The organism is Actinoplanes sp. M2I2, assembly GCF_023544445.1.
Lineage (GTDB): Bacteria > Actinomycetota > Actinomycetes > Mycobacteriales > Micromonosporaceae > Actinoplanes.
On record NZ_JALPVJ010000012.1, the window covers coordinates 223660 to 281330 of the forward strand.

The window sequence follows — 57671 nt, forward strand, 5'->3', positions numbered from 1 at the left end:
GACCGACGGCGCGCTCCGCCCCGGACTCGCGACACCAAGAACCGACGGCGCACTCTGCCCCCGACACGCGACACCAAGAACCGACGGCGCACTCTGCCCCCGACACGCGACACCAAGAACCGACGGCGCACTCCGCCCCGGAGCCGCGGCACGAAGGACCGAGCCAGGGCCCGGGTGCTGGCAGCGCGGCGCCGGAAGATCCGGCCCGGTTGGGGGCCCACGCGGCGCCGTACATGGATCCGGACGGGACGCTGCACAACCTGCGGCCGATCGGGCGGCTGGCCGTGTCGGGTCCTGACGCCCCGCAGCGGATCGCGGAGACCACGTTCGGTGGCATGTGGTTCGCCGCTAAGCCCGACGAGGCCGGCGAGGCCCCGGCGACGACTGCGGACGACCGCGTCGTCCAGCCCGGCCCGGTGGAGGGCGCGGGTCCCAATCAGCCCTCGGGAGGCTCCTTCGGGCAGAACGAGCCGCCGGCGGGTCCCGAACAGACGCCGTTTTCGCAGCCGGCGATGCGCGTCTCGCACCCCCACTCGGGTGAGCCGGAGACCCCCGGCGAATCCACGCCTCCGCAGGAGACGCGATCCCCGCGGCTCGACGCCCCTGCCGTGTCTCAGGAAGCGCCGGCCCGGCAGTCCGCAGCTTTCACCCCTCAGTCCGGGGTCCCGGCCTCGCGTCCCGAAGCACACGCTGTTCCCCTGGACACGCAGGCTCAGCAGACAAAAGCAACGGCCCCGCACCCGGACGCGCGGACTCCGCAATCCGAAGCGGCGGCTTCACGCCCCGACGCGCGGACCCCGGGATCCGGAGCTACGACTCTTCCCACGGATGCGCGGGCTTCACTGCCCGGAGCCGGCGTCATTCCACCTGACCCGAACGCTTCCCAACACCACCCGATTGCCGTTGCACCGGATGCGAACGCTTCGTGGCCGGCATCAACCGCCGTTGCACCGGACGCGAACGCTCCGCAACATGGAACAAACGCCCCTTCACCGGGACCGAACGCTCCGCAGCACGGAACGATCGCCGTCGCACCGGGCCCACGTGCTCCGCAGCCCGGGGCAGGCGACGTTTCTTCGGTCGCGCAGGCTTCGCATCAGCAGCCGGTCCCCCGGCAGTTCCCGGCAGCGGACCCGAAGCACGAGCCGCGGCTCCTCCCGGAGGCACCGGCGGTTGCGGACGGACTACTTCCGGGTCAGCCGGTCGACGCCCGGGACGGCGTGGTCATCGACCTCGACGTGTCCGACCTGTTCAGGAGCGTGACGGGCCCCGGTGCGCCGCCGGTCGGGGACAACCAGCCGCGGTTGGGCACGACGGGACGGGGTGCGCCGGTCGGGGACGACCAGCCCCAGTTCGGCGCGACGGGACGGGGTGCGCCGGTCGGGGACGACCAGCCCCAGTTCGGCGCGACGGGGAACGGGACACCGGTCGACGCGGCGTCCGTGCGGGCGACGATCGACGAGCGGATGACGGCCCGTCCGGGTGGGCGCGACGCCGTTGCGCCCGTGGCCGAGCCGGAGAAGGAGCGTCCCGCGCTCTCCGCTGCTGACCTGGAAGCGATTCGGTGGCGGCTCGACGGCGGCACCCTGCGCGAGGTCGTCCAGAACCGGGACGCGCTGCGGGATCTGGGGGAACGCCTCGACGGGCCGCTCGCCGACGAGGTCGACAACGTCGCCAAGGCGGGGTTGCTCAGCGTGCGCGCCGAGGTCTACCGCCTGCTGGGTGAGCTGGGTATGGCCGCCGCGGCCAGCCGGTTGGCTCTGGCCCACGCCGAGTCCGCGCGGGATCTGCAGTCCGAGGTGATCGCGCAGGCCGAGCTGGCGCACATCCTGCGGCTGCGGGGCGACTTCAAGGAGGCCGACCGGCTGTTCGCGAAGGCCACCGGCGCCGCGGTGCCCGAGACCCTGCGCAGCGTGGTGCACGAGAACGCCGGCCGGTCCTGCTTCGACCAGGGGCGGCACATGGAGGCTCTCGATCACTTCGCCCGGGCCGTACGACTCGGCCGGACGGAGGACACCGAACTCGCGGCGCGGGTCGGCGTCTGCCTGGAAGCCGTCTACATCCACGTGCTGCGCGACGGCTGGGGACCCTATCCCCGCACCCGCGAGGACATCCTGGGCGTCGGCAAGACCGCGGAACAGGCGTCGGCCGGATCGGGCGCGCATGAGGCGCCGGCCGGATCGGGCACGCATGAGATGCCGGGCGAATCAGGCGCGCATGAGGCGCCGGCCGGGCCGGGCGCGCATGAGATGCCGGGCGAATCAGGCGCGCATGAGGCGCCGGCCGGGCCGGGCGCGCTCGACGAGGTGACCGCCGAGCAGCCGGTCATCCCGCCGCGCTGATCTCGCTGGGCCACCCGGAGCTCTGCCGGGGCGCCGGTGGTCGGGCCATCGCCGTACGTCCCCGCCCGTTCTGTTTGGCCTCGTAGAGGGCGGCGTCCGACGCGGCCCGCAGTTCCTCGGCGGTGGCCGCGTGGTCGGGCAGCACGGCGATGCCGATGCTCAGTCCCGGCGGCCCGCACGGCAGCCCTTCGACGGCGTCGAGCACGGCGCGCACCTCGTCGGCGGCCCGGCCGGCGCTGACCCGGTCGGTGCGCAGCAGCACGACGAACTCGTCCCCGCCGAGCCGGGCCACCACGTCGTCCTCGCGGCGCGCGATCACCCGCAGCGAGTTGGCGACGACCTGGATCGCCTGGTCGCCGACGCCATGCCCGTACGTGTCGTTGATCTTCTTGAAGTAATCGATGTCGACCGAGATCAGGGCCAGGGGTTCGCCGCCGCGCCGGGCCCAGGTGACCGCGCGGGGCAGTTGCTCGTCGAAGAACCGGCGGTTCCCGACCCCGGTGAGCGAGTCGGCGAGCGCCTGCGCCTCGAGGACCTGGCGCAGCCGGTCGTTGCGGTTGCGCAGCGACGCCACGACGAACGAGGTGAGGCTCAGGGCCACCGTCACCGAGATCCAGTCGGAGAGGGCCTTGGCCGGGATCAGCGTGGAGAACGCGACCGCCGCGTGACCGGAAGAGATCAGCGCGAGGGTGGCTGTCGTCATGCGGTGGCTGAGGAAGTTGGCGGCGTACAGCACCGGCCACAGGTAGAACAGCTGAGCGCCGGCGCTGGCGTCGCGGGAGGCGTAGTTCATCCCGGCGATGATCAAGGTGGCGACGAACGGGACCAGCAGCCACCAGATGCGCGGGATCCACCCCGGGCGCCACAGCGCGGCCGACCCCATCGCCGCCGTGAAGGCGCAGGTCAGCGAGATGGCGATGACCCAGGCGAGCGGGTGTTCGTCGGGCAGCACGATGCCGGTGAGGAAGACGACGGGAGCGGCGGCCAGCATCAGATACGCGACGCTGTGGGTTGCCCCCTGCTCGTCGCGGAGCTGATAGCGCACCGTCGGCCGACCTCCTTCGCTTATCGGACCGTTCGGCCACGTCCGCGGATACTTGAGCTTCCACCCGCGCCTGTTTCCGGGCGATGCTCCCACCTGTGTCGGAGCCAAGCGCACGCCTGACTCCCGGCGGGGTAGGTCGCTGACTCATGCGGCGTAAATCGCCTGACCTCAAGCGGGGTAAGCCGCTCGACCCACGCGGGGTGATCGCCTGGCCAAAGTGCGGTAGCCGCTCGACCCAGGCGGGATGAACCGCCTGGGCCCAAGCGCGGTAGCCGCTCGACCCAAGCGGGATGATCCCCCTGGCCCCAAGCGCAGTAGCCGCTCGACCCAGGCGAGGTGAATCCCCTGGCTCAAGCTGGGTAGGCCGCCCGACTCAGTCGGGGGTAAATCGCCTGACCGAAGCCGAGTGTGTCGCCTGATCTCGGGGCGGGTGAGTCACCTGATCTCGGGACGGGGGTGAGTCGCCTGATCTTGGGCGGGGTGAGTCGCGGCGGCGGTTGGGCATGCCGCGTCCGGTTACTCGGCTGCGGTAGGCGCTGGACCGGCCGATGAGACCGCCGGCCGGGTGCGGTCGCGCCGGGCCAGGGTCACGCCCGCGCTGGCCAGGGTCACCAGGACCAGCGCGACGATCTCGGCCCAGCCTAGACGCTGGCGCAGAATGATCAGGCCGGCCACGGCGGCGGCCGCGGGCTCGAGGCTCATCAGGATGCCGAAGACGCGGGTGGGGATGTGGCGCAGCGCGTTGATCTCGAGGCCGTAGGACAGTACGGAGGACAGCAGGGCTACGGCCACCGCGCCGATCAGCAGGGACGGGTGGTCGATCACGCCCACGGCCCCGCCGGCCCCGAAGGGCAGGGCCAGCATCGCGCCGACCGCGAGGGAGACGGCGAGTCCGCCCGTGCCGGGGACGAGGCCGCCGAGCCGGGCGCTGAGCACGATGTAGGCCGCCCAGAACAGCCCGGCCACGAACGCGAGCACGAGGCCGCTCGTCGGGGCGCCGGCCCCGCTGTCAAAGCCGAGCAGAAGCACCCCGGCGGCCGCGAGCCCGGCCCAGCACAGGTCGAGCAGGCGCCGGGTCTGGACGACGGCGAGCAGCAGCGGGCCGAGGAACTCGACGGTGACCGCGATGCCGAGCGGGACGGTGGCCAACGCTAGATAGAAGATCAGGTTCATGCCGGCCATCGCGATGCCGAGCAGGATCGCGGCCCGCCACGCGGCGGGCGTCCAGGAGCGGACCTTGGGGCGGGTGACCGCCGCGAGGATGATCGCGGCCAGCGCCAGGCGCAGGAAGGTCACGCCGGTGGCGCCGAGCTCGTCGAAGAGACCGGCGGCGATGGCGCTGCCCACCTGCACCGACGCGATGGCCGTCAGCACCATGAGAGGCGCCGGCGCGTTGAACCTGGTCACTCGGTGCGCAACGCGACGACGGGGTCGAGGCGACCGGCCCGCTGGGCCGGGACAACCCCGAAGACGATGCCCACGACGGCCGAGACCCCGAAGGCCAGCGCCAGCGACCACCACGTGATGGCCGCGGGCACCGGGGAGAACGCGTCGACCAGGATCGCCGACGTGACGCCCAGGGCCATGCCGAGGATGCCGCCGATGGTGGTGAGCAGCACCGCCTCGAGCAGGAACTGCACGCCGATGTCGCGCGGGCGGGCGCCGACGGCCTTGCGCAGGCCGATCTCCTTGGTGCGTTCGCGGACCGAGACCAGCATGATGTTGGAGACGCCGACGCCGCCGACGAGCAGACTGATGCCGGCGATCGCGGCGAGCACGCCGGTGAGCACCCCGAGGATGTCGCCCAGCACGCCGAGGATCTGTTCCTGGGTGACCGCGCTGAAGTCGGAGTCGGGGTGGCGCTCGGTCAGCGTGTCGACCACGGACGTGCTGAGCTGGTCGATGCGTTCGCGGTCGGGGGCGCGGATGGCCAGGCCGTCGATGCGGTCGGTGCCGAGCAGTCGCTGGGCCGCGGTGACCGGCACATGCACCTCGCTGTCGCGGTCGACGCCGAGGCTCTGCCCGAGCCGCTCGAACGTGCCGATCACGCGGAACCGGACACCGCCGATGGTGATCTGCCGGCCGATCGGGTCGCGGTCGCCGAACAGCGTCGTGGCGGTGCCGGCCCCGAGCACCGCCACCCGGCGGCCGGTCGTCACATCCGTACGGGTCAGGTAGGAACCTCGGTCGAGCCGGCGGACGAAGACGCTCGGCGTGTTCTCGAGGACGCCCTGCATGCTGCCGAAGGCCGAGCGGGAGCCGGCCCGCACGGTCTCCCCCGAGGCGATCGTGGCGGCGACCCGGTCACGGTCGCCGACCACGCGGGCCACCGCTTCGACGTCGTCCAGGGTCATCGTGGAGGCGGCCGGCGCCGAGCCCGCCTCGAGCCGCCCGGGCACGACCAGCAGCAGGTTGGACCCCAGCCCCTCGACCTGCTGCTCGATCTGGCCCTTGGTGCCCGTGCCGATGCCGACCAGCGCGACCACCGCGGCCACCCCGATCACCACCCCGAGCATGGTCAGGACGCTGCGCAGCCGGTTGGCCCGCAGCGCGTCGAGAGCGACCCGCCACGCCTCGGCCAGCCTCATACGGCCGCCTCGGAGACGATCAGGCCGTCGCGCATGACGATCTGGCGGTGGGCCCGCGCGGCCACCTCGCGATCGTGGGTGACCAGCACGACGGCGACGCCCTCGCTGTTGAGCGACTCGAGCAGGGCCAGCACGGACTGGCCGGTGGCCGAGTCGAGGTTGCCGGTGGGCTCGTCGGCCAGCAGCACCGACGGGCCGGTGACCAGGGCCCGGGCGATCGCGACACGCTGCTGCTCGCCGCCGGACATCTGGTTGGGCCGGTGGTCGACCCGGTGGGCCAGCCCGACGCGCTCGAGCATCTCGGTGGCCCGCCGGCGGCGCTCGCGCCGGCCCAGGCCGCGGTAGACCAGCGGCAGGGCGACGTTGTCGCGGGCGGTGGTGCGGGCGAGCAGGTGGAACGACTGGAAGACGAAGCCGATCGTCTCGTTGCGCAGCTTGGCCATCTCGCCCGGGTCGAGCCCGGAGACGTCGCGCCCGCCGATCAGCAGGGTGCCGCCGGTGGGCCGGTCGAGCCCGCCGAGCAGGTGCATGAGCGTCGACTTGCCCGAGCCGGAGGTGCCGACGATGGCCACGTAGTCGGTCGGCTCGATGGTCAGCGACACGCCTCGCAGCGCGGACACGGAGACGCCGTCGAGGTCGTAGGTGCGGCTGACGTCGGTCGCCACGATGGCCGCGGTCATGAGGTCTTGTCACCGGGCTGGATCTCGTCGGCGCCCGAGACCGCGATGCGCTGACCGGCGTCGAGGCCCTCGGTGACCTGGACGACGTCCTCGCCCTGCACGCCGAGCGTCACCGGCACCCGCTCGTAGCTCTCGCCGCGCACCGCCCACACCGTGTCGCGACCGTCGACGTTGATGATCGCCGAGGCCGGCACGGTGACCGCGTCGTCGGCCTCGCGCACCTGGAGGCGGATCACGGCGCTCATGCCGGGCCGGGGCGTCGGCTTGTCCTCGCCCGTGGCCAGATCGAGACGGACCTTGTACGACACACCGCCGCGCGACGAGGTCGTCGGGAGCAGGTCGATGGAGCGCACGGTCGCCTCGTAGCCCGCGCCGGTGGCCGCGTCGAGCTCGACGGTGGCCTTGACCCCGGCCTTGACCAGCAGCACGTCGGTCTCGTCGACCTCGGCGACCAGCCCGAGGCGGCCGACGTCGACCACGGTGAACAGCGGCGTGCCGGCCGCGACGAAGGCGCCCCGGGGCACCGCCGAGTCGACCCCGGGCAGGCTGTTGCCGCTGCCGGCGGCGGGGGCGACCGGGCCGCCGGCGGAGAGCAGGTCGGACAGCGACGAGGCACTGGCCCCGGAGGTGCCGCCGAACTGCACGACCCCGGCGACCGGCGCCCGCAGGGTGAGCGCCTCGACGGCGGCGTCGGCCAGTTCGTACGCCTGCTGGGCCTGCAGGCGCTGCGCGGCCGACAGGGAGTTGACCGCCTCGCCCAGCGACGCCACCCCGCGCTCGACCGAGCGCAGCGAAGCCGCGGCGGCCGCCGACGCGGCTGTGTACTGCTCGTCGGCCGCGTCGATCTGCTTGAGCAGCACCTGACGCAGCTCGGGGTCGGTGATCTTGGCGGCGGCCGCGCGGGCCTCGTCGAAGGCGTCGGCGGCCTGCTTGTCGGTCTGCCGGCGGACGGCGACGAAGCCCGACGTGCCGCCGGACGGGACCCCGCCCCGGGACGCCTCGTCGAGCGCCCGCTCGGCCGACTGCCGCCGCGCCTCGAGCTCGGGGGCGTCGAGCACGGCCAGCACCTGGCCCTTGCTCACCCGGCGGCCCGGCTCGACGCGCAGGTCGTCGAGAGTGCCGGCGGCGGGCGCGCTGACCGTGGCCGCGGCCCGGGCTGTCACCGAGCCCGGCGCCTCGACGATCTCGGCCACCGTGCCCCGCGCGGCCGCGCCGAGGCGGACATCGGTCGGTTCGTCGTCACAGGAGGCGGCGGTCGACGAGACGAGGAAGAGTCCCGCAACGGCGAGCACCAGGGAACGCGGACGGCGACGTGGGAGTTCGGACACGCACGCCACTCTATGTCGGGCCACCGACAAGAAACCGGCGAAGGCGGGCTGCCCAGGGGCAACCCGCCTTCGCCACGCCTCACCGGGCCGATCAGGTGCCCGGCCGGCGCCCGATCAGCTTGACCGTCATGCCGATCTTGCCGACGTTCCAGTACGTCTTGGCGTCGTTCGGCAGCAGGTTGACGCAGCCGTGCGACCCGCGCCACTTGTCGTGGATGTAGGTCGTCGTCTGGTGGAAGCCCTTCCCGCCCTGGAAGCGCTGCCAGTAGGGCAGCCACACCTCGTACGGGTCGGACCACTCCTTCTTGGTGCGCTTGTTGATCTTGTAGGTGCCGGAGGGCGTGCGGTAGTTCTTCATGCCCGTACGGACCACGGTCGGAGCGGTGAACTGCTTGCCGTTCTTCATGATCCACGACGTCTGCTGCGTCAGGTTGACGCAGAACGTGTAGCCCGACTTCTTCGGCTTGCAGGCCTTGAGACTGGTCGCGGCGAGGCGCTTGGCCACGTCGTACGTCGTGGGGCCGGCCAGTCCCGCGGCGGGCTGGATGCCGTACCGCTTCTGGAACTTCTTGATGATCGTGCAGTCGGCGGCGGACTGCTTGCCGTCGACCTTGGTCTTCCCGAAGCCGCCGAACTTGTTGATCAGCCCTTCGACCTGCTTCTGGTACTTCCCGGTGGCGCAACCGGCGGCGGCCTTGGTGACCACCGCCGCGGTGACCGGCGTCCGCGTGGCGGCGCCGGCACCGGCCGGTGCCAGCGCGACCACGCCGAGACCGCCGCCGACCATTGCCGCCAGGGCGGCTCCGGCCGCTACCCGTCTGGATCCCACTGTGGTTCCTCCCCAGGAAACGTGTGCGCACATAGAAGCACAGCTACGCCGCTCACGGCTCCGAGGAAGGGAGCGTGGCGCGAAACCGGTAGGGCAGATCGGCTCGCGCGCACGCCGGTTGAGGAGATGCGATCAGTATCGCGGCGTTGCGAAGTTCTGCACCCAGTACGGGGTGCGGTCGCGGGAGATGGCCAGCCCGACGCCCATCTCGCGCAGCCGGCAGTCGAGGATGTTCTCGCGGTGCGAGCGGCTGTTCATCCAGCCGTCCACCACCTCCCACGGGCTGTCGGCGCCGCGCGCGATGTTCTCGCCGTAGCGCTTCCACCGGTAGCCGGCGTCGCTCACCCGGTCGCCCGCGCGCTCGCCGTTCGGCGACTCGTGGTCGAAGTAGCGGCGGCGGGCCATGTCCGACGCGTGCTGGTTGGCCGCCTTGATCAGGCGGCGGTCCAGGATGAACGGGGCACAGCCGGCCCGCCGCCGGTTCTGGTTGACCAGCACCAGGACCCGCTGCTGCACCGGGGCGGACGGGCTGGCCGAGACGTCCCGGGCGGTCACGGCCTGCCGGGCGGCGGCCAGGACACCGCCCGCGACGCGCTGCTGCCGGGCCGGTCGCTGCTGCTGCCGCTGCTGGGCCGCGCTCTGCTGCTGCTTCTGCCGGGCGGCGCTCTGCTGCTGCCTCTGGCGGGTGGCGCTCTGCTGCTGCTTCTGGCGGGCGGCGCGCTGATCGAGGTGCGGGCGCTGCGGGCTCAGGGGACGCTCGGCGCTCACCGGGCGCTGGGGCTGACGCCCGGCGGCGTCGGGCTGCTGCCGGGATGCGCGGTCGCGCTGCTGAGGACGTACGCGGTCATCGCGCCGGGCGTCGTCGTCGAGCCGCGGGCGCTCGGCCGGGCCGCGATCCGCGAACGGCTCACCGAAGGCCCGGTCGTCGCCGTGGAAGTCGTCGTCCCGGAAGTCGCCGTCGCCGAAGTCGTCATCGTGAAAGTCACCACCGCGGTAGTCGTGCCGGTCGGCGCGGTCGTCGCCGAACAGGCTCGGCCACCAGAAACTGGTCCAGCCCGGCGAGTCCGGCCTCTCGTCGGCGGCCGCCGAGGTCGCCACGACGCCGCCCGCGAGCAGAAGCGCCGCCGCCGCTGAGACCACCACGACTGGTTTCCGCATGCCCCGTAATCCCCATATCTCCCCGGGCCACCCGGCCGCTCCGGGTCACCTCCACCGGGAGTCAACGTCACAAACCGGGCACGGTCACTTCCGAAATCGTGGTCGCTGCCGGCGCGACAACGGCCGGCATCGCTGCCAATCCTGCGTCCAACTGCGGTTTCACTGTCTCCGGCCGCAGCACGGGCGTCGCACAACCGCACAGACAATTCGGACAGTTCATGCGTACGGGGTAGTCCGGGGGTTTCGTTGTTGCCGTCCGCGCGGAGGTCGTCGCGACCCCGATCAGGATGGCAACCTCGTCGCGGTGCGCAATCGCTACCTGGATCTGCTCCGTGCCGCCGCAATTGTCCGGGTGATCGTCTACCACCTGTTCGGATGGCCCTGGCTCTCCGTCGTCCTGCCCGCGATGGGCGTCATGTTCGCCCTGGCCGGGTCGCTCACCGCCGCCTCACTGTCCAAGCGGGACGCCGGTCAGGTGGTGGTCTCCCGCCTGCGCCGCCTGCTCCCGCCCCTGTGGCTGCTGGGCGTGATCGCGGTGCCGGTCATGCTGGTCGCCGGCTGGGCCACGGAGAACGACGGCGAGCACCCGTTCAACCCGGCCACCCTGGCGTTCTGGATCCTGCCGATCGGCGACCCGCCCGGCAGCGACCAGGCCATCGACGTCTGGGAGCCGCTCTGGTATCTCCGCGCGTACCTCTGGTTCGTCCTGTTGTCGCCGGTGCTGTTCGCCCTGTGGCGGCGGATCGGGTGGGCCACCGTGGCGCTCCCCCTGGTGCTCATGGCCGTGCTGGACGTCACCGGCTTCGAGCTTCCCGACACCGCCGACTCGGCGCTGTGGGACTTCGTCACGTACGGGGCGTGCTGGATCGCGGGTTTCGCCCACCACGACGGCCGGCTGGCCCGGCTGCGGCCCTGGGTGGCGTTCCCGGTCGCGCTGGCCCTCGGGGCGGGTGCGGCCTACTTCGCGCACGACTACGGCAGTTTCGACCTCAACGAGGTGGCCGAGTCGCAGGCCCTGTGGTCGCTGGCCTTCGTGCTGGTAGTGCTGCGCTGGCAGCCGCCGATGGGCTGGCTCGCCCGGATCAAGCCGCTCGACCACGCCGTCTCCGTCATCAACGCGCGAGCCGTGACGATCTACCTGTGGCACAACACCGCGATCGCGGCGGTGTGGCCGGTGCTGACCGTGCTCGCGCTCGGCGACCTGGGCGACCGCCTGAGCCCGGTGTCCGACCTGGCGGTGGCGCTGGCGCTGACGCTCGGGGCGATGGTCGCCTTCGGCTGGGCCGAGGACGTCGCCGCCCGGCGCCGCCCGCGCCTGTGGCCGAGCACGGGCCGAGCGGCCACCCCGCCGCCGGAGAACGCGCCGCGCGAAGCGATCGCGCCGGACCGGCCGGCCGCGATGGCCCGGTCGTCGGCTGCCGCCGCGATGGCCCGGACACCGGCGAATTGGCCGCCGATCCCCCGCGGCACCGGTGGGGACGCCGCTGCGGGCGGGAACGCCGCGACGGCTGTCGACGACCCGGCGGAGAGGCGGGGTGGGACAGCGGACCTGTCCGGTCACGCCGTGGGCGAGGGCGGCGCCGAGCCGGATGGCCGCCACCAGTCGCCGGGCGGGGCCGGGCAGCTCGACCCGGGACTGCTGCGGCGCGATCCGGGGCCGCTGCGGCGCGATCCGGGACTGCCGGTGGCGGGTCGGCGGGTGGATCCGCTCGACAGCGGTACGCCGGCTCGCGATCCGTTCCCGCCGGGCGGGCCGGCTGGTGGTTCGTTCGCGCCGGGCGGGCCGACCGGCGACTCATTCAGCGCGGATGGGTCGGCCGAAGATCCGTTCAGCGCGGGTGGGCCGGCCGGAGATCCGTTCATCGGCGAAATGCCGGCTCGCGATCCGCTCGACGCCGGCGGCCCGGTGCGCGGGAAGCCCGACTGGTTCGGCGGTGGGCGTCGTCCGGATCATGACCCCGAGCGCGAGGAGCCGTGACGTGATCTTGCTGGGGGGGGTCGCGCGGCCATCCCGAGCCCCCTCCCACAGGGCCTGAGATTAGGCCGTTCGGCCGGGGGTGGCTCAGTTGTCCACAGGCGGGCGGGCACGGGGAATCGACGCATCCACAGAAAGCGACGCACCCCCTCCACCCGTGTGAAGCATTCTCGGATAACACAGCTAAAGTCTGGCTAATCTGAGCGAATGCGGCAGTACGGACAGGCGCCGACCCACGCCGACGAGGGTGAGGGCGCCGGGGTTCTCGCGCTCGTCTTCCGGGCCGGGCCCCTGCTCTGCGCCCTCGGGCTCGACGAGGTCATCGAGACGCTGCGCCCGCTCGAGACGCGGCCGCTGGCCGGCACGCCGGCGTTCGTCCGGGGCATCACCGTGCTGCGCGGTGTCCCCACCCCCGTCATCGACGTGTCCCGGCTGCTCGGCGGCGGCCCGGCCGAGGCCGACCGCTTCCTGGCCGTCCGCACCGAGCGGGGCGCCATCGCGCTCGCCACCGGCGACATCCTCGGGATCCGGCACGTCGAGGCCGAGCCCACCGGCGGTCACCCGGCTCTGCTCGGCGGGGGCAGCACCCGGCTGGTCGCGGGCGTCGGCACGCTGGGCACCGAGCCGCTTCTGCTGCTGCAGAGCATGCGTGCCGTTCCCGACGAGGTCTGGGAAGCGGCCGCCGTGAACGCGGGCGAGCCGTCGTGAGCGCGCCCGCGCAGATCACCCGGTTCCGCGAGCTGCTGGCCCGGGTGCTCGGCTGGACCTTCGCCGACAACGACGCCCAGCAGCTGGCCGGGCTGTTGCGCGACCGGGCGGCCGAGCACGGGATGAGCCGGGACGCCTACCTGGCCCGGCTGGCCACGCGGCGGTGGGAGCCCGAGGTCACCGCCCTGATCGAACGGCTCAGCATCACCGAGACGTACTGCTTCCGGCACGGCGAGCAGTTCGCCGCGCTGCGGGAGGACGCGCTGCCCGAGCGGGCCGCGGCGCGGGCCTCACAGCGGGTGCTGCGGATGCTGTCGGTGGCGTGCTCGTCCGGGGAGGAGGCGTACTCGCTGGCGATCACCGGGCGTCAGGTGCGGCCCGACCCGGACTGGATCGTCAGCGTGATCGGGGTGGACGCGAACCCGCTGGTGCTGCGCAAGGCCGAGGCGGCCTGGTATTCGGCCTGGTCGCTGCGGGAGACGCCGGACGCGGTGCGCCGCCGCTGGTTCCGGCCGGACGACGGCGGCTACCGGGTGGTCGACGAGATCCGCCGGCTCGTACGGTTCCAGCGCACCAACGTGGCCGAGCCGGACGACAGCCTGTGGCGCCCCGGCCAGTACGACGTGATCTTCTGCCGCAACCTGCTCATGTATCTCACTCCGGCCGTGACCTCCGCGCTGGTCGAGCGGATGACCGCGGCGCTGGCGCCGGGCGGCTACCTGTTCCTGGGGCACACCGACTCGCTCGGCAGCGATCCGGACGGGCTCGAGCTCCGGCACACCCGCCAGTCGTTCTACTACCGCCGCGCGGGCGGGCCGACCCCGCAGCGCCTCGGCACGCCCCCGGTCACCGAGCAGGCTCGGACCGTCTCGGGGCCCGCCGAGGCCCTGGCCGTCGACAACACGTACGACCGGGCCCTGGATCTGCTGCGGCAGGAGCGCTTCACCGATGCGCTGGAACTGGCCGCGGCACCTCGCCCGGGTCCGCTGCGCCAGCGTGATCGGCTGCTGCACGGCGTGCTGCTGGCGCAGGTCGGACGGCTCGACGAGGCGGTCGCGCTGGCCCGGCGGCTCAGCGACGAGAACGGCCTCAACCCGGACGCGCACCAGCTGCTCGGGCTGTGCCTCGAGGACGGTTCGGCGGTCGCGGAGGCCATCGGCCAGTACCGTCTGGCGGCGTACCTGGACCCGGGTTTCGCCCTGCCCCGGATGAGGCTGGGTCAGCTCGCGAGGCGGCAGGGTGACGACCGCGGCGCGGCGGCCGAGCTGGAGCGGGCGCTGGATCTGCTCGCCCGCGAGGACGACGAGCGGATCACGTTGTTCGGCGGCGGTTTCGGCCGGATCGCCCTCACCGTGCTGTGCCGCTCCGAGCTGGACGCCTGCGGGGTCCACCCGTGACCGCCGGGCCGGGCAGCGTCGCCAGGCGGGTGCGCCGGTTGCGCGAGGACTTCGACCAGTCGTTCGCCGAGCCCGCCCGCAGCCACGACGAGGAGCACTTCGAGCTCCTGACGATCCGGGCCGGCGGACGCCCGTACGCCATCAAACTCTCGCAGAGCTCGGGCGTGCACCCGGACCGCCCGGTGACGCCGCTGCCCGGGCCGCAGCCCGCGCTGCTCGGCCTGGCCGGGTTCGCGGGGGCCGTGGTGCCCGTCTACGACCTGGCCGCGCTGCTCGGCCACCCGGTCGGCGAGGTGCCCCGCTGGCTGGTGCTCGCGGCCGGCACACCGCGGCTCGGGCTGGCCTTCCACGAGCTCGACGGGCACGTCCGGGCCGCGGCCACCGACATCATCCGCGACTCGGGTGAGACCGGCGACGACGGCGGCCACGGACTGGGCGGCACCCTGCGCGGGCTCGTCGACCTGCCCGGCGGCAGCCGCCCGATCATCGACATCCCGGCCATGCGATCCCTGGTGCACGCCCTGGCCGGGCATGCGCAGGCCGCCGACGAGGAGGACGCACCATGATGGCCGAACGCACCTTCGGCACGAAGCTGGCCGCCGGCTTCGGGCTGACCCTGGCGCTCACGCTGCTGATGACGGCGACCTCGGTGCTGACCCTGCGCTACGTCATGAGCAGCAAGGACAACGTGATCACGTCGGCCCGGGTGAATCTGGTCGGCTCCGAGGCGCTCAGCGCCTACATGGAGTCGCGGATCGCCGACTACCGCGCCTATCTGCTGGTCGGCACCGACGAATATCTCACCGCCACCGCGGCCGACCGGACGCGATTCCTCGGCCAGGTCGCCACGCTGAGGAAGTCGATGACCGACCCGACTTCCCTCGAGCTGTTGGACACCGTCTCCACCGTCGAGGAGAAGCACGCCACGGTGGTGGCCGGGGTGATCGCCGAACGGGCGGGTCTGAACGACCTGCGCAACGTCCGGCAGCTGGCCGGCAACCAGGAGCTGAAAGCGGCCCGGATCGCCGTTCAGAAGGCGATCGCCGCCCTGATCGAGCGGCAGTCGACCGTGGTGGACGCCCGCCGGGACGAGTCGTCGACCCGCGCCACCATGGCCATCTTCTTCATCATCGGGATCGGCGCCCTGCTGATTCTCGGAGCCGCCGCGGTGGCCTGGAAACTGAGCCGCGACCTGCGCCGGGAGGTGGGCGCCGCGGTCGGGCACATCCAGAGCTCGTCGGCCGAGCTCGAGGCGGCCGCCGCCCAGCAGGCCTCGGGCGGCCGCGACCAGGCCAGCGCGATGAACGAGATCACCACGACGATCAGCGAGCTGCTGATCACCTCCCGGCAGATCGCGGACAGCGCCCAGCGGGTCTCCAAGATCGCCGAGGAGACGGCCGAGGCGGCCCGCACCGGTGACGCCACAGTGGAGCAGACCCGGGCGTCGATCGCGGCGATCCGCACCCAGGTCGACCAGATCGTGCAGCACATGCTGGCCCTGGGCGAGAAGTCGCAGCAGATCGGCGGGGTGGCCGACCTGGTGTCGGAGCTGGCCGAGCAGACCAACATCCTGGCCATCAACGCCACGATCGAGGCCAGCGGCGCCGGCGAGTGGGGCCGCCGGTTCGCGGTGGTGGCCGAGGAGATCCGCAAGCTCGCCGACCGTACGGCCGGGTCGGCCAAGGAGATCCGGGCGCTCATCGAGGACGTCCGCGGCGCGGTCAACACGACCGTGATGGCGACCGAGATCGGGGCCAAGGCGGTGGACTCCGGCTCGCGGCAGTTCGACGACGCGACCAGCTCGTTCCGCCGGATCGCCGGGCTGGTCGCCACCACCAGCGACGCGACCCGCGAGATCGAGCTGTCCACCAAACAGCAGACCACCGCCGTCGAGCAGGTCAACATCGCGGCCTCGGACACCGCCCGGGTCACCCGCGAGACCGAGGCCAGCGCCGTGCAGACCAAGCAGACCGCCGCGCATCTCACCACGCTCTCCAGCGAGCTGCTGGACCTGGTCGGCACCGGGCGGCACTGATGACCGGCTCCTACCGCGGGCGCTCGTCCGGCGCCGTCCGGCGCGGTCCGTCATGACGAGCCGCGATCCGCTGCGCTACTTCCGGATCGAGGCGCGTGAGCTGGTCGACCAGATCAGCTCGGGCGTGCTCGATCTGGACCAGCAACCCGAGCCCGACGTGGTGGCCCGGCTGCTGAGGTTCGCGCACACCCTCAAGGGCGCGGCCCGGGTGGTCAAGCAACAGGAGATCGCCGACCGCGCGCACGAGTTCGAGGAGGTGCTCGTCCCGCACCGCGACGAGCGCGTCCCGGCGCTGCCGGCCGATCAGATGCGCGAGCTGCTGCGCCTCAACGACGAGATCGCCGGGTACGTGACCGCCCTGTCCGCGCCGGCCGCGGCCCCGCCGGCGCCCGTCGAGCCCGAGGCGCCGATCCGCACGGTTCCCCTGAACGAGCCGACCACGCAGGCCGAGGTGGACCAGGCGCACGTCGACGCCGAACTGGCCCGGGGCGCCGACGCGGCCTCGGACCGGCCCGAGCGGGCCGCCACCGCCGACCTCGACGACCTGCTCGACGCGATCGGCGAGGCCAGCTCCCGGATCGCCCCGCTCCGCGACGGCGGCCGGACGCTGGCCCGTCTGCACCGCAAGGTGGAGACGCTGGGCGAGCGCATGCGCATCGGGCGCACCACCGTGTCGGACTCGTCCGCCCGCACCTCGGTCCGGCGCCTCGCCGGCGAGCTCGGTGCGCTCGGCCGCCGCCTCACCGACGCCGTCGACCAGGTCGAACGCGAGCTCGACGAGGTGCGCGGCCGCGCCGAAGGGCTGCGCCTGGTGCCGGCCGGGTCGATCTTCACGGCGCTGCGGCGGGCCGTCCGGGACGCCGCGGACGGCGAGGGCAAGCGGGTGCGGTTCCAGGCCTCGGGCGCCGACGTGCGGATGGGCCCCAACCTGCTCAACCTGATCAGCGGCGCGTTCCTGCACGTCGTCCGGAACGCGGTCGTGCACGGCATCGAGCCCGAGGCGCAGCGCCTGGCCGCCGGCAAGCCGGCCGAGGGCACGGTCGGCGTCCACGTCGAGCGGCGCGGCCGGTACGCCGAGTTCCGCTGCGTCGACGACGGGCGCGGCTTCGACCTGGCCGCGTTGCGCCGCACCGCCGAGGAGCGCGGCCTGCTGGCCCCCGGCGCCGATCCGGCCCCCCAGGCCCTGATCGACCTCGTGCTGCACGGCGGGATCAGCACCGCCCCCGGGGTCACCGACGTGGCCGGCCGCGGCATCGGGATGGACGTGGCCCGGGACGTGGCCCTGCAACTGGGCGGGGAGGTCTCCATCGTCAACCGGCCGGGCGAGGGGGCCACCGTACGCCTCGTCGTGCCGCTGACCTTGCTGAGCATGAACGGCCTGATCGTCGAGGCCGGCGGGACGACCGCGACGATGCCGCTGGACTCTGTGCTCCGCTGTGTGCGCCTGAGCGCCGACGAGATGGCCGCCGCGACCGCCACCGCCCGGCTGGCCCACGAGCGTGAGGTGCTGCCGTTCCTGCCGCTGAGCCAGGCCCTGCGGATCGCCCCGGCCGAGGGCGGCGCCGGTTCCGGGGTGGCGGTGGTGCTCGCGGCCGACCGCGACACGGTGGCGATCGGCGTCGACCGGCTGGCCGGCACGTCCACTCTGGTCGCCCGGCCGCTGCCCGACCTGGCGCCGGCCGCCCCGGTGATCGGCAGCGTGTCGATCGACCTGGACGGCAACCCGCGGCTGGTCCTGGACGCGCACGGGCTGGTGGCCGAGGCCCGCCAGGAGAGCACCACGGCCCGCGGTGACAGCAGCCTCCCGGTCAAGCCGCGGATGCCGATCCTGGTCGTGGACGACTCGCTGACGACCCGCATGCTCGAGCGCAGCATCCTCGAGTCGGCCGGCTACGAGGTCGATCTGGCGGCCTCCGGCGAGGAGGGCCTGGAGAAGGCCCGCGCCCGCCGGTACGGCCTCTACCTGACCGACATCGACATGCCGGGAATCGACGGCTTCACGTTCGTCGCGCGGACCCGGGCCGATCCCGCCCTGGGCCACGTGCCGGCGATCCTGGTGAGCTCGCGGGCCAGCGCCGAGGACCGGCGCCGCGGCACCGAGGTGGGCGCGTCGGCGTACGTGGTCAAGGGCGAGTTCAACCAGGAGGAGCTGCTCGCCCACATCCGGAGGCTGATCCTCTGATGATCCGTGTCCTGCTCGTGGAGGATTCCGCGACCATGCGCCACCACCTGCGCGAGTCGCTCGCCGCCGACCCGGAGCTGCAGGTGGTCGGCGAGGCGACCGACGGCGGCCAGGCGGTGGAGCTGGTCGCGCGGCTGCGGCCCGATGTGATCACGATGGACATGATGCTGCCGACGATGACCGGCCTGGTCGCCACCGAGCACATCATGGCCGAGCACCCGACGCCGATCCTGGTGGTCTCCTCGGCCGACCGGCGCGAGTTGTTCAGCACGTACAACGCGCTGGCCGCGGGCGCGGTCGACGTGCTGGAGAAGCCGCGGGGCGACGGCACGGACGCCGACTGGGGGCGGCGGCTGTGCGCGGCCGTGCGCCTGGTCTCGCGCATCCGCGTGATCACCCATCCCCGGGCCCGGCTGGACGGCCGCGGGCGGGTGAGCCCCGAGCCGGTCGCCCCCGCGCCGGCCCCGTCGCTGACCGACGCGCTGCGCGTGGTGGCACTCGGCGCCTCGACCGGTGGCCCGGGCGCGCTGACCGAGCTGCTGCGCGCGCTGCCGGTCGGCTTCCTGCCCCCGGTGCTGTGCGTCCAGCACATCGCGGCCAGCGAGCCGTTCGCCGTGGCGTTCTCCGACTGGCTGGCCGGGCAGACCGGCCGCGACGTCAGCTACGCCCGGGACCGTACGCCGGTGGCCGCCCTGTCCGGCCGGGTCGTGCTCGCCCCGCCCGACCGGCACCTGCTGGTGCGCGACGGCATGGTCCGGGTCAGCGACGGGCCGCCCCGGCACTCCTGCCGCCCGTCGGTCGACGTGCTGTTCGAGTCGGTGGCCGCCGAGTACGGCGCGAGCGCGGCCGGCTGCCTGCTCACCGGCATGGGCCGCGACGGCGCCGGGGGCCTGCTGACCATGCGGTCGCGGGGGGCCGTCACCTTCGCCCAGGACGAGGCCAGCTGTGTCGTCTACGGCATGCCCCGCGAGGCCGCCCTCATCGGCGCGGCCGCCTACATCCTGCCGCCGGCCCGGATGGCCGCCCGGCTGGTCGAGCTCCAGCCCACCGGGAGCCGTCGATGACCCACCGCGTGCTGATCGTCGACGACAGCCTCACCGTACGGATGGACCTGCACGAGGCCTTCGAGGCGGACGGCTTCGGCACTGTCCTGTGTGCCACCGGCGCCGAGGCCCGGGCCGCGTTCGTCGGCGACGACTTCGACGTGGCGGTGCTCGACGTGCTGCTGCCCGACGCCGACGGGCTGGAGCTGCTCACCGAGCTGCGCGGCATGCCGAGCCGGGCCCGGGTGGTGACCGTGCTGCTCAGCAGCGAGGACGAGGTGGCCGACCGGCTCGCCGGGCTGCGCATCGGCGCGGACGAGTACGTCGGAAAACCGTACGATGCAGGATACGTCGTCGCCCGGGTGCGCCAGCTGCTGCGCGACGGCCCGGCGGGCTCGGACGACCGCACCACCGTGCTCATCGTGGACGACAGCCGGACCTTCCGCGAGCAGCTGCGCGAGCTGCTCGAGGCCGAGGGGTACGCCGTGCTGACCGCCCCGAGCGGCGAGGACGGCCTGCGCACGGCGGCCGACCGGCGCCCGCAGGCAATCATCGTCGACGGCGTGATGCCCGGCATCGACGGCGCCACGGTGATCCGGCGCATCCGCCTCGACCCGGCCCTGCGCGACATCCCGTGCATCCTGATGACCGCGGCCGACGACTACGCCACCGAGCTGCAGATGCTCGACGCCGGCGCCGACGCCTTCGTGCGCAAGCAGCAGAACCTGGCGATCGTGCCGGCCAAGCTCAACGCAGTGCTGCGGCAGAGCGCCGAGCAACTGCCGATCGAGGTCACCGGCAGCCTGCACGGGCCGAGCAAGGTGCTCGCGCTCACGCCCGACCGGCAGCGGCTGGCCGATCTGGCGGCGGCCCTGCGCGACGAGGGCTACGACGTGGTTCCGGTGGCGGGCACCGAGGACGCTCTCGACCTGCTGGCCGAGCAGCCGGTCGACTGCATCGTGCTGGGTCAGGGGCTCTCCGGCGAGCTGGGCCGGGAGGCCTGCCGGCGGATCAAGGAGGTGCCGGTGATCGGCGAGACCCCGGTGGTGATGACCGGGTCGACCGACGACGACATGCTGGCCTGCCTGGAGTCGGGCGCCGACGACTACGTGCGGGCGGATTCCGGCGCCGAGGCGTTGCGGGCCCACGTGCGCACCCAGATCCGGCGCAAGCAGTCGCACGACGAGAGCCGCCGCATCCGCGAGGAGCTGATGCGCCGCGAACTGGACGCGGCCGAGGAGCGCTCGGCCCGGCAGCTCGCCGAGACCCGGGCGGCGCTGGTCGAGGAGCTGGAGTGGCGCAACCGCGAGCTCGAGGCGTTCTCCGGTTCGGTCTCGCACGACCTGCGCGGCCCGCTGCAGGTGATCAGCAGCTTCGCCGAGCACATGCTCGACGACGAGGGCGACCCGCTCAGCAAGGAGGCGCGGCGCCGGTTGAGCCGCATCCAGGCGGCCGCGCACCGGATGGCCGACCTGGTCGAGTCGCTCCTGATCCTGGCCCGGGCCAGCCGGGGTGACCTGCGACGGGCCGAGTTCGACCTGACCGTGACGATCTGGCAGGTGATCGGCGAGGTCGAGGCCCGCGACCCGGCACACAAGGTGGCCTTCACGGTCCACGAGAGCATGCGCGCGGACGCCGACGAGGGCCTGGTCCGGGTCATCCTGGAGAATTTGATCAACAACGCCGTGAAGTTCACCCGCAAGGTCGAGCGGCCGGCGGTGGAGGTGGGCCGGGCCGACGCGGGCTTCTACGTGCGCGACAACGGGGCCGGCTTCCCGGCGGGCAAGGCCGGCGAGCTGTTCCGGCCGTTCGCCCGCCTGCACAGCGCCGAGGACTTCCCGGGCACCGGCATCGGCCTGACCACGGTGCACCGGGCGGTCGAACGCCACGGCGGCGAGATCTGGGCCGAGGGCGAGGACGGGCACGGCGCGACCTTCTGGTTCACGCTGCCACCCACCCCGGCCCCGGCGGCCACGCCGGACCGGCGGGCCCAGGCCCGCCGGCACAGCTGAGGTCCTACTTCACGTACGTCAGGCCGTCCGAGATGACCGTCGGGCGGCCCTTGGTGCCCAGCACGACCACCGAGACGGTGTGCGTCTTGGCGGTCACCGCCTTGACCCACAGGGTCTGCCGGTGAGTCGTCGTCGCGGCCTTGGTGTCGACGGTCGCCACCTTGACGTTGTCGACGTAGACGACGGCCTGGCCGGTCGTCGGCATCCGGGTGAAGGTCAGCGCGGCCGAGCGCCCGTTGAAGGTGTACGTCAGCTTGGCGTTCTTGGCCCCGGCGGCCAGCGCCTTGCCACCGAGGTAGCTGGTGGCGGACGACCGGGCGCTCCACGTGCCGGTGCGCTTGGCCGAGGTCTCCGGCATCTGGACGACCGTCCGCGTGACGGCCGCGGTGCCCGTGTTGTAGGCCATGTCCACGGCCTCCACCGCGTACTTCATGGCGACGTTGGGCTTGACGTTCGCGTTCCACACGGTGGAGGTGCCGGTCATCGCCACGGACGCCGGCGAGGTGGCCGCCTGCCGGCTGATCCGGCCGTTGTTGTCGGCCGACTTGAAGGTCACGGCGACCGGCACCGACGTGGCCGAAGAGGTCCCGGTCTTCAGCGCCACCGACGGCGCCGTCGGGAAGGTCGGCTTGACCACGTCACCGACGACCTTGGTGACCGGCGTCGTGTCGGTGACGCCGGCGCGGTGCACGACGCGGACGGCGACGTTGTGCGAGCCGGGCGGGACGGCGACGGATGCGGAGCCGCTCGCCTTGCCGCCCGTGGCGGTCGCGGCCACCTTGCCGTCGATGAGCACGTCGAACCGGCCGGCCTGGGCCGGGTCGCCGCCGACGCTCCAGCGGACCTGCGCCTTGTCCCTCACGTACGGGGTGCCGGTGGTCGGCACGCCGCCGGAGACCGAGGTGATGGCCAGGCCGGGCAGCGCCGCGCGGGCCCGGATCGTGCCCATCAGCGGATAGAACATCACGCCCGGGCATTCGGTCACGGTGCCGTCCCGGTGCCCGGCGATGCGCGGGAACGTCACCGTCGAGCCGAGCGGCCACTTGAGGCCGGTGACCCCGGCGGTCATCTGCGCGGTCGTGGTCGGGTCGAAGCCGTACGCCCCCAGGCGCGCCGCGGCGACCTTGGCGATCGTGGTCAGCGCGGCGTTGCTGGGCCGCACCGAGGTGTAGTCACCGATCAGCGCGATGCCGGTCGATCCGGTGTTGAAGCCGGCGACGTGCGCGCCGACCACCGCGGCGGAGACACCGCCCTTGCGGCCCTCGTAGAGCGTGCCGCACTTGTCGACGAGGTAGTTGTACCCGAGGTCGTCGAGGCCCTTCTCCTGAATGTCGTTGGCCATGATGGACTTGACGAACTTCGGCACGTCGGCGCAGGCCACCGGGTTGTCCGCGGTGCCGGTGTGGTGCACCCAGACCATCTTGACGCCCTCCTTGGCGATGGTCGGCGGGGCCTTCACCAGCTTTTCGTCGGCGCCCCACTTGGCCCGCGAGACGTAGGCGGGCAGGGGCGGCGCGGTCGCCGGCGGCGCGGGGGTCGTGGGCGCGGCGGTCGTGGGCGCGGTCTTCGTGGGCGCCGCGGTCGTGGGGGCCGCGGTCGTGGGCGTGGCCCCGGTGGTGGCCGGGGGCGCGACCGCGGTGGCCGACGGCGGCAGGCCCTTGACCGGCGCCTTGGTGGTGGCCGGGGCCGGGGACGCCGGCGGACTCGCCGGGACGGGCTCACCGCCGCCGCGGCCACCGGCCGTGGGCGCGTCCGGGTCGATCAGGGCGAGGCGCAGCTCGGCCGGCAGCGGCTTGGTGCCCGAGCCGACGAGCCGGGCGGCCACGCCGTCGGAGGGGCCGGTCCACAACGGTTCCAGGGCGCCGCGCGACTGGGCCCGCTCGGCCTTCAGGTCGGCCGCCTCCTCGGCGACCTCGAGCGACCGCCAGCCGGTCCAGGCGCCGGTCCGGACGTTGCGGGTCCGCACCTGAACGGTGCCGTCGGGCCGGTCGGCCGGGCTCTTCCAGCTGACGCTGAGCAGGCTGAACCGCTTGGTCGAGCGCTGCGGGAGCGTGAAGGACCGGCCGAGCGACGCCAGGGCCACCCGGTCGACGCGGACGCCGGTGGGCTCCGCCGTCGCGGCCACCCGGGCCCCCGCGGGCGCCGGCGCCGGGGCGACCGGCCCGGGCAGCGCCACCGGAACCGGGTCGGAGGGCCACGCCAGGACGGCGACCCCGCCGCCCGCCGCGAGAACCGCGGCCGCGGCCCCCATACCTATCGCCAGTCGACGCCGCACGTGAACCCCCGTTGATCTCGGTAAATGCCGCGTGAGGGTATCGAAAGAGTGATCAGCCCGCCATCCCGAACCAGGGCCGGCAGGGCGGGAACCCGGTCACCGTCACGTCGGCTCCCGGCCAGTCGCCGGCGGTGAGCCGGAAGTGCTGGAGGTCGACCACGTCGCCGCCGGTGTCGACGATGCGGCTGAGCCCGTTCTCCGCGTACCCGACCCGGCGGGAGACCCCCAGCGAGGCCGCGTTGGCCGTGGTCGCCGAGGTGATCGCCGCGACCGCGCCGAGCTCGCCGAACGCGAACTGCAGCATCGCGGTGCGCATGGCCACCCCGAGCCCGCGCCCGCGCACCCCGGGGACCAGCCAGGACGCCGAGTCCACCGTCCGCAGGGCCGGGAAGTCGTCGCCCTCCAGCGTCTGCACCCCGACCGGCTCGCCCTCGTGGACGACCGCGAAGTGCAGCACCCACGACTCCGGCGCCCAGGTGCCGAGCGCCTTCCAGTAGCCCTGGCAGAACAGCCGCCGCTCGTTCGCGGCGTAGGTCTGCGACGGGTACATCGCCAGCCGGGGGTCGTGCCCGACGTCATCGGGCAGGACCGCCGCGAGACGCGGCAGGTCGGCCTCGGTCAGGGGGCGCAGCAGCACGTCGCGGAAGGCCAGCCGGAGGCCGAACAGGGGCCAGTACTCGTTCATGCCCCTCTTCTAGCGCACCCGGCCGGCCCTCCGCCTTCCTTTTACTCGGCGCCGAGTGCCGCGACCGGGCTCACCTTGGCGGCCCGGCGGGCGGGCAGCACGCCGGCCAGCGCGGTCAGCGCGACCAGGACCGCGAAGACGGCCGCGAGCTGGCCGACCGGAACGGTCAGCGGGGCGTTGACGCCCAGTGCCTTCACCGCCATCCAGGCGTACGGGATCCCGAGCGCCAGCCCGAGCGCGGCCCCGATCACGCCGTACAGCGCCGACTCGGCCGTCAGCATCGTGCGCAGACCACCGCGGGACAGGCCGACCGCGCGCAGCACCCCCGACTCGCGGACCCGCTCGACCACCGACAGGGCGGTCGTGGCGCCCACCCCGACCACGGCGATGAGCACCGTCAGGCCGATCAGCCCGACTGCGATCAGCAGCAGCAGCGTCACGTTGTCGTTGATCTGGTCGCGCTGGTCGGCCAGGACGTCGATCCGCCACTTGCCGCCGGCCGAGGACTGCACGTCCTGCATCGCCCGGTTGCCGTCGGTCCGCGCCTTCTCCCCGGTCGCTGCCGCGTCGGCCAGCACCCCGGCGTACGCGGCCGGGGCGCCCAGCCGGGTCAGGTCGGCCGGGTCGAGCACCGCCGAGGCGTGCAACGGCGCGTCGTCGGCCAGCTCGGCCGTCACGGTCAGCTTCACCGTGCGCTTGCCCGCGGTGAACTCCACCTGGTCACCCACGCGGGCCCCGGTCGCGTCGGCGGCGAAGCCCGAGAGCACCACCTTGCCCGGCCCGGTGTCGCCGAGCGACCCGGCCGCGGCGTCCAGCTTGCGCAGCTGCGGCAGACCGGTCATCGCCAGGTCGGTGACCGGCAGCTCGGTGCGCGCGATCTTGACCTCCAGCCGCCGGTACGGGGTGACGTTGCTGATCTCGTCCCGCTTGGTCAGCTGCTCGACCAGGGCGGCCGGCACCGGGTCCTCGTTCACGCCGGTCAGCTCGTAGTCCGAGGGCGAGGACGCGGCGGTCTCCCGGTCGACCAGCACCCGGAAGGAGGCGCCGCCGACGAGCGCGCCGGCGATCAGCGTGACGCCGAGAGCGACCACGACCGAGACCGCGGCGGCGCGGCGCGGGGCCGAACCCACTCCCCCGGCGGCCAGCCGGCCCACCGGACCGGAGCGCCGGATCGGCCAGCCCAGCACGGCCAGCACCGGCCGCACCAGCACCGGGCCCAGCGCGATCAGCGCGAAGAAGGCGAACGCGCCGGACGCCACCACGGCGAACAGCATCGGCTGGGCGTCGTAGTTCTCCGGGCTGCGGCTCGGCAGGTGCATGACGACGTACGCGGCCACCAGCACCGCCCCCGCGGTGAGCAGCAGGCCCGTCGCCCAGCGCAGCTTGCCGATGTCCTTGCGGGCGCCGGTGGTGCCCGCGCCGCGCAACGCCTCCAGCGGCGAGACCCGGGAGGCCGACGCGGCCGGGGCCAGCACGGCCAGCACGGTGATGACGACGGCGAGCAGGACGGTGCCGAGCGCGGCCGGCAGCGGGAGACCGGGCGAGGCGATCTCCTGGCCGAACCACCCGGCCGCGACCGGCGCCAGATGGCCCGCCCCGAGCGCGAGCAGCACCCCGGCCGTGCCGGTGGCCAGCCCGGTGAGCGCCCCCTCGGCGGCCAGCGCGCCGGCGATCGAGCGGCGGCCGGCGCCGACCGCGCGCAGCAGGGCCAGCTGGCGCATCCGCTGGGCGAAGACGATCCGGAACGTCGAGGTGGCGACCAGACCGGCGGCGACCACGGCGATCGCCACGAACATGGCGATCACGGCGAAGATGGCGTTCACGTCCGAGACCTTGGCCTCGGCCTCCTCGTGCCGCACAGTGGCTCCGTCGCTGACCTTCGGACGCTGGTCGTCGGGAACGCCGGCCGCGGCGAACACCGCACCGATCCGGCTCAGGACGGTGGCCGCGTCGGCGCCCGGCGCGACCCGGACGTCGATCTGGTTGAGGAACTTCGACCCGGTCAGCTCGACCAGCTCGCTCGTCGGGGCGTACGCCTGGAAGCCGAAGTCGTCGCGGGCCTGGACCACGCCGACCACGGTGAGGTCCGACTTGGCCTGGGGGTCGCCGTTGTCGTCATAGCGCACCTGCGCCTTGACCGTGGAGCCGAGTTTCAGGCCCATCCGCTCGACCGTGCGCGGGGTGACCGCGATCTCGCCGGGCGCCGACGGGAACCGGCCCTGGCTGACCGCGGTCAGCGCGAGCGGCCCGCGGCCCGGGTCGGCGAGCAGCTGCAGATACTCGCCGCCGACCTGACCGCCGTAGTCGATGCGGCCGACCGCCTCCTCGACGCCGGCCACCTTGCGGACGGCGGCCAGCTGGGCGGGGCTGACGGTGCCGTCGCGCACGACCACGTCGACCGCCTCGGGGGTGCCGCTCAGGCCGTTGAGCACGCTGCGCTCGGTGATCTGCTGGGCCAGCACCGTGGCGTAGACGACGAACGAGGCCACGAGCACGGCCAGGCCGGTGAGCAGCAGGCGCGACGGGCGGCGGGCCACGCCGCGCACCTGGGTGCGGAGCACGCTCATCGGGCGACCGCCAGGCTCTGCAGGGCGTCGGACACCGAGGTGATGTCGGGGCGGTCGAGCTCACCGGCGACCCGGCCGTCGGCCAGCAGCACGACGCGGTCCGCGTACGCGGCGGCGCCCGGGTCGTGGGTGACCATCACGATCGTCTGACCCAGCTCCCGTACGGAATTGCGCAGGAACAGCAGCACCTCGGCGCCCGACCGGGAGTCCAGGTTGCCGGTCGGCTCGTCGGCGAAGACGACCTCGGGCCGCGACATCAGCGCCCGGGCGATCGCGACCCGCTGCTGCTGGCCGCCGGAGAGCTCGCCCGGCCGGTGGTCGAGGCGGCCCACGATGCCCAGCGACTCGGTCAGGTGGCCGTACAGGTGCGGGTCGGACCGGCGGCCGGAGAGCTCCAGCGGCAGCAGGATGTTCTGCGCCGCGGTCAGCTGGGGCAGCAGGTTGAAGGCCTGGAAGACGAAGCCGATCCGCTCGCGGCGCACCTTGGTGAGCACCTTGTCCGGCTGTTTCGTCAGGTCGGTGCCGCCGAGCAGCGCCTGCCCGGAGGTGGCGGTGTCCAGGCCGGCCAGGCAGTGCATCAGGGTGGACTTGCCGGAACCGGACGGTCCCATGATGGCGGTGAACTGGGCGCGGGCGAAGCCGACGGTGACGCCGTCCAGCGCCCGTACCGCGGTGTCCCCGCTGCCGTAGACCTTGACCAGGTCGACGGCGGCCACCGCGGCCAGCGTGTCCACGTTCTGCGTCTGCATGATTTCTCCACTCGACGGCGTTCTCGACGCCGCGAAGTCTGTGCGGAGCCGATCGACCGGCACATCGGCCCCAGGCCGGGCTCACGAACCCGGGCGGATCTGTCTTTCGGCCGATGGGTGGCCCCGCACCAGCGCATACGCTGGGTGGCGATGCAGACCGACCCCAACCGGATGATCCTCCGCCGCCTGGCGCAGTTCCTCGCGCTCTTCGGGATGGCGCTGCTCGGCATGTTCGACGTCGCGCAGGGCCTCTTGACCCGGGCCGAGGTGCTGGGCCTGATCCAGGTCGGGCTGGCGCTGGCCGCGGCCGCGGTGTGGTTGCCGGTGCACCGCCCGGGATCGCCCCGGCTGCCCACGGCGGCGATGGCGCTGGGCGGGTTCTCGCTGCTCGTCACCGTCGGCATCGCGGTCACCTCGCCGCCCGGTGGCTCGTACGGGACCAGCTGGGGTCTCGCCGAGTCGGCCGGGCTGCTCGGCGTCTGCTACGTCGTCGCCCGCCACTCCACCGCCGGCCGGGGCGCGATCGCGCTGCTCATCGTCGGGGCGGCGGTCAGCTTCGCGCCGCTGCGCAGCGGGCAGGAGGCCATCTACGTCATCTTCGGGCTGATCCAGGCCCTGGCCGCGGCCGCGGTCATCGGCCTCGGCATCTACCTGCGCGTGATCGAGGGCTCCCGGCAGCGGGCGGTCGACGCGGTCCGGGCCGAGCAGCGCGCCGAGTTCGCCCGCGACCTGCACGACTTCATCGCCCACCACGTCACCGGCATCGTGGTGCAGGCGCAGGGGGCCAAGTTCATCGCCGAGCAGGACCCGCAGCGGGTGCTGCACGCGCTCGACCAGATCGAGCGGGCCGGCGCCGAGACGATGGCCTCGATGCGCCGGATGGTCGGCGTGCTGCGCGATCCCGAGTCGAAGCCGGACGCGCCGCTGGCCCCGGTGGCCGGCGTGCACGACTTGGGTGTCCTGCTCGAGCAGTTCAACTCGGCGGGCGGCGCCAAGGCCCGGATCCACCTGGACGGCGACCTGGACGGCCTGCCCGTCGAGATCTCCACCTCGGCCTACCGGGTCGTGATGGAGGCGCTGACCAACGTGCGCCAGCACGCGCCCGACGCGACGGCGGCCGACGTGTGGATCCGGCGCACGCCCGAGTGGCTGCTGGTCCGGATAGCCAACGACGGAGTGATCACGGCGAGGGCCGGCACGCCGCGCGAGCGACCGGGGTACGGTCTCGTGGGCCTGACCGAGCGGGTCCGCGCGGTGGCCGGCCGGATCACCGCCATGCCCGGCATCGAAGGCGGCTGGGTGGTCGACGCCGCGTTCCCCATCGACCCGAGGACGGACCCTTGATCCGCGTACTGATCGCCGACGACCAGGCCATGGTCCGCACCGGCTTCGGCATGATCATCGGCGCTCAGCCCGACATGGAGGTCGTGGGCGAGGCGGCCGACGGCGTCGAGGCGGTGGCGCTGGCCCGCAAGCTGAGGCCCGACGTGGCCCTGCTGGACATCCGGATGCCGAAGATGGACGGCCTGGAGGCGCTGCGCCTGCTCTCCGGTCCCGGCGTCACCGACCCGGTCAAGGTCGTCGTGGTCACCACCTTCGACCTGGACGAGTACGTGCATCAGGCGCTGCGCAACGGCGCGGCCGGCTTCCTGCTCAAGGACTCGGGCCCGGCCCTGCTCATCGAGGCCGTCCGGGCGGCGGTCTCGGGTGACGCGCTGATCAGCCCGTCCATCACCGTGCGCCTCCTGGAGCACCTGTCACCCCCGGCCCCGTCGGGCGACGACGGCGGCCTGTCGCCGCGTGAGCTGGACGTCGTCCGCCTGGCCGCCAAGGGCCTGACCAACGCCGAGATCGCCGCGCAGCTGTTCATCTCGATCGGCACGGTCAAGACCCACGTGGGCAGCGTCATGACCAAGCTGAACGCCCGCAACCGCGTCGAGATCGCCGCCTGGGCCTGGGAACGCCGGCTGCTGGGCTGACCGAGCCGTCGTTCCTGCCCTTCCGCGGACGCGGTTAACCTGTCCCGCATGCGCGGTGACGACACGCCCTTCCCGGCGCGGCTGACGGTGCCGCGGTGGCCGTCGGGGGTGCCCGATCTGCCCCGGGCCCTGGCTTGGACGTTCGTGCGCGCGGGCTGCGCCGGCTCCGCCCGGTGTGCGATCGGGCGGTGGCGCACGCAGGAGCCGGCCGGGGTCGTCGAGGCCGGTGATCTGCCGGCCGGCTTCTTCGAGGGCCGGCTGGTGGGCTGGCGGCTGGCGGTCTGTGGTGAGGCCGGCCGGGTCGCCCGGGTGGTGGCCGCCGCGACCGCCGCCGGGCTGCTCGACGAGGAGATCGTGGTCAACGTGGAGAGCACCGCGTCGGCCCGCTGGTTCTGCCCGGCGTGCGGCGCGACGACGACCGTGCCGGCGGGCGCCGGGTCGGCCGGGTGCGACGGCTGCGGCCGGCGCCTGCAGCCGCGCGAGCACTGGTCGCCCGCCTCCGGCCAGTTCCTCTGCGACGCGTCGTGACGACGTACCGCGTCGCCGGTCGCCGGTCCGGTGGTCCCGGCGTCCTCGAGCTCACCCTCGTGCCGGACGACGGAGCGCAGCCGGCCCCGTACGTCCCGGGCTCGCATCTGCCGGTGCGGGCGGGCGGGGTGGTGAACGCCTACTCGCTGCTCGACGACGGCTGCCGCCCCTCGGCGTACCGGATCGGGGTGCGCCGCGGTTGCCCGGGCGGCGGTTCGGCCTGGCTGCACGACAACGCCCGGACCGGTACGACGCTCGTCGCCGGGCCGCCGCGGTCGGCCTTCGCCCCGGTGCTCTCGGCCCGCTCGCACCTGCTGCTCGGCGCGGGCATCGGCGTCACCCCGCTGCTCTCGCACCTGCGGGCCGCGCGCCGCTGGGGACGACAGGTCGAGCTCGTCGTCGGCTCCGGGGCCGGCCGCGACGTCTTCGCATCCGAGCTCGACGACCTGGCGCCTCCGCGAACGACCCGCGTCGTCGGGCGGGCGGCCTTGCGGGCCGCGGTCCGGGAAGCCCTGTCACGGCAGCCGATCGGCACCCACGCGTACGCCTGCGGGCCGGACGGCTTCGCCGCGGAGGTCCGGAGCGCGGCCGCCGACCTCGCCTGGCCGGCCGGACGACTGCACATCGAGCATTTCGACGCCCCGCAGCTCGACGCGGGCGACCCGTTCACGGCCGAGCTCGGCGACACCGGCCGGGAGCTGCACGTGCCGGCCGGGACGAGCCTGCTGCACGCGCTGGACGCGGCCGGTGTCCGGCTGGACCGGATGTGCGAGCGCGGCGTGTGCGGCCGGTGCGAGGTGGGCGTGCGCAGCGGCGACATCCGGCACCGCGACCTCGTGCTCGGCCCGGCCGACCGGGCCCGCGGCGACGTGATGCTCGCGTGTGTCTCGCGCGGATCCACCACCCTCCGGCTGGAGGTGCCATGAGCGCCGAGACCCCGCCGCACCGGTTCGCCTGGCCGTTCGACGGGCAGCCGTACCGCTTCTTCACCAACGTCGAGCCGGCCGGGGCCGAGGTGCGCACCGCGGGCGGCTCGTGGGGCGCGACGGTCTTCCAGGCCGACGAGGCCTATCCCGAGGTCATCGCCGAGCGCCGCGAGATCCTGCGCCGCCGGCCGCGGGCGGCGGCCGCGCTCCCCCACATGCACGCCGCCGAGTGGGACGCCCTCACGTGGGTGTTCGAACGGTTCGCGGCCGAGCACCCCCGGGTCGCCACCGCCGATCTCACCGACCCCTCCCGCGTACGGTGGCGCAACACCGTCACCGGCTCGGAGCTCGACCTCACCCAGGACGGCACCGCCCACCCCCTGGCGGTCGCCGCGCACGAAGTCGCCGAGGACCTGTTCCTGCTCGACCTGCGCGACGGCGCGCTACGACTGGACGCGGTGGCGGCCACCTTCGTCGCCTCGTGGTCGAGCACGTTCTCGCTCGGGATGTCGTTCTCCGACCTGCACGGGCCGATCCCCCGCCTGCACGGGTCGGGCATGGTCGCCCGCACCGAGCGCTTCCTGCGCGCGCTGCAGCCCGGCGAGGTTGTGCGCCGGCTGAACTGGAGCATGCAGCCGACCGGCGACCTGGACGCGAGCGTGGACGCCCGGCACACCTGGCCCGGCGAGGACGACCTGCGCCGCCGGGTCGTCGCCGATCCCGGAACGCTGCGGCTACGCATCGAGATCCAGCACCTGACCGCGCTCCCGGCGACCGGCGCCATCCTCTTCACGATCGCCACCCAGCTGACGCCGCTGGCCCGCCTGGTGACCGTGCCCGAGTGGCGCGACCAGCTCGAGCTGGTGCTGAGCGAGCTGCCCGAGGACATGGCCGCGTACAAGAGCTTCGCCGACGTCCGCGAGCCGGTGCTCGCCTACCTCTCCTCCCGGTCGGCCAGCTGAACGCCGTCTTCTAGAGCGAGCCGACGCGGGCCGGCCGGGTTCGCTCCGGCGTCGGCGGACGGCCGGGCTCGTGTTGCTCGTGCTGCCAAGCCAGCCGCGCCCGGATCTCCTCGTGGCGGAACTCGTAGACCGCGCCCACCCGCCGGAGCAGTCCGGCGGTCTCGGCGGCGCGCAGGAACGCCATCAGGCGCACCGGCAACCGGCCGCGCAGCCGGAACCAGCACACGGCGATCAGGAAGCCCGGCGCCGCGTTGTAGTAGCAGGCCACGATCAGGCCGATCGACGCGCCGAAGAGCAGTCCGTGCAACGGGCGCACCAGCACCGGCTGTCCCAGCGGCTCGAGCAGGCGCCGCAACGGGCCCACCACGAGCGCGATCGAGCCGCTCGAGACCAGGCCGACCGTGACCAGGCAGCCGGCGGTGGCCAGCCAGTCGCACCGCAGCGTGTGCACCGGCGTGGCCCCGACATGGCGGATCGCCGGCTGATTGAGCCAGCGCAACAGGCCGGCCACGACGCCGATCGGGATGCCGGCGACGAGACCGAAGAAGACGGCCAGCGTGACGCCGTACGCCGGACCGCCCCGCAACAGCCCGACCACGCCGCCGGCCGCCCCCACCGCGGTGGCCGACGTGATGGCCACCGCGACGTGCGGCAGCGGGTTGCCCAGGCGGCTGCCCCGACTGCGCAGGGTCACCCGGGACGGCCGGGCCGGCTGGTCGAGCCGCACCAGCAGCCGGGCGCTGAACGTCGCCACCGCGACCCCGGAGGAGACGGCGATCCACATCCCGGCGAAGTGACGGTCGGGCCCGACCCAGGGCCAGAGCTCGTGCAGGACGGCCACCGCCGCCGCCGGCACAGCGCCGACCCCGGCCACGGCCAGAGCTGTCCGGCCGGCCGGAACACCGGGCATCAGGGTGTCCTTGGCCAGCACCACGAGGAGCACAGCGACCGGGATCTGCACCGCGTCGGCCACCGCCACCCCGGGCCCCATCTGCAGGGCGCCCACCGCGACGACGATGAGGAACGCGGTCAGCGCGGCCGGACCGGCGGCCCGTCGCAGCCGTCTGGCCCGCAGGAGGCCGAGCAACACGCCGGTGAACGTCCCGATCGCCAGCCCGCGGGTGAGCCCGGGCGGCATGACCAGGGCCAGCTGATAGGCCGGCAGCAGGCTCGCCGCGGCCCCCACGGCGAGCACCCGGCTCGGCACCCCGTCGGGCGCCCGCCACCAGGCGACGCTGCGCGCCTTGAGTTGTCCGAGCCGATAGGCCACGTAGGACAGCGGGGTGCGCAGGTCCGCGTCGAGGGCGGCGAGATAGTCGTCGAGCAACCGGTCGCCCGCCTCCCGGGCGGAACGCCGGCGCACCTGTTCGAGAAACTCCTCGACCTGCTCGCGGGTCCGATAGGTGCGCAGAGCGACGTCGAGCAGCAGGGGCGAGCGCAGGAGCTCGTGCACCGCCCGCTCCGCACCCCGCTTGCGCCGGGTCACCGCGTCCCAGCCGGCTGCGGCGGGCAGCCGGGCGGCCATGAACCGCAGATAGCCGCGTACGGCCGAACCGGGTGACGGCCGCAGGTGCAGCACCCGCTCCGGCCCCGTGGTCAGAGCGCCGAGGTCGGCCCGGCGCGCCGGACGGGACAGCACGACCAGTGGCCGGTCGAGCGGAATGGTCGCGTTGATCTGGGCCATGGCGTGCTCGAGCCGGGTCTCCCCGAGCCGGTCCAGTCCATCCAGGATGATCAGCACGTCGTCGCAGTAGACCAGCTGATTCACCCGGTCGTCGCCGAGCGCGTCGGCCGCGCGATAGGTGAGCGCGAGCTGACGGTCGAGCCACGACCGGAACGACTCGTCCTCGACGTTCCAGCTGTTTACCGAGACCAGCAGGGGCAGTTCACGGCGATCGGCCCGGCGCAGGCCGAGCGTCAGCATCAGAGCGAGGGTGGTCTTGCCGCTGCCGGAGGCGCCCAGCACGACGACGCGCCGGCCGGATCGTGGGGTCGCCGCGGCCAGTGCGGCCTGATACTGCTCGGCACTCCCCGCCGGGTCGCCGGCGCCGGCCGGCAGCGGTGTGGTCGAGCCGGCCCGGCACAGCTGTGGTGGCAGGAAGTAGTGCTGGTAGATCCCTTCGTCGCTGGCCGTCGGGCCGTGCAGCGCGTCGATCTGGTCGCCCAGGCTGTCGCGGACCTGGCTGATGCTCTGCGGCGGCGCCTCGCGGGTGAACAACCCGAACAGGGCCGCGCCGAGGGTGACCAGCAGCGCCAGCACGCTCGCCAGCTGGTCGGCCCGTTCGAGCCCGTCGGCTGACAGGATGTACGCCACGGCGGCGACCGCGGCCACCGTGAGCCCGACACTGAGAAACCGCTTCGACCTTCGCATGCCTCGACAGTTGTCGGCGCCTCGCCGGGCTCCACGCGGCCCGCACCGAACCGGACGAACCCGTACGACCGCCTCAGCCGGACAGGACGTCGCGCCACTCACGCAGGACGGCCTCGAACTTGGTGGTCTGGCGGTTGCGCTCGCCGTAGCGGTCGAGCAGCCGCGCGTGGACGCGCGCCAAAAGGTCGACGGTGCTCGCCGGACCGTGCCGGAGCCCGAGGACGTAGGCGAGGTTGCCCAGGGAGCCGAGCGTGTAGAGGTGATCCGGTCCGAGCCTCTCGGCACAGTCCGCGTGCACCTCGGCCAGCACCAGGATCGCCTCGTCGATCCGCCCGGCCTCGGCCAGCCAGAAGCCGTGCCCGTTACGCGAGATCAGCGTGTGCTCGGCCATCCGGCCCAGCCGGGCAGTCCGCTCGCGCACGAGCAACCCGAACTCCTCGGCCGCGCCGGCCGGGTCGCCGGCCCGGCCGCGGAAATAGGCCAGGTCGTTGCGCACGGTCGGAGCCTCGGCGTGGCCGGCCCCGAGTTCGGCGATGAGCGCGCCGAGCAGCGGGATCGCCGCCTCCGGGCGCTCGTGCCCGAGCCAGCGGGCGTGGTAGATCCGCGCGTCCAGGGCGAGCGGATCGCCCGGGCCCCGGACCCGTTGCCAGTCCTCGATCAGCGACGCCGCCATCTCCGCGGCGACGTCGTAGTACTCGGCGACGCCGCGCCGGTACATCTCCTCGTGGCGCAATCGCAGGACGTCGGGGTGATCGGCGCCGAGCACGGTTGCGGCCCTCTTCGCCGCGCCGGCGAGGTGATCGATCGCGGCCTCGATCCCGCCCGCCGCCGCCATGCTGCGGGCGGTCTCGAACACCAGCCGATGCACCCCGCCGGCGAGGAGGCTGTCGTCCATCAGGGCCGAGGCGTTGGCGTGGAACCGGGCGCGCTGCTCGGGGTCGTCCCCGGCGCCGGGCCAGATCTCCAGCAGCGCCTCGGCGCAGACGCGCCGCAGCCCGGTCAGAACCTCGGCCGGCGTGTCCTCCCGCGTGACCCGCTGCACCAGCGAGTGCACGCGGACGCGGCCGTGGTCGATCTGATCGATGTCGACCAGGCTGACCCGGCGCAGGCAGCGCAGGGCACTCCGGGCGTCGTCCGCTCCGATCCCCAGGGCCGAGGTGACCGCCGCGGTGGTGAAGACGGTCTCCGGGATGCCGTCCGGGTCGAGCAGCGCAGCCACCCGCAGCACCGGGGTGGCCAGGCCGGCCGGGCGCAGGCCGTCGGCGTGCCGCAACGAGAGGGCCAGGGTGGCGGCGACGGCCGCGGTCTGGTCGTCGGGCAGGGTCTCGGGCGCGGCCTCGCGGAGCGGGAGCCGCCGCAGCTGGTCCAGATAGTCCGAACACGTCCAGTCGACGTCGAGCTGATGGACGACCGCCTGGGAGAGGGCGAGCGGCAGACCACCGAGCTCGGCGACGAGCTCCTCGGCGCCGGCGGCCAGCTGTGGCCGGGCGGCCAGCTTGGCGTGGACGTAGGCCGATGCCGCGGACGGGCCGAAGGAGGCGAGCCGGAGCATCTCCCGTCCGTCGGTGGTCAAGGACGCGTCGGTACGCCGGGTGGTCACCACGGTCCGGCCGGTCTCGGTGGCGGGCGGCCACAGCCCGCGCAGATCGGCCGGGTCGGCGAGGTCGTCGAGCACGACCAGCCAGCGCCGGTCGGTGGTCTCGAGCCATTCCAGCAACCGCGCGGCCGGGTCCCCGTCCTCGTCGTCGTCACCGATCCGGGCCCACGCGAGCCGATAGGCGTCGAGGATGCGGTGCCGCGCGCCGGCCTGCACCCAGATCAGCTCGTCGATCTCCCCGGCGTCCCAGAGCTGCCGGGCCAGGCGCGTGGCCACCTGGGTCTTCCCTACCCCACCGAGCCCGGAGAGCACGTGCTGCCGCGGCCCGGGAGCGGAGAACGCCGCCGCCAGCCCCCGGTCCTGGTAGCTCCCGGCGGGGTGTGGCACCACACCGATCCAGCGCCGCTCCTCGGCCGGCGGTGGTGGCCCGTCGTGATCGACCGGTGCCGGCGTCCTGGGCAGCCGCATCCAGCGCTCCAGCCAGGCATTGCGCTCCAGAGCACGACCGGGCCAGGTGCCGCGGTCGCTTCGCGCATACTCCTCGCAGGCGTGCAGGAACGTCTCGAGCGTCAGCCATCGTGGCCGGGACGGGCCCTTGAGCAGGTCGTTCAGGGTCGAACGGGCGAGCCCGTGGGGAGCACGACGGAACCAGCCGTCGCTGGGCTGACCCACGGCGGCCCGCAGATCACGCAGATCACGCTTGAAGGCGGCGAGGTCGTCGCCGCCGGAACCGGTCACCGTTCCATCGGATCACGTAAATGTGAACAGTGTGAAGACTAAGGCGGCTGAGCGGCCGACTTGTCGAGCTCTCGACCGACCCACTCGTTCAACGCGAGGACCCCGCCGCCGCAGACCAGCATCACGACGATGATCAGGCCGATCACCCACGGCCACCCGCGCCGGTGGGGGGTGCTCGTTTCGGAGCCCTCGAAGGGCCACTCGGAGTCATCGCCCGGATCGTCCACAAACGGATAGTAGTGGTTACTTCTTCGGCGAGGGCCCGCTGATCGACGGTTTGCCCCGGCCGAGGAAGAAGATGCCCGGCAGCCCGGCGGTCTCGAAGCCGGCGCTCGGGTTGTGCCGGAGCTTCGAGTTGCGGATCGTCAGCCGGCCGGTGCGGTCGTTGCTGACGAAGAAGATCGCGCCGCCGCCCTCCGCCGCCCGGTTGTCCCGCACGACCGTGCCGTCCAGGGTGAGCGTGAAGTCGTTGCCGTCGAGGTAGATCGCACCGCCGCTGCCCCCGCCGGGCGTGCCGCCGCGAGCCGGGTTGGCGCCCCGGCCGACCGCCGCGTTGCCGGTGAACACGCTGTCGAGCACCGACCAGGAGACGCCGATGCTGCTCAGGGCCGCGCCGTTCGAGCAGACCCCGCCGCTGAAGGTGCTGTCCACCACGTACACAGGGCGGTCGCCGCCCTGATCGAGCGCGCGGATCGCCGCGCCGCCGAGGTCGGGACCGGTACGGTCGCAACGGTTGCCGGTGAAGCGGGAGCCGACCACCTTGAGGCGGCCGCCGCGGGCGAAGATGGCGCCGCCGCCCCCGCCCTCCGCGGTGTCCCCCGTGCTGTCGCCCCGGGTGAGGACCAGGTTCTGCACGGTGAGCCGCGGCGCGGGCTGGTCGTCGCAGTGCGCGGTCGTCCATCCCTGGGCCTTGTCGCACGTGTTCAGGTAGAGGATGCGGCGCTTGCCCGCGCCGTCGAGCGTGACCTTGCCGCCGCCGTCGAGGACCACGGCCGGGCTGGTGTTGCGCACCTTGGCGGTGGCCGTCATCGTGATGGTCACCGGCTCGGGGCCGCAGTCGAACGTGATGATGCCGCCGCGCGCGACCGCCTTGACCACGGCGGCCGAGGTGCAGCCGGCGGCGGTGCCGTCCCCGATCGTCCGATCCGGCCGGCGCGTGTCGACCGCCCGGGCGTCACCCGGAATCTCGGCCCCTCCACCCGGGTTGCCGGGCTTCGGAAGGGTGCGCACCGGCTTCCGGGTGGCCGACGGTGCCGCCGGGGATGACGCCGGAGCAAGCGGCCGACCTGAGCCCGGGGCCGACCCGGGTGCCGCGATCGAGACCGAAGGAGCCGCGCTAGGCGTCGCCGCCACGGTCAGGTCCGGCTTGTCGGCGCAGCCGCTCAGCATCAAAGCCGTCATCACGATCGCCAGTCGCCGCTTGAGCACCGAGCGACTCTAGCGCCGACCTCCGGCAACTCCGGCCCCGGCACGGGAGGACGCCGGCCCTGGCCCGGCTTCGGCGCCTAGCCACGCCACCGGCCGGTACGGGCAGCACCGAGCCGGCGCCGCCACCCGACCGCCGCCGGAAGGCGCGGCCCCGGGAACCCCGGGACCGCGCCCCTCGCCCGCGGCGGATCAGGCGGCGACAGTCGCCTGGTCGGAGGCCGGGGCGGGCGACCCGCCGGACAGGTGCCGGAGGTAGGCCGGCAGGGTCAGGAACTCGGGGCAGGTGCGCTCGGTGAGCAGCACGGTGAGCAGCGTGCGGGCGTGCCCGAACCGCCGGGCCGCGTCCTCGTCGAGGGCGCCGGTCTCGCTGAGGACGTCGAGCTCCTCGCGCAGCATGCGGGTCACCAGAGCGGCGCTGACCGGCACGCCGTAGTCGGTCGGGGTGCCCGAGCGGATCCACTGCCAGAGCTGCGCGCGGCAGATCTCGGCGGTGGCGGCGTCCTCCATCAGGCCGCCCAGGGCGACCGCGCCGCGCCCGTCCAGCCAGGCGGCGATGTAGCGCAGCGCCACGCTGACGTTGGTGCGCAGCGCCACCTCGCTGACCTGCACGCTGCCGGCCCGCACCTCGAGCAGGTCGGTCGCGGTGACCCGCACGTCGTCACGCTTGCGGACGATCTGGTGGGGCTCGTCGCCGAGCCACTGGTCGAAGACGTCGCGGCAGGTGTCGACCAGGCCGGGGTGGGCGACCCAGGAGCCGTCGAAGCCGTCGCCGACCTCGCGGCGCTTGTCCTGGCGCACCTGGTTGAGCGCGCGCTTGGCGGCGACCGGCTCGCGGCTGGGGACGACCGCGGCCATGCCGCCGATGGCGTGCGCGTTGCGGCGGTGGCACGTGCGCACCAGCAGCTCGGTGTAGGCCCGCATGAACGGCGCGGTCATCGTCACCTGGGAGCGCTCGGGCAGCACCACGTCGGGCCGGTTCTTGATCATGCTGAACAGGTAGTCCCAGCGGCCCGCGTTCAGGCCGGCCGAGTGCTCACGCAGCTCGTACAGGATCTCGTCCATCTCGAACGCGGCGGTGATCGTCTCGATCAGCACCGTGGCCCGGATCGTGCCCCGGGCGATGCCCAGCGTCTCCTGGGCGAAGACGAAGACGTCGTTCCACAGCCGGGCCTCGAGGTGCGACTCGAGCTTGGGCAGGTAGAAGTACGGTCCGCTGCCCCGGTCGATCTGCCGTTGCGCGCAGTGGAACATGTAGAGCCCGAAGTCGAACAGCGCAGCCGACACCGGCCGGCCGCCGACCCGCAGGTGACTCTCGGGCAGGTGCCAGCCGCGCGGCCGCACCATGATGGTCGGGAGCCACCCGTTGACCCGGTATTCCCGGCCGTCGGCCGCCGTGAAGTCGAGCCGGCCGTCCAGCGCGTCGCGCAGGCTGAGCTGTCCGAGCACCACGTTGTCCCAGGTGGGTGAGGTGGCGTCCTCGAAGTCGGCCATCCACACCCGGGCGCCCGAGTTGAGCGCGTTGATCGTCATCTTGCGCTCGGGCGGCCCGGTGATCTCGACGCGGCGGTCGAGCAGGTCGGGGGCGGGCGGCGCGACCGTCCAGGTTCCTTCCCGGACGGCGAGCGTCGAGGGCAGGAAGTCGAGCTCGTCGGTGCGGGTGGTGCGCCGGCGGCGGCGCCGGTCGAGCAACTGGACGCGGCGGGCGCCGAACTCACGGTCGAGCGCGACCACGAACGCGATCGCCTCGGGGGTCAGGATCTCGGCGTGGCGGCCGTCCCGCGTACCGGTGATGGTGATGTCCTCGGAAGCCATCAGAACTGCTCCGTCTCGGTCGAGCCCTTGAGGGCAGTCGTGGACGAGGTGGGGTTGAGCGCGGTGGCCACGGCGTCGAAGTAGCCGGTGCCGACCTCGGCCTGGTGCTTGGTCGCCGTGTAGCCGTCGGCCTCGGCCGCGAACTCGGCCTCCTGCAGTTTCACGTACGCGGTCATGCCGTCCGACGCGTAGCCGCGGGCCAGCTCGTACATCGAGTGGTTGAGCGCGTGGAAGCCGGCCAGCGTGACGAACTGGAACTTGTAGCCCATCGCGCCGAGCTCCTTCTGGAACCGGGCGATGTCGGCGTCGTCGAGGTTGCGTTTCCAGTTGAACGACGGCGAGCAGTTGTAGGCCAGCATCTTGCCCGGGTGCTCCTTGTGCACCGCCTCGGCGAACGTCTTGGCGAACTCCAGATCGGGCTTGCCGGTCTCGACCCAGAGCAGGTCGGCGTAGTCGGCGTACGCCACGCCGCGCGCGATGGCGGCCCCGGGCCCGCTCCGCACCCGGAAGAACCCTTCCGCCGTACGCTCGCCCGTGAGGAAGGGCCGGTCGCGCTCATCCACGTCGGTGGTGAGCAGGTCGGCCGCCAGCGCGTCGGTGCGCGCGATGATCAGCGACGGGACGCCGAGCACGTCGGCGGCCAGCCGGGCGGCGTTGAGCGTCCGGATGTGCTGCGCGGTCGGGACGAGCACCTTGCCGCCGAGGTGGCCGCACTTCTTCTCGCTGGCCAGCTGGTCCTCCCAGTGCACGCCGGCGGCGCCGGCCGCGATCATGCCCTTCATCAGCTCGAACGCGTTGAGCGGCCCGCCGAAGCCGGCCTCCGCGTCGGCCACGATGGGGGCGAACCAGTCCCGTTCGTGCTTCCCCCCGACGGTGTCGATCTGGTCGGCCCGCATCAGCGCGTTGTTGATCCGGCGGACCACGGCCGGCACCGAGTTGGCCGGGTAGAGCGACTGGTCGGGGTAGGTCGCGCCGGCCAGGTTGGCGTCGGCCGCGACCTGCCAGCCGCTCAGATAGATCGCCTTGAGCCCGGCCCGGACCATCTGGACGGCCTGGCCGCCGGTCAGCGCGCCCAGCGCGTTGAGGTAGTCCTCGCTGTGCAGCAGTTGCCACAGCCGCTCGGCGCCGCGTTCGGCGAGCGTGTGCCGCTCCTGGACGGTGCCGCGGAGCTTGACCACATCGTGCGCGGTGTAGGTGCGCTTGATGCCCAGCCACCGGGGATCGCCGGCCCACGCCCTGGTGAGGTCCGCTGCGGTACCGCCCCTGACTTCGGTCAGCTGATCAGTCATGTGCCAATCCCTTCCCTGCCTGTCGCCTGTGCCGCTGGTGTCACTGATGGAAGAACTTCACTTTCGCGGACTCCATCGGGACACCTGTAGACGTTTGTGAGCAGAAGAAACGCAGAATTTCTGTTAGCGTCAAAACCCGTGACCGCTTCCGATCAAGTTGATCTCGTGACGCTCGGCCAGCGCCTGCGTCACCTGCGCAAGTCGAAGGGCCTGACGCTCGAGCAGCTCAGCGAGGCGGTGGGCCGGGCGCCGTCGCAGCTGTCGCTGGTCGAGAACGGCAAGCGCGAGCCCAAGCTGTCGGTGCTGCAGGCCATCGCGGGCGCGCTCGGCGTACCGCTGCAGGATCTGTTGCGGCCCGAGGCGCCCAGCCGTCGCGCCGGGCTGGAGATCGACCTGGCCCACTTCCAGCAGTCACCGGCGTACGCGGCCCTGGGCCTGCCGACGGTCAAGGGCGGCCGCCGCCTCCCGGCCGACGCGCTCGAGTCGCTGGTCGGGCTGCACCGCGAGCTCAACCGGCGGCTGACCGAGCAGAGCGCGACCCCCGAGGTGGCCCGGCGGGCCAACGCGCAGCTGCGGATCGACATGCGCGAGCGCGACAACTACTTCGCCGAGATCGAGCTGGCGGCGGCGAACGTCCTGCGATCGGTGAAGCACACGACGGGCCCGCTGTCCCAGCGCGGCATCCTCGACATCGCGGCGCAACTGGGCTTCACGCTGCACTACGTGAACGACCTGCCCGGGTCGACGCGCTCGGTGACCGACCTGGTCAACCGGAAGATCTACCTGCCCCAGGTGGCCAGCGGCCGGGGACACGACCCGCGCGCGGTGGTGCTGCAGACGCTCGGCCACTTCGTGCTCGGGCACCCCGAGCCGGCCGGCTACGGCGACTTCCTGCGCCAGCGCGTCGAGGCCAACTACTTCGCGGCGGCGCTGCTCATGCCCGAGAAGTTCGCGGTGCTCTTCCTGAGACAGGCCAAGGACGACCGGGCGCTGGCCATCGACGACTTCCGTGACGCGTTCGGGGTGTCGTACGAGACGGCTGCCCACCGGTTCACCAACCTGGCCACCCACCATTTCGGCATCCCGGTGCACTTCACCCGCGTGCACGAGAGCGGCATCGTCTACAAGGCGTACGAGAACGACGGGGTGCGCTTCCCGGCCGACGTCACCGGCGCGATCGAGGGACAGCCGATCTGCCGCCGGTGGGCCTCACGCACGGTGTTCCAGGCCGACGACCCGTACTCGTCGTTCTACCAGGTCACCGACACCTCGGCCGGCACCTACTGGTGCACCGTCCACATCGAATCGACGCGCTCCGGCGAGTTCTCGGTCACGGTCGGCACCCCGTACGAGCACGCGCGCTGGTTCCGCGGCGGCGACACCACCCGCCGTACGGTGTCCCGCTGCCCCGACCCCGGCTGCTGCCGCCGCCCACCGGCCGACCTGGTCGACCGCTGGGCCGGCCAGGCCTGGCCCAGCGCCCGCGTGCACTCGCACCTGCTGGCCGCCCTGCCCCCGGGCACGTTCCCCGGGGTCGACGCCCAGGACGTCTACGAGTTCCTCGACCGCCGACCCTGACTCGTGCCCCGGAGCCGCCGAACGCCATCGGAGTTTCTCGCAGTCACGGTCGGATCGCGGCAGAAGCGGACACTCGATGTCGACTGAGTGCACTGCGGCCCAGCCTGATCGGGTGCGCTCCGCGACGGCGGATTTTCCCTCACTGACAACCCGTGCGTCCCATCCAAGAGTTCCGCTCGCCGGGTAGAAGTACGGGCGGTCCCGCCGGCCCGTCTACATTGCGGCGCGAGCGGTGTTGACGCATTCGGCGACATCGAGCACCAGCAGCAGCCGATCCTCCGTCTTGTACGAACCGACAATCATCGCCCGGGTCGGCCCGGTCAGTGTGTCCGGTGGCAACTCGAACGCCGCATCGTCGAGATCGGCGACCAGCCCGATCCGGTCCACCAGCAGGCTCACCGGCTCACCGCCGACCAGCACGACCACGTTGACGACCGGACCTGACATCGACCTGGGCGGCCGCCCGAACCGGACCTGCAGATCCACCGTCCCGACGACCTCACCGCGCAGGTTGAACAGACCCCCCCACCCGTCCGGGGCGAGCGGCATCGGCGTGTACTTCTCGTTGAGCAGGACTTCCTGCACGGTTTCCACCGGGACTCCGAAGAACTGGTTCGCCACGTCGAAGGTCACGAACTGACGGCTGGTCATGAGTGATCTCCAGGGGTCTGCTGGCCGCCAGGCTTCGCCGGGGGTACCAGCTGCTGTATTCGGTTCGTCACCCCTTCCACTCAAGGAAATCGTGGATCGGACGCGACTTTCGTTACGTCAAGGCTGTAGTCGGAGAGGAGGCGTGTCCCTGCTCCGGTCTCTTCGACGTGACTGGGCCTTGGCGCTCACGGCGTTCGTGGTCGCCGGCACGGGACGTCAGCGCCGCCGGCTCCACCTCCCGCGTCGAGGTCGCGCGGACAGCGGCCACTTATGTGCTGTGGCACGACCGCTGCCCGGCCGGGAACCCAACCTGCGTCGACGCCACGCCGCGTGACCGCTTCCTCAGTCCCGCGCGCACGCTCGGCGGCAGATGGTACGAGCCGGCAGCCGCGGCATCATCGCCGTCTCCGGTACCGCGCTGCCGGAGGGCGCATCGGCTCTGTACACCGCGGTGCTGACCGCTGCGCGAGGGCCGAGCAGTATCGAAGACCTGTTGCGCGACAGCGAAGTGTCAGCCGCGGCGGAGGTGGTCGGTGTCCGGCTTGTCCGCCGGGGTTGGGTTCTGTCGGCACGGCAGCAGACGCGGATGCGCTGGTGCGGCATGCCTGGCTGGTTGGTAGCCCTGTGGTGCCTCGTGGCCTCCGGGCTCACCCTGCCGCACTTGTCCGAGCCGGATCGGTCGTTACAGGCTTTGGGACTGCTCGGCCTGGGAGTCTTCCTCGCGATCGGTACGTACATCGTGGTCGACCTTCCACCGGTGACCCGGGCTGGAAACGCCGTCCTGCGCCGGGAGCGAGCCGAGCTAAGCGACTCTGCATCATGGTTGCGGCGGGTGGCGGCCACCGGCGAACCGGAACTGTGGCGGATGGATGCCGCCTTCGCCGAGCAGGCGGGCGCCTTTTCCGGCAAACTCCCGAGCCTTCCGTTCAACAAGGAGAGGACGTTGCTCAGCGCCGATTGGTGACACTGGAAGGAACCGTCCGATCGAGCCTCTTCCCTCAACGTGAAGGGTCGTCCCAAAGTCTGACCATCGCAGCCCGCTGCCGCCGGCCAGAGCGTCGCTGAGGAGGTCGAATATCGAGTCCAGGGACCGGCGGACGAAGATCAGGTTGCCGTCGCCTGTGCAGGTGAGCACCTTGCCGACGCAGGCCGGCAGGTCCGCGAGACACCACAGATTCGGCGTGCTCGTGCCGGCCAACAGCAGCCGAGATCGGTCGGCGTGACAAGATTTTACCGATACGGCACCAGACTTATCGGCTCGGAGATGCCCGCAATATCGCCATGATCACCGGCCAATGTCCGGGTACACGTTCTGTTCCGCCCGTGGCAAGGGCAGGTAGGGCTGACCCCCCATCCGAGAGGGTTGCCAGCAGGATCGAACGCGGCAGAGAAACTGCGAAAAATAACCTCCATGACTGTACAGAACGATTTCGGCACCACTCGGAAATTGTCTCGGTTCCGCTGGGTCGCCTTCGCCCTTGTCCTGCCCGTCGCCGTAGTCGGCGCGGTCTCCGGGTGCGGCGATTCGGCGGCGCCGAAACCCGCGCACACGACCGGCCCAGCAGCTCCGACTCCCGCTGCCTCGGCCAGCGCGGCCGAGCCGGCAAACTCGGCCCCAGCGGCAGACCAGCACATGATCACCAACAACGGGCACCGCCTCGCGTTCTACGTCACCCCCGGGCACTCACCGGCCATCGTGTTGGACTCCGGTGGCGGCGAGGATCACACACAGTGGAAGGACATCGTCCCGCAGCTGTCCCAGGCGACCGGGTCACAGATCATCACCTACGACCGGGCGGGGCTGGGCAACAGTGACGAGGTGAAGGGCCCCTGGGACGGCCGGGCCGCCGCCTCCGACCTGCAGGCCGGTCTGCGCGAGCTCGGAGCCACCCGCAATGTAGTCCTCGTGTCCCACTCGCAGGCGGGGGAGGTTGCCACCTACTTCGCCCGCGCCAACCCGGGCGTGCTGTCCGGGGAGGTGCTCATCGACGCCAACGTGCCCCAATTCTTCACCGACAAGGAAATCCAGCGCCTCGTCGCGCTCACCACGCCGCACATTGAAGCGCTCAAGAAGCAGCCGTCGACGAAGGCGAACCGGCAGCTCATCGCCACGTCCGAGAACTTCGGTCCCACCCATCAGGCGTACCACAAGGTCTCCTGGCCAGACAGCGTCCCGGTCACCTACATCGCGTCGGAGAAGACACCGTTCGACGGCTCCCCGCAGGACGCCCAGCGCTGGCGCGACGCGGCAGCCGCGTTCGTCGCGGCGGGGCCCGGACGCACACTGCTCACCGCCAAGGGAAGCTCCCACGAAATCCCGCAGGACAAGCCCCAGATCGTCGTCGACGAGATCGAAAAGATGGTCGCCGCTCGCCGCTGAACCGCCCCAACTCCGATACCACCCGGCCCCGGATCAGAGGCGTCCGATCGTCTTCGACGCCGGCGGCCGCGCGCACGACGTCGGCCAGGTCAAGATGTGCAGCTCGGCCCGGGGGTCGACCTGAGCTGGACGGCGAGCAGGGCCGCCTCGTCGTGGTCGAGCATCATCAACTCGGCCGGGTCGTACCGCTGGATCTGGCGGCACAGCTCGGAGCCGATCTCGCCGCCGGCGCAGGTCACGAGCACCCGCCGCCCGGTCAGGAGCCCGCCGATGGCCGCGTGGTCGACGACGACGCGGTGCCGGCCGAGCAGGTCGGTCACCTGCATGTTGCGGGCGTCGAGGTCGCTGGTCTCGGGCACGACCAGCAGCCGCGCCCCGGCGCGACCGTCCGTTCCCGGATCTCGCGGATGAGACCGGATCTCGCGGATGAGACCGGCCTCGGCGTTGCCGACGGCGAAGACGACCACCGCGGCACCGGTGTCCGCGACTACCCGGTCGAGGTCGGCGCGGGTGCCCAGCACCGGGATGCCGGCCGGCGAGTCCCGGCGGTAGCCCCGCAAGGATTCCACAAGCGCGGTCTGCCAGTATTTCCCGGTATTCACATACTTGGAGGTATCGATGGGACGTGCCATGTCCGCTGTCCACGCCGCCGCAGTGTCAGCGTCAATCGCGGCAACCGCCGTCTTCGGCGGTTCCGCCCCGGCGCAGGCCGCTTATCCTACGGATTCGGTCCTGGTTTCCTACGGTTCGAGCAACTTCACCGGGACGGCGACCTTCTACGACCGGAGTGTCGGCGTGAGCGGCACCCTGAAGGTGGCCGCTGGAGCGTGCATGCGCGTCAAGGTGAACGCCCGAATTGCCGGAGCCGAAGAGGATTTCCCTGAGGTCTCCACGAGCTTGAAATGTGGCGGCTCCACCACCTACAAGAATTACCCGGTCAGCCTGACCGCGACGGCGCCGGTGCGGGGCGGCGCCGATCTGGCCTATGTCTCGCTCTATGACCAGGACGAGCACTTTCTCGCTCTCGATAGCGCGTGGAGGTCGTGATCACGGACTGACGCAGTGACAACAGTCCCGGCCGAGCCGCCGACCGGCTGGGCGATTCGGGTGACGATGCCGGCGTGCGCGATCTTCTCGTGGGCCAGGCCCGTGAACGCGACCGAACAGGATGCGTTCCGACCGCGTGCGCCAAGCAACCTCAGCTGCGTCGCGCTGGTTGAACGGCAAGGTCAGCTGAGCTGCAGCTCCGGCAGGCGGGCCGGGGACAGGCGGGTCAGCAGGGAGCGGGCCGCCTCGATCACCAGGGCGCGGTCGTGGGTGAGGGCGAAGTCGAAGCGCCGCTCGCTGTCCGGGCCGGTGTCGCCGAGGTCGCGGGCCACCAGGGCGGCCGCTCGGTGCGGGCCGACCACGATGACGTTCCACTCGCCGCGCAGCGCGTCGTCTTCGCTCAGGCAGGCGCCGCGCACGCCGGGGATCGGCTCGTCGGTCAGGCCGGTGCCCAGGGCGGCCACCAGCGGGCTGTTCGCGGCCAGGCGGCGGAAGCGCCGGGCGGTGGCCGGGGTGAAGTGCCGGGCCTCCTGGAAACAGGCGAGCAGCACCGGTGGTTCGCCGCCGTCGTTGGCCAGCGCCTCCAGGTGCCGGCTCATCGGCATCAGCTGCGCCTTGGTCGCGGTGCCGACCGGGCGGTGGGCGGCCACGATGGTGAACGGGGTGCGGTCGTCGGGGCGGGGCGGCGGGATGAACGGCAGCGTGGCGCCGCCGCCCGAGGTGGGGGGCAGCACGGCGGGGCGGCCGAAGTGCCAGCCCTGGCCGACGGTGGCGCCCATCGTGCGGGCGATCGCGAGGTGCTGTTCGGTCTCGATGCCCTCGGCCAGCACGACCGCGCCGCTGGCTTCCGCGTACGCCGCGACCGCGGCCACGACCGTGGCGGTGTGGGGGTCGCCGGGGGCGTGCAGCATCGCCATGTCGAGCTTGACCACATCGGGTTGCACGAACGGCATGAGGGCCAGCGACATCGGGTCGGCGCCGACGTCGTCGAGGGCGACGCCCCACTCCGCCGTGCGGCACGCGGCGGCCGCGGCGAGCAGGCCGGACGGGTCGCCGGCGATGGCCCGCTCGGTCATCTCGGTGACCACGCGCAGGCGGTGCCGGGCGCGCTCGATCATCGGGAGGAGGTCGGGCGGGCAGGGTGTCCGCGCCGCCGACGGTTCCATGTTGACGAACAGGGTGAGCCCCGGGTCGAGGTCGGCGGCGAGCGCCCCCTCGTAGGCCCGGGCGCGGCAGATCCAGTCCAGCTCGCTGTCCCGGCCGACCTCCCGGGCGGCCGCGAAGAGCAGGTCCGGCCGCTCCCACGGACTGCCGGCGGGTCCTCGGCTCAACGCCTCGTAGCCCAGCACCCGGCCGGTCGAGATCTCGACCAACGGCTGGAAGAGGCTGAAGACCGCCCGGCTGTCGAGCACCTCATGGATATCGCGCACGACCTCTCTATCGGCTCCGCCACCGAGAACTTAATAAAAGGCCGAACTCGGCAGACCTCTTTACTGTTAACAGTCTTTAACTTATGTTGGTCGATATCACCACCCCCTGAACGCCTGGTCATCCCCCCATGAAGCGAAGGAGTCTCTTCATGCGACGCAGGTTCACCCTTCCCGCACTGACCGTCGCCGCCACCGCGGCCGCCCTCACCGTCGGCGTCTCCCCGGCCTCGGCGCACGGCTACATCTCGTCCCCGCCCAGCCGTCAGGCCAACTGCGCCAGCGGCGCCGTCGCCAACTGCGGCGACATCGTCTACGAGCCGCAGAGCGTCGAGGCGGCGAAGGGCTCGAAGCAGTGCAACGGCGGCGGCAGCCGGTTCGCTGTGCTCAACGACAACAGCCGCAACTGGCCGGCCGCGTCGGTCGGGCAGAACGTCACCTTCAACTGGGTGCTGACGGCCCGGCACTCGACCAGCACGTGGGAGTACTTCATCGGCAACACGCAGCTCGCCTCGTTCAACGACGGCGGCGCGCAGCCGGGGGCGACCAAGTCGCACGCGGTCAACATGCGCGGCTTCAGCGGCCGGCAGACCGTGCTGGCCCGGTGGAACGTCGCCGACACGGCGATGGCGTTCTACGCCTGCGTCGACCTGAACATCGGCGGCGGCACGACACCCCCGACCACCCCGCCGCCCACCACGCCGCCGACGACTCCCCCGACCACCACCCCGCCGCCCACCACGCAGCCGCCGGCCGGTGGCACGTGGCGCGCCGGCGCGGCGTACCAGCCCGGCAACGTCGTCACCTACAACGGCCGCTCGTACACCTGCCGTCAGGCGCACACCGCGCTGGCCGGCTGGGAGCCGCCGAACGTCCCCGCCCTGTGGGCCGCAAGCTGACAGCGGTCGCGCTGGCTGTAGTCCTGGCCTCCGGTTGCGGTTCGCCGCCGGAGGCCACGGCGCCGCCCTACAACGCGACCGACGTGATGTTCCTGCAGATGGGCCTGGCCCAGATCGACGAGGGCGACCAGGTGGCCGGGCTGGCCGAGCAGCGCGCCGCCGATCCGCGCCTGCGCACCCTGGCCACGGAGTTGCGCGCCCAGTGGCGGGAGGAGTCGGCGACGATGGAGCGCTCGTTGCGCGACTGGCGGCAACCGCTGGCGGCGGACCCCTCGGCCGGAGCCCACGCGGGGCACGGCGACGTGCACAGCCTGCGCCCCTCGGACATCGGCGAGCTGCGCGCCGCCACCGGGCGGACCTTCGACCGTACGGCGGTCACGCTGCTCCTGGGGCACCTCGGCAACTGCGTGGAGACGGCCCGCATGGAGGTCTCCGGCGGCGCGCACCCGCCGGCCCGGACCCTGGGCGCCAACGTCACCAGCCGGCGCCAGTCCCAGATCCAGAGCCTGCTCAAGCTGGCCGCCGAACCCTGACCGGCCGGCCGGCCGGCTCGCTCAGCGGTCGGTCAGGCGTTCCAGATGATCGGGGTAGCGAGCACCCTGCACCTCGATCGCCGCGGCGGCGGTCTCGATCTCGCTCAGGTCGTCCGCCGACAGCTCGACGTCGGCCGCGGCCAGGTTCTCCCGGAGCCGGCTCAGCTTGCGGGTGCCCGGGATCGGGACGATCCACGGCCGGCGGGCGAGCAGCCAGGCCAGCGCGATCTGGGCCACGGTGGCGTCCCGGCGGGCCGCCACCGTGCCGAGCAGGTCGACCAGCGCCTGGTTGGCTCGGCGGGCCTCGGCGTCGAAACGCGGGATGCTGCCGCGGATGTCGCCCTCGGTGAAGCTCGTGTTCGCGTCGATCGTGCCGGTGAGGAACCCCTTGCCGAGCGGGCTGTACGGCACCAGGCCGATGCCGAGTTCCTCGCACAACGGCAGGATCTCGGCCTCGGGGCGCCGCCACCACAGCGAGTACTCGTTCTGCAGGGCGGTCACCGGCTGAACGGCGTGGGCGCGGCGAACGGTGGCCGCGGACGCCTCGGACATCCCGAAGTGCTGGACCTTGCCGGCCGCGATGAGCTCCTGGACGGCGCCGGCCACCTCCTCGATCGGGACGTCCGGATCGACGCGATGCTGATAGAACAGATCGATCCGGTCGGTCCGCAGCCGGGTGAGCGAGGCGTCGGCGACCCGCCTGATGTGCTCGGGCCGGCTCGACAGCCCGGTCTGGTTGCCCTCGTCGTCGAAGGCGAAGCCGAACTTGGTGGCGATGACGACCTGGTCGCGGACGGGCTCCAGGGCCTCCCCGACGAGTTCCTCGTTGACGAAGGGCCCGTACACCTCGGCCGTGTCGAAGAACGTGACACCGTGGTCGACCGCCGCGCGGAGCAGGGCGATGTTGTCGTCCCGGCCCGGACCGGGCCCGTAGCTCTGGCTCATGCCCATGGCGCCCAGGCCGAGGGCGGAGACACGCAGGTCGGTGCCGAGGACGCGGGTCTGCATGGGAAGTCCTTTCCGTTTCGGCCGGCCGTCGACCGGCCTCAAGCGCGGGATCAGTCCAGCCGGGCCACGGGGACACCCTCGCGCTCGGCCCAGGCCAGGGCCTCGAGAATACGGCCCTCCGGGAACGGCCGCTGTCGGGTGGACAGGACGACCATGTGGGCGGTGCCGGCCAGGAACGGGTTGTGGGCGGCGGCGTTCGCGAGGTCGGCGTGCAGGCGATGGGACAGCTTCACGGTGTCGTCGAAGGCCAGCGCGGGCAGCATCAGGAGGAAGTCGTTCTCGCCGAGCCGGGTGATCCGGTCCATGTCGCGCAGCACGCCGCTCAGCACCGCGATGAGACCCTCGTTGCGCAGCGCCCCGGTGCGCCGGCCGGCCTGCTCGGGCAGCTGATGAGGGGCCGGCACCCGGACGGCCAGCATGGCCACCGGCAGAGTGCCCGAGGCCGTGACACCGCCCGTGCCGGACCAGCGGCGGACCTCGTCCGGGTCGCTCACCGGGGAACCGTCCGGCGTCGCGCCGAGCCGGCGGGCCCGGGCCAGCTCGGTCCCCACCCGCTCGGTCCGCTCGACCAGCAGGTCGAGCACCGCGTCGGCCCGGGTCTCGCCGGCGCCCGCGGGCACGTCCCGCACATATGACAGCACCCCGGCGAAGGCGTCGCGCGCGCCCGGCGACAGCCGGTCGGCCACCGCCGCCTGCACCGACAGGGCCTTGTGCAGCGCGTCGTCGCGGCGGAAGCTCCAGGACGCGTCGAAGAGGCGGCCCGATTCCAGGGTCTGCGCCGAACCGTCGACCTGCTCCCGGTCGTACGCCTCGAGCACGGCGCCGAAGCGGGGGGTGAGCACCAGGACGGTCCACTCCCGCGCGTACGCCTCGTTCTCGCCGAGCGGCACCAGGTGGGTACCGGCCGGCAGGTCCGGGGCGTTGTCGGCGACCAGGCCCAGGACGGTGATCGCGGCCGAGTTCGCGATGCGTTCGTACACCTGACGCTCGCGCTCGAAGTAGGGCAGCCGCTGGAAGAACGCGACGACCAGCATCGGGCCGTCCTCGGCGGCGGCCAGGGCGGCTCGTTCGATCGCGTGCGAAACGGTCACCAGCGTGGCCTTGGTGACCAGTTTGGGCGTGGGGGGTCGGGACACCACCGCAGCCTAGGGACTATCGACGCCCGTCGCACTCCGGATCGGCACGCCCCGGGGGTTCTCCCGCTGGTTCGGCCCACGGAAAACGGGCATGGGAAGTGGCAACTCGGTCATCCCGGCGCCGGTGTGGCGTGCGGCGCTCCGCGCGGCGGGACGTCCGGGGCGACCGTGGCGTGCACAAGATCCTTCGGGTCGGACGCCCGTGACCTGGACCATCCAGTGCGATGCTGTGGGAGATCCTGCGAACCACTGCCGGGAGGAAGAGCCATGCTGCCCCTCAACGCCGGGACCCTGTCCCAGTTCCCCGCCGACCTGCCCGTCCCGTCGTACGATCGCGCCGCCCTGCGCACCGGGATCGTCCACTTCGGGGTCGGCGGTTTCCACCGGGCCCACCAGGCGATGTATCTGGATCGGCTGATGAACGCCGGCCAGGCCCTGGACTGGGCCATCTGCGGGGTCGGGGTGATGCCCGGCGACCGGCGCATGCAGCAGGTGCTCGACGCGCAGGACGGCCTCTACACCCTGGTGGTCAAGGCGCCCGACGGCACCCTCGACGCGCGGGTGATCGGCTCGATCAAGGAGTACCTGTACGCGCCGGACGACCCGGGCGCGGTCATCGACAAGATGACATCGCCCGAGGTCCGGATCGTGTCGCTGACCGTCACCGAGGGCGGCTACAACTTCAACGCGGTCACCGGCGAGTTCATGGCCGACACCAAGGACGTCCAGCACGACCTGGCGCTGCCCAACCAGCCGCGGACGACGTTCGGTCTGATCACCGCCGCGGTCCAGCGCCGCCGGGCCGCCGGGACGCCGCCTTTCACGATCATGAGCTGCGACAACATCCAGGGCAACGGGGACGCGGCCCGCAAGAGCTTCGTCGCGTTCGCCTCCCTGCGCGATCCGGAACTGGGCTCGTACGTCGAGGAGAACGTCCGCTTCCCCAACAGCATGGTCGACCGGATCACGCCGGTCACGACGGACGACGACCGCGACGAGGTGCGCAAGCACTTCGGCGTCGACGACGGCTGGCCGGTGGTGTGCGAGCCGTTCACGCAGTGGGCCCTGGAGGACAGCTTCGGCGACGGCCGCCCGGCCTGGGAGGACGCCGGCGTGCAGGTGGTGCCCGACGTCGAGCCGTACGAGTTGATGAAGTTGCGCCTGCTCAACGCCTCGCACCAGGCCCTGTGCTACTTCGGTTACCTGTCCGGCTATCGCCTGGTGCACGACGTGGCCCGCGACCCGGTCTTCGCCCGCTTCCTGCTCACCTACATGAAGCGTGAGGCCGAGCCGACGCTGGAGCCGGTGCCCGGCATCGACCTGGACGAGTATCAGCACCAGCTGATCGAACGGTTCTCGAACGACCAGGTGAAGGACACGGTGGCCCGCCTGTGCGCGGAGAGCTCGGACCGCATCCCGAAGTGGCTGCTCCCGGTCATCCGCCACAACCTGGACAGCGGCGGCGAGATCCTGCTCTCCACCGCCGTCGTGGCGTCGTGGGCCCGTTACGACGAGGGCACCGACGAGGACGGCCGGCCCATCGAGATCGTCGATCGCCTGCGGGACGAGCTGAACGCCCTCGCCCTGCGCCAGCGTGAGCAGCCGACCGCGTTCATCGAGAACCGCGAGCTCTTCGGCGACCTGGCCGACGACGAGCGGTTCGTTTCGACGTACACCGCGGTCCTGTTGAGCCTGCACACCCGCGGGGCCCGGGCCACCCTCGAAGGCCTCATGTCCGGCGAGTTCTGACGCTTGCCGGTGGGCGCCGGGCGCCCACCGGACAAGGCGTTCTTCAGTGCGCCACCCGCTGCCGGCCGGCCCGCAGGCGCTGGGGCACGACCCAGTCGACCGCCCGGTTGAGGATCTGGCGGGCCATGATGGCGACGCAGGTGATGCCGTTGAGGAACGAGGCGGTCACGTCGGTCGGGTGGTGCATGCCCCGGTACATCCGGGCGAACGCGACGCCGACCGGGATCAGGACGAGCAGCCAGGCCACGCGCTTGGCCCAGGTGCGCCGCAGCAGCGTGAAGAGCAGCAGGGCCAAACCGACGTAGAGGGCCACCGCGGCCGAGGTGTGGCCGGACGGGAAGCTCGAGGTGGGCGGCGAGTCGTCCATGCGGTGCACGCCCGGGCGCTCGCGGTTGATGACCAGCGTGGTGAAGAAGAAGACCAGAGCCTGCGCGGTGACGCCCAGACAGAGGAACAGCGGCTCGCGCCAGCGGCCCAGCTTGACCCGCAGGATGAAGGCGGCCACCCCGGTGACGGCGATGATGACCGGGGTGCTGCCGATCAGGCTGACGATCTCGCTGATCACGTTGAGCGGCGCGTCGCGGTTCGCCTCGAGGGATCGGTTGAGGTCGTCCTCGGCGGTGAGCGGCCACGCGTGGTCGACCACGCGGGTCACCAGCAGGCCGAGACCGACCATTACTCCGAAGAGGACGGTGACCGGCAGCAGCAGGCGCTTGGCGGTTTGCGCTATGAGCGGGGGCATGTCGGCGGTGTCTACCCAGTCACGCCGATCGCTACTCCCGGGCCACCCCCGCGCCGGCCAGCTGCGGGCTCCGCCGGCGGCGGTGGGCGACGAAGGCGGCCGACGTGGCGGCCACCACGATCAGGCCCAGCAGCCAGCCGCCGAGCACGTCGCTCAGCCAGTGCACCCCGAGCCCGACGCGGAACAGTCCGGTGACGGCCGGGATGGCGAGGCCGGCCCCGATCAGCCACCGGCGCCACCGCGGGCGGTGCCGGGTCAGGGGCAGCAGCACCGCGAGGACGACCGCGGCGCCGAGCGCGTTGTTGAGGGCATGGCCGGACGGGAACGAATAGCCGACCGCGGTGGCCACCGGGTCGAGGAACGACGGCCGGTCGCGCTCGAAGATCACCTTGAGCACCACGCCCAGCAGGCCGCCCGCGGTCATGGTGATGCCCACCCACCACGCGAGCGACCGGGCGCCCCGGCGGGCCAGCCAGATCACCAGCCCGAGGGCCGCGAGCCGCCACGTCCAGGGATCGAACACCAGGCACCAGGCCCACATGAAGTCCACGAGCGCCGAGTGGGCCGACGAGAAGTCGTGCACGGCCACGCTGACGTCCTGGTCGACCCGGTGCAGCCAGTCCACCCCGCCCACGACCATGGCCGTGAGCACGGCAAACGGCACCAGCAGCGCGACCGCCACGGCGGCCGCCACCGCCAGCCGCACGTGAAGCGCGTGCTCCTGACGCTCGTCCGACGAAGGGGGTCGCATGGCAACCAGCTATACCCGGTCATTCACCGCTGATACTTCTTTCGTTCACCGAAGCCGCCTTCTCGAGCCGGCCTCGGCCCAGCGCCGGGGCGGGCGGCTCCATCGGGGCCGGCGATTCCGCCGCCGGCACGTCACCATCCGGGACCGGCGGCCACAGCGTCCGGAAGGCCGGCACCGCGGCCACCGCCACCAGTCCGGCGGCGACCAGCGAGACCAGGGCGAAGGCGAACCCGTACGCGTCGTCGACCCGCTCCAGCAGGGCGGCGCCCGCCGCGGCCGGCAACCGTCCCGCCGCCGCGGCCGCGTCCATCAAGGTTCCGTCCGCAGGCAGGCCGGTGGCTTCCGCCATGCCGTTGCGATAGGCCGCCACCACGACCGACCCGAGCACGGCGATACCGATGGCCCCGCCCAGCTCGGCCCCCGTCTCGGTGACGGCGGCCCCCATGCCGGCGCGCGACGACCGTACCGAGGAGACCACCAGGTCGGTGGTGAGCGTGTAGACCGGCGCGAGCCCGCACCCGCCGATGACCATGCCGGCCACCAGCGCGGGCAGGCCGCCGCCGTACGGGGCCAGCGCCATGGTCGCGTGCCCGGCGGCCATCACGACGGCGCCCACCGCGACCACCCGCCCGGCCGGGAACCAGCGCAGCAGTTGCGGCCCGAGCAGCGACGCGGCCAGGAACGCGCCCACCGACGGGAGCGCCCACAGCCCGGCCCGCAGCGGCGACAGGCCCAGCACGACCTGCAGGTACTGCACGATGGCGAGCTGGGTGCCGTAGAGCACGAAGAACGAGAGCGCGTTGGCGGCCAGGGCCACCCGCACCCGCGCGTCGGAGAACATCGTCAGGTCGAGCAGGGGCCGCGGGATCCGCCGCTGACGACGCAGGAACAGGGCGAACAGCGCGGCGGCGACCACCACCGTCAGGAAGGGAACGGCCGCCCGGCCCTCGGCGGCCAGGCGCTTCACCCCGTACACGAGGATCAGCACGGCCGCGAGGCTGAGCACCGCGCCGGCCAGGTCGAAGCCTCCGGCGTCGCGGTCGCGCGCCTCCGGCAGCAACGCCGGGCCGACGAGGACCAGCAGCACGGTCGCGGGCACCGCCAGCAGGAAGACCGACCCCCACCAGAAGTGCTCGAGCAGCACGCCCCCGATCAGCGGGGCGGCCAGGCCGCCCAGCGAGAACGAGGCGCTCCACACGCCGAGCGCGATCCCCCGCTGCCGACCGTCGGCGAACATCGCCCGGATCAGCGCCAGAGTCGACGGCATCAGCGAGGCCCCGGCCAGCCCCATCAGCACCCGCGCCGCGATCAGCCGTTCCGGGCTGGTGGCGAACGCCGCGAGCAGCGACGACAGCGCGAAGGCGGCCGCCCCGATCAGCAACAGCCGGCGGCGTCCGATGCGGTCGCCGAGCACGCCCATCGCGATCAGCGCCCCGGCCACCACGAACACGTAGCTGTCCAGGATCCAGAGCAGCTCGACCGCGCTGGGCCTCAGGTCGGCCGCGAGCTGCGGCGCGGCCAGATTGAGCACCTCGGCGTCGAGCGACACCAGCAGACAGGGCAGCGCGAGCACCGCCAGCCCGGCCCATTCCCGCGCTCCCGCCGTCGCCCGCATGGGTCGTTCCTTTCATAACGCGATGAGAACTTTCATCACGTTACGATGACGGCGCGATCGACGCAACGCGAAGAAGCCCCCGATGGCGTTACCCTTTTCGCATGCGGGTCGAAAGCATGGACATCGCCGACGTGGTGACCCTGGTCAACGAGTGGGGCACCGAACCCTGCCGGGTGGACGGCCGCGACCCCCGGCCCGGCCCCGGGCTGACCACGCTGGCCGACGAGCTCCACCCGATCTTCGCGACGACCGACCCGGCGACCCGGGCGCGATCGGTCACCGCCCTGCTGCGGCTCACCGGGGTACGCCCCGAGCTGTCCACCGACCTGGCCGAGTCCTGGACCGTCGACGACCCCGCCCAGAGCCGGAGAGCCGCGGCCGCCCTGACGCTGCGGCACCACCTGGTCGAGCATCCGGGCCGCCTGGGCCTCTGCGCCGACGACCAGTGCGCCGACGTCTACGTCGACGCCTCCCCCGCCGGCAAGCGCCGCTTCTGCTGCCTCACCTGCCAGAACCGGGCGCGGGCAGCCGCCTTCCGCAAGCGGCGGGCGCAGCAGCGGGCCGGTTGAGCGCCGGGCTCAGACCTCGCCCACACCTTGATCGGCGATCACCGCCACTGAACCACGCGACCCGCGGCGCCGGCTCAGGTCAGGTAGCCCAGCTCGGGCAGCCGCTCCTGATAGGCCGCGACGAGCCGGCGGGCGACCGGCACCGAGTCGATGAGCGGATGCGACGCCATCGCCCGCACGGCCAGGGCCCGCGAGCCGGTGGCCGACGCCTCGAGGACGGCCCGCTCGGTCGACTTGATCCGCCGCACCAGGTCGGCGCCACCCGGGAAAAGCCTCGTCGACGGCACCGGCCGGGCCCCGGCCCCGTCGACGACGCAGGGCACCTCGACCACCGCGTCGTCGTCCAGCTCGGGCAGTG

Annotated in this window: 47 protein-coding genes and 1 pseudogene (2 of these 48 only partly in view); 22 read left to right on the forward strand and 26 right to left on the reverse strand. The window is 72.8% G+C overall.

All coding sequences use genetic code 11. The features are described from left to right. Positions 1-2342 carry the end of a hypothetical protein gene (locus HJC40_RS25685; protein WP_250004312.1) on the forward strand. 5344 nt of this gene lie to the left of the window's left edge, so only the last 2342 of its 7686 coding nucleotides appear in the window; its start codon lies beyond the left edge, outside the window; its stop codon occupies positions 2340-2342. Here HJC40_RS25685 and HJC40_RS25690 read toward each other — a convergent pair. The 7 genes from HJC40_RS25690 to HJC40_RS25720 all read right to left on the reverse strand — a co-directional run bounded on the left by HJC40_RS25690 (position 2326) and on the right by HJC40_RS25720 (position 9970). Next, on the reverse strand, positions 2326-3387 hold the full coding sequence (locus HJC40_RS25690) for a GGDEF domain-containing protein (protein WP_250004314.1): 1062 nt from the start codon (positions 3385-3387) through the stop codon (positions 2326-2328). The two genes, HJC40_RS25685 and HJC40_RS25690, sit on opposite strands and share 17 nt — an antisense overlap. Positions 3388-3903: 516 nt before the next feature. Then, positions 3904-4794 carry a DMT family transporter gene (locus HJC40_RS25695; protein ID WP_250004315.1) on the reverse strand — a complete coding sequence of 297 codons (891 nt, stop codon included), beginning with the start codon at positions 4792-4794 and terminating at the stop codon, positions 3904-3906. After that, the gene (locus HJC40_RS25700) at positions 4791-5975 is read right to left on the reverse strand and encodes an ABC transporter permease (RefSeq protein ID WP_250004317.1); all 1185 of its coding nucleotides are present in this window, start codon (positions 5973-5975) and stop codon (positions 4791-4793) included. The genes HJC40_RS25695 and HJC40_RS25700 overlap by 4 nt, the downstream gene beginning before the upstream one ends. Next, on the reverse strand, positions 5972-6655 hold the full coding sequence (locus tag HJC40_RS25705; protein WP_250004319.1) for an ABC transporter ATP-binding protein: 684 nt from the start codon (positions 6653-6655) through the stop codon (positions 5972-5974). Before HJC40_RS25705 ends, HJC40_RS25700 begins: the two co-directional genes overlap by 4 nt. Continuing rightward, positions 6652-8013, reverse strand: coding sequence for an efflux RND transporter periplasmic adaptor subunit (locus HJC40_RS25710; protein ID WP_374272720.1), 1362 nt, complete (start codon positions 8011-8013; stop codon positions 6652-6654). Before HJC40_RS25710 ends, HJC40_RS25705 begins: the two co-directional genes overlap by 4 nt. Before the next feature lie 61 nt (positions 8014-8074). Further along, positions 8075-8812, reverse strand: a complete 738-nt coding sequence (locus tag HJC40_RS25715) for a L,D-transpeptidase (RefSeq protein WP_250004323.1) — start codon at positions 8810-8812, stop codon at positions 8075-8077. 132 nt (positions 8813-8944) lie between these two features. After that, the gene (locus HJC40_RS25720; RefSeq protein ID WP_250004325.1) at positions 8945-9970 is read right to left on the reverse strand and encodes a CAP domain-containing protein; all 1026 of its coding nucleotides are present in this window, start codon (positions 9968-9970) and stop codon (positions 8945-8947) included. A 304-nt stretch (positions 9971-10274) separates the two neighbouring features. On the opposite strand from HJC40_RS25720, the gene HJC40_RS25725 reads away from it, so the two are divergent. The 8 genes from HJC40_RS25725 (at position 10275) to HJC40_RS25760 (ending at position 21322) form a co-directional block, all read left to right on the forward strand. Continuing rightward, positions 10275-11948: an acyltransferase gene (locus tag HJC40_RS25725; protein WP_250004327.1), complete on the forward strand. Its 1674-nt coding sequence runs from the start codon at positions 10275-10277 to the stop codon at positions 11946-11948. 204 nt (positions 11949-12152) lie between these two features. Further along, the gene (locus HJC40_RS25730; protein WP_250004330.1) at positions 12153-12653 is read left to right on the forward strand and encodes a chemotaxis protein CheW; all 501 of its coding nucleotides are present in this window, start codon (positions 12153-12155) and stop codon (positions 12651-12653) included. Next, positions 12650-14050 carry a CheR family methyltransferase gene (locus HJC40_RS25735; protein ID WP_250004333.1) on the forward strand — a complete coding sequence of 467 codons (1401 nt, stop codon included), beginning with the start codon at positions 12650-12652 and terminating at the stop codon, positions 14048-14050. Before HJC40_RS25730 ends, HJC40_RS25735 begins: the two co-directional genes overlap by 4 nt. Continuing rightward, on the forward strand, positions 14047-14616 hold the full coding sequence (locus HJC40_RS25740; protein WP_250004336.1) for a chemotaxis protein CheW: 570 nt from the start codon (positions 14047-14049) through the stop codon (positions 14614-14616). The genes HJC40_RS25735 and HJC40_RS25740 overlap by 4 nt, the downstream gene beginning before the upstream one ends. Continuing rightward, complete coding sequence (locus HJC40_RS25745) at positions 14613-16085, forward strand: methyl-accepting chemotaxis protein (protein ID WP_250004338.1); 1473 nt, start codon at positions 14613-14615, stop codon at positions 16083-16085. Before HJC40_RS25740 ends, HJC40_RS25745 begins: the two co-directional genes overlap by 4 nt. 52 nt (positions 16086-16137) lie before the next feature. After that, complete coding sequence (locus tag HJC40_RS25750) at positions 16138-18267, forward strand: response regulator (protein ID WP_250004341.1); 2130 nt, start codon at positions 16138-16140, stop codon at positions 18265-18267. Beyond that, positions 18267-19331 (forward strand): chemotaxis-specific protein-glutamate methyltransferase CheB, encoded by a 1065-nt coding sequence (cheB, locus tag HJC40_RS25755; RefSeq protein WP_250004344.1) that lies wholly within the window; start codon positions 18267-18269, stop codon positions 19329-19331. Before HJC40_RS25750 ends, cheB begins: the two co-directional genes overlap by 1 nt. Continuing rightward, entirely contained in the window at positions 19328-21322 is a 1995-nt protein-coding gene (locus HJC40_RS25760; protein WP_250004347.1) for a response regulator, read from the forward strand. The genes cheB and HJC40_RS25760 overlap by 4 nt, the downstream gene beginning before the upstream one ends. 4 nt (positions 21323-21326) lie before the next feature. On the opposite strand, the gene HJC40_RS46220 is transcribed toward HJC40_RS25760, so the two are convergent. From HJC40_RS46220 to HJC40_RS25780, 4 genes are read right to left on the reverse strand one after another with little or no spacing between them, the layout of a single operon-like run. Beyond that, complete coding sequence (locus HJC40_RS46220) at positions 21327-23597, reverse strand: N-acetylmuramoyl-L-alanine amidase (protein ID WP_250004350.1); 2271 nt, start codon at positions 23595-23597, stop codon at positions 21327-21329. A 52-nt stretch (positions 23598-23649) separates the two neighbouring features. Then, positions 23650-24282, reverse strand: a complete 633-nt coding sequence (locus tag HJC40_RS25770; RefSeq protein ID WP_250004352.1) for a GNAT family N-acetyltransferase — start codon at positions 24280-24282, stop codon at positions 23650-23652. 41 nt (positions 24283-24323) lie between these two features. After that, positions 24324-26849: an ABC transporter permease gene (locus tag HJC40_RS25775; protein ID WP_250004353.1), complete on the reverse strand. Its 2526-nt coding sequence runs from the start codon at positions 26847-26849 to the stop codon at positions 24324-24326. Further along, positions 26846-27601, reverse strand: coding sequence for an ABC transporter ATP-binding protein (locus HJC40_RS25780; protein ID WP_374272747.1), 756 nt, complete (start codon positions 27599-27601; stop codon positions 26846-26848). Before HJC40_RS25780 ends, HJC40_RS25775 begins: the two co-directional genes overlap by 4 nt. 147 nt (positions 27602-27748) lie before the next feature. On the opposite strand from HJC40_RS25780, the gene HJC40_RS25785 reads away from it, so the two are divergent. The 5 genes from HJC40_RS25785 to HJC40_RS25805 are packed head-to-tail and all read left to right on the forward strand — an operon-like array spanning position 27749 to position 31993. Continuing rightward, positions 27749-28942, forward strand: a complete 1194-nt coding sequence (locus HJC40_RS25785) for a sensor histidine kinase (RefSeq protein ID WP_250004357.1) — start codon at positions 27749-27751, stop codon at positions 28940-28942. Beyond that, positions 28939-29577, forward strand: a complete 639-nt coding sequence (locus HJC40_RS25790; protein ID WP_250004360.1) for a response regulator transcription factor — start codon at positions 28939-28941, stop codon at positions 29575-29577. Before HJC40_RS25785 ends, HJC40_RS25790 begins: the two co-directional genes overlap by 4 nt. 48 nt (positions 29578-29625) lie before the next feature. Then, positions 29626-30105, forward strand: coding sequence for a dimethylamine monooxygenase subunit DmmA family protein (locus HJC40_RS25795; RefSeq protein WP_250004363.1), 480 nt, complete (start codon positions 29626-29628; stop codon positions 30103-30105). Beyond that, positions 30102-31031, forward strand: a complete 930-nt coding sequence (locus tag HJC40_RS46225; protein ID WP_250004366.1) for a PDR/VanB family oxidoreductase — start codon at positions 30102-30104, stop codon at positions 31029-31031. The genes HJC40_RS25795 and HJC40_RS46225 overlap by 4 nt, the downstream gene beginning before the upstream one ends. Continuing rightward, complete coding sequence (locus tag HJC40_RS25805; RefSeq protein WP_250004370.1) at positions 31028-31993, forward strand: DUF3445 domain-containing protein; 966 nt, start codon at positions 31028-31030, stop codon at positions 31991-31993. The genes HJC40_RS46225 and HJC40_RS25805 overlap by 4 nt, the downstream gene beginning before the upstream one ends. 10 nt (positions 31994-32003) lie before the next feature. Here HJC40_RS25805 and HJC40_RS25810 read toward each other — a convergent pair whose 3' ends face one another. The 6 genes from HJC40_RS25810 to aceA all read right to left on the reverse strand — a co-directional run bounded on the left by HJC40_RS25810 (position 32004) and on the right by aceA (position 41216). Continuing rightward, positions 32004-34364 carry an NACHT domain-containing protein gene (locus tag HJC40_RS25810; protein WP_250004373.1) on the reverse strand — a complete coding sequence of 787 codons (2361 nt, stop codon included), beginning with the start codon at positions 34362-34364 and terminating at the stop codon, positions 32004-32006. 73 nt (positions 34365-34437) lie between these two features. Beyond that, positions 34438-36699, reverse strand: coding sequence for a tetratricopeptide repeat protein (locus HJC40_RS25815; RefSeq protein ID WP_250004376.1), 2262 nt, complete (start codon positions 36697-36699; stop codon positions 34438-34440). Between the two features lie 38 nt (positions 36700-36737). Next, on the reverse strand, positions 36738-36926 hold the full coding sequence (locus tag HJC40_RS25820) for a hypothetical protein (protein WP_250004379.1): 189 nt from the start codon (positions 36924-36926) through the stop codon (positions 36738-36740). Positions 36927-36942: 16 nt separating this feature from the next. Beyond that, positions 36943-37929, reverse strand: a complete 987-nt coding sequence (locus HJC40_RS25825) for a hypothetical protein (RefSeq protein ID WP_308200948.1) — start codon at positions 37927-37929, stop codon at positions 36943-36945. A gap of 387 nt (positions 37930-38316) precedes the next feature. Continuing rightward, a complete protein-coding gene (gene aceB / locus HJC40_RS25830; protein ID WP_250004381.1) occupies positions 38317-39939 on the reverse strand; it encodes a malate synthase A in 1623 nt (540 codons plus the stop codon). After that, a complete protein-coding gene (gene aceA / locus HJC40_RS25835; RefSeq protein WP_374272750.1) occupies positions 39939-41216 on the reverse strand; it encodes an isocitrate lyase in 1278 nt (425 codons plus the stop codon). The genes aceB and aceA overlap by 1 nt, the downstream gene beginning before the upstream one ends. Before the next feature lie 150 nt (positions 41217-41366). Here aceA and HJC40_RS25840 point away from each other — a divergent pair, with 150 nt between their 5' ends. Then, positions 41367-42806: an XRE family transcriptional regulator gene (locus HJC40_RS25840; protein WP_250004387.1), complete on the forward strand. Its 1440-nt coding sequence runs from the start codon at positions 41367-41369 to the stop codon at positions 42804-42806. A 213-nt stretch (positions 42807-43019) separates the two neighbouring features. On the opposite strand, the gene HJC40_RS25845 is transcribed toward HJC40_RS25840, so the two are convergent. Next, positions 43020-43457 carry a chemotaxis protein CheW gene (locus HJC40_RS25845; RefSeq protein WP_250004390.1) on the reverse strand — a complete coding sequence of 146 codons (438 nt, stop codon included), beginning with the start codon at positions 43455-43457 and terminating at the stop codon, positions 43020-43022. Between the two features lie 370 nt (positions 43458-43827). On the opposite strand from HJC40_RS25845, the gene HJC40_RS25850 reads away from it, so the two are divergent. Beyond that, positions 43828-44421, forward strand: a complete 594-nt coding sequence (locus HJC40_RS25850; RefSeq protein ID WP_250004392.1) for a TIGR04222 domain-containing membrane protein — start codon at positions 43828-43830, stop codon at positions 44419-44421. Between the two features lie 669 nt (positions 44422-45090). Then, the gene (locus HJC40_RS25855; RefSeq protein WP_250004395.1) at positions 45091-45837 is read left to right on the forward strand and encodes an alpha/beta fold hydrolase; all 747 of its coding nucleotides are present in this window, start codon (positions 45091-45093) and stop codon (positions 45835-45837) included. A gap of 89 nt (positions 45838-45926) precedes the next feature. On the opposite strand, the gene HJC40_RS25860 is transcribed toward HJC40_RS25855, so the two are convergent. Beyond that, the gene (locus HJC40_RS25860; protein ID WP_250004396.1) at positions 45927-46469 is read right to left on the reverse strand and encodes a nucleoside-diphosphate sugar epimerase/dehydratase; all 543 of its coding nucleotides are present in this window, start codon (positions 46467-46469) and stop codon (positions 45927-45929) included. On the opposite strand from HJC40_RS25860, the gene HJC40_RS25865 reads away from it, so the two are divergent. After that, positions 46468-46884: a hypothetical protein gene (locus HJC40_RS25865; protein ID WP_250004398.1), complete on the forward strand. Its 417-nt coding sequence runs from the start codon at positions 46468-46470 to the stop codon at positions 46882-46884. The genes HJC40_RS25860 and HJC40_RS25865 overlap by 2 nt on opposite strands. Positions 46885-47066: 182 nt before the next feature. Here HJC40_RS25865 and HJC40_RS46230 read toward each other — a convergent pair whose 3' ends face one another. Then, a complete protein-coding gene (locus tag HJC40_RS46230; RefSeq protein ID WP_250004399.1) occupies positions 47067-48314 on the reverse strand; it encodes an EAL domain-containing protein in 1248 nt (415 codons plus the stop codon). Between the two features lie 149 nt (positions 48315-48463). On the opposite strand from HJC40_RS46230, the gene HJC40_RS25875 reads away from it, so the two are divergent. Continuing rightward, entirely contained in the window at positions 48464-49210 is a 747-nt protein-coding gene (locus tag HJC40_RS25875) for a lytic polysaccharide monooxygenase (protein WP_250004401.1), read from the forward strand. Next, positions 49195-49743 carry a DUF305 domain-containing protein gene (locus tag HJC40_RS25880; RefSeq protein ID WP_250004403.1) on the forward strand — a complete coding sequence of 183 codons (549 nt, stop codon included), beginning with the start codon at positions 49195-49197 and terminating at the stop codon, positions 49741-49743. Before HJC40_RS25875 ends, HJC40_RS25880 begins: the two co-directional genes overlap by 16 nt. Before the next feature lie 21 nt (positions 49744-49764). On the opposite strand, the gene HJC40_RS25885 is transcribed toward HJC40_RS25880, so the two are convergent. Together HJC40_RS25885 and HJC40_RS25890 are read right to left on the reverse strand one after the other, a co-directional pair. Next, complete coding sequence (locus HJC40_RS25885; RefSeq protein ID WP_250004405.1) at positions 49765-50751, reverse strand: aldo/keto reductase; 987 nt, start codon at positions 50749-50751, stop codon at positions 49765-49767. Between the two features lie 50 nt (positions 50752-50801). Further along, positions 50802-51887 (reverse strand): DICT sensory domain-containing protein, encoded by a 1086-nt coding sequence (locus tag HJC40_RS25890; RefSeq protein ID WP_250004407.1) that lies wholly within the window; start codon positions 51885-51887, stop codon positions 50802-50804. A gap of 267 nt (positions 51888-52154) precedes the next feature. Here HJC40_RS25890 and HJC40_RS25895 point away from each other — a divergent pair, with 267 nt between their 5' ends. Continuing rightward, on the forward strand, positions 52155-53636 hold the full coding sequence (locus HJC40_RS25895) for a mannitol dehydrogenase family protein (protein ID WP_250004410.1): 1482 nt from the start codon (positions 52155-52157) through the stop codon (positions 53634-53636). Between the two features lie 43 nt (positions 53637-53679). Here HJC40_RS25895 and HJC40_RS25900 read toward each other — a convergent pair whose 3' ends face one another. The 3 genes and pseudogenes from HJC40_RS25900 to HJC40_RS25910 all read right to left on the reverse strand — a co-directional run. Continuing rightward, positions 53680-54378 carry a phosphatase PAP2 family protein gene (locus HJC40_RS25900; protein ID WP_250004413.1) on the reverse strand — a complete coding sequence of 233 codons (699 nt, stop codon included), beginning with the start codon at positions 54376-54378 and terminating at the stop codon, positions 53680-53682. A 31-nt stretch (positions 54379-54409) separates the two neighbouring features. Further along, complete coding sequence (locus tag HJC40_RS25905; RefSeq protein WP_250004415.1) at positions 54410-55129, reverse strand: phosphatase PAP2 family protein; 720 nt, start codon at positions 55127-55129, stop codon at positions 54410-54412. Between the two features lie 184 nt (positions 55130-55313). Continuing rightward, a pseudogene (locus HJC40_RS25910) lies at positions 55314-56744 on the reverse strand (MFS transporter); the annotation flags it as partial. 101 nt (positions 56745-56845) lie between these two features. On the opposite strand from HJC40_RS25910, the gene HJC40_RS25915 reads away from it, so the two are divergent. Next, positions 56846-57313 carry a CGNR zinc finger domain-containing protein gene (locus HJC40_RS25915; protein ID WP_250004421.1) on the forward strand — a complete coding sequence of 156 codons (468 nt, stop codon included), beginning with the start codon at positions 56846-56848 and terminating at the stop codon, positions 57311-57313. Positions 57314-57387: 74 nt separating this feature from the next. Here the strand turns inward: HJC40_RS25915 and HJC40_RS25920 are convergent, their stop codons facing one another. Continuing rightward, a protein-coding gene (locus HJC40_RS25920) for a 6-phospho-beta-glucosidase (RefSeq protein WP_250004424.1) crosses the window boundary here: on the reverse strand, positions 57388-57671 show its end. The gene runs 1036 nt beyond the window's last position; only the last 284 of its 1320 coding nucleotides appear in the window; its start codon lies off the right edge, out of view — the gene reads right to left on this strand; the stop codon is at positions 57388-57390.

Excerpts from the sequence above, each read along its gene's own strand:
- HJC40_RS25775 (WP_250004353.1), bottom strand. The coding sequence starts at position 26,849 with ATGAGCGTGCTCCGCACCCAGGTGCGCGGCGTGGCCCGCCGCCCGTCG.
- HJC40_RS25850 (WP_250004392.1), top strand. The coding sequence starts at position 43,828 with ATGGTACGAGCCGGCAGCCGCGGCATCATCGCCGTCTCCGGTACCGCG.
- HJC40_RS25860 (WP_250004396.1), bottom strand. The coding sequence starts at position 46,469 with ATGGCACGTCCCATCGATACCTCCAAGTATGTGAATACCGGGAAATAC.
- HJC40_RS25745 (WP_250004338.1), top strand. The coding sequence starts at position 14,613 with ATGATGGCCGAACGCACCTTCGGCACGAAGCTGGCCGCCGGCTTCGGG.
- HJC40_RS25915 (WP_250004421.1), top strand. The coding sequence starts at position 56,846 with ATGCGGGTCGAAAGCATGGACATCGCCGACGTGGTGACCCTGGTCAAC.
- HJC40_RS25730 (WP_250004330.1), top strand. The coding sequence starts at position 12,153 with ATGCGGCAGTACGGACAGGCGCCGACCCACGCCGACGAGGGTGAGGGC.
- HJC40_RS25855 (WP_250004395.1), top strand. The coding sequence starts at position 45,091 with ATGATCACCAACAACGGGCACCGCCTCGCGTTCTACGTCACCCCCGGG.
- cheB (WP_250004344.1), top strand. The coding sequence starts at position 18,267 with ATGATCCGTGTCCTGCTCGTGGAGGATTCCGCGACCATGCGCCACCAC.
- HJC40_RS25760 (WP_250004347.1), top strand. The coding sequence starts at position 19,328 with ATGACCCACCGCGTGCTGATCGTCGACGACAGCCTCACCGTACGGATG.
- HJC40_RS25865 (WP_250004398.1), top strand. The coding sequence starts at position 46,468 with ATGTCCGCTGTCCACGCCGCCGCAGTGTCAGCGTCAATCGCGGCAACC.
- HJC40_RS25875 (WP_250004401.1), top strand. The coding sequence starts at position 48,464 with ATGCGACGCAGGTTCACCCTTCCCGCACTGACCGTCGCCGCCACCGCG.
- HJC40_RS25720 (WP_250004325.1), bottom strand. The coding sequence starts at position 9,970 with ATGCGGAAACCAGTCGTGGTGGTCTCAGCGGCGGCGGCGCTTCTGCTC.
- HJC40_RS25785 (WP_250004357.1), top strand. The coding sequence starts at position 27,749 with ATGCAGACCGACCCCAACCGGATGATCCTCCGCCGCCTGGCGCAGTTC.
- HJC40_RS25770 (WP_250004352.1), bottom strand. The coding sequence starts at position 24,282 with ATGAACGAGTACTGGCCCCTGTTCGGCCTCCGGCTGGCCTTCCGCGAC.
- HJC40_RS25805 (WP_250004370.1), top strand. The coding sequence starts at position 31,028 with ATGAGCGCCGAGACCCCGCCGCACCGGTTCGCCTGGCCGTTCGACGGG.
- aceB (WP_250004381.1), bottom strand. The coding sequence starts at position 39,939 with ATGGCTTCCGAGGACATCACCATCACCGGTACGCGGGACGGCCGCCAC.
- HJC40_RS25700 (WP_250004317.1), bottom strand. The coding sequence starts at position 5,975 with ATGAGGCTGGCCGAGGCGTGGCGGGTCGCTCTCGACGCGCTGCGGGCC.
- HJC40_RS25810 (WP_250004373.1), bottom strand. The coding sequence starts at position 34,364 with ATGCGAAGGTCGAAGCGGTTTCTCAGTGTCGGGCTCACGGTGGCCGCG.
- HJC40_RS25900 (WP_250004413.1), bottom strand. The coding sequence starts at position 54,378 with ATGCCCCCGCTCATAGCGCAAACCGCCAAGCGCCTGCTGCTGCCGGTC.
- HJC40_RS25705 (WP_250004319.1), bottom strand. The coding sequence starts at position 6,655 with ATGACCGCGGCCATCGTGGCGACCGACGTCAGCCGCACCTACGACCTC.
- HJC40_RS25885 (WP_250004405.1), bottom strand. The coding sequence starts at position 50,751 with ATGCAGACCCGCGTCCTCGGCACCGACCTGCGTGTCTCCGCCCTCGGC.
- HJC40_RS25905 (WP_250004415.1), bottom strand. The coding sequence starts at position 55,129 with ATGCGACCCCCTTCGTCGGACGAGCGTCAGGAGCACGCGCTTCACGTG.
- HJC40_RS25895 (WP_250004410.1), top strand. The coding sequence starts at position 52,155 with ATGCTGCCCCTCAACGCCGGGACCCTGTCCCAGTTCCCCGCCGACCTG.
- HJC40_RS25795 (WP_250004363.1), top strand. The coding sequence starts at position 29,626 with ATGCGCGGTGACGACACGCCCTTCCCGGCGCGGCTGACGGTGCCGCGG.
- HJC40_RS25750 (WP_250004341.1), top strand. The coding sequence starts at position 16,138 with ATGACGAGCCGCGATCCGCTGCGCTACTTCCGGATCGAGGCGCGTGAG.
- HJC40_RS25845 (WP_250004390.1), bottom strand. The coding sequence starts at position 43,457 with ATGACCAGCCGTCAGTTCGTGACCTTCGACGTGGCGAACCAGTTCTTC.